The organism is Massilia alkalitolerans DSM 17462, assembly GCF_000427785.1.
GTDB classification, from domain to species: Bacteria; Pseudomonadota; Gammaproteobacteria; order Burkholderiales; family Burkholderiaceae_D; genus Telluria; species Telluria alkalitolerans.
This window is the reverse complement of sequence record NZ_ATYR01000032.1, coordinates 1-56,790: the sequence shown is the minus strand read 5'-3', so window position 1 is coordinate 56,790 and position 56,790 is coordinate 1. Positions and strand designations below refer to the sequence as shown.

At 67.5% G+C, this 56,790-nt stretch carries 45 protein-coding genes and 2 tRNA genes (1 of these 47 only partly in view); 23 read left to right on the top strand and 24 right to left on the bottom strand.

The features are described from left to right. Positions 1-743: the 5' portion of a thymidylate synthase gene (locus tag YWC_RS0123365; RefSeq protein ID WP_027867555.1), read on the bottom strand. The gene continues 52 nt to the left of window position 1, outside the view; the window shows 743 of its 795 coding nt (coding positions 1-743); it begins with the start codon at positions 741-743; the stop codon falls past the left edge of the window. Positions 744-833: 90 nt separating this feature from the next. Here YWC_RS0123365 and YWC_RS0123360 point away from each other — a divergent pair, with 90 nt between their 5' ends. After that, positions 834-1,163 (top strand): hypothetical protein, encoded by a 330-nt coding sequence (locus YWC_RS0123360; RefSeq protein ID WP_027867554.1) that lies wholly within the window; start codon positions 834-836, stop codon positions 1,161-1,163. Here the strand turns inward: YWC_RS0123360 and YWC_RS30545 are convergent. The 9 genes from YWC_RS30545 to wrbA all read right to left on the bottom strand — a co-directional run bounded on the left by YWC_RS30545 (position 1,130) and on the right by wrbA (position 12,876). Continuing rightward, positions 1,130-2,245, bottom strand: a complete 1,116-nt coding sequence (locus tag YWC_RS30545) for a threonine aldolase family protein (RefSeq protein ID WP_036215642.1) — start codon at positions 2,243-2,245, stop codon at positions 1,130-1,132. The genes YWC_RS0123360 and YWC_RS30545 overlap by 34 nt on opposite strands. 59 nt (positions 2,246-2,304) lie before the next feature. Beyond that, positions 2,305-4,332, bottom strand: coding sequence for a methyl-accepting chemotaxis protein (locus YWC_RS0123350; protein ID WP_027867553.1), 2,028 nt, complete (start codon positions 4,330-4,332; stop codon positions 2,305-2,307). A gap of 167 nt (positions 4,333-4,499) precedes the next feature. Continuing rightward, positions 4,500-6,329: an ABC transporter transmembrane domain-containing protein gene (locus tag YWC_RS0123345; protein ID WP_027867552.1), complete on the bottom strand. Its 1,830-nt coding sequence runs from the start codon at positions 6,327-6,329 to the stop codon at positions 4,500-4,502. Between the two features lie 37 nt (positions 6,330-6,366). After that, on the bottom strand, positions 6,367-7,437 hold the full coding sequence (locus YWC_RS0123340; RefSeq protein ID WP_027867551.1) for a lipocalin-like domain-containing protein: 1,071 nt from the start codon (positions 7,435-7,437) through the stop codon (positions 6,367-6,369). Further along, a complete protein-coding gene (locus YWC_RS0123335; RefSeq protein WP_027867550.1) occupies positions 7,437-9,998 on the bottom strand; it encodes an FtsX-like permease family protein in 2,562 nt (853 codons plus the stop codon). The genes YWC_RS0123340 and YWC_RS0123335 overlap by 1 nt, the downstream gene beginning before the upstream one ends. Beyond that, a complete protein-coding gene (locus YWC_RS0123330; protein WP_027867549.1) occupies positions 9,986-10,414 on the bottom strand; it encodes a DUF4124 domain-containing protein in 429 nt (142 codons plus the stop codon). Before YWC_RS0123330 ends, YWC_RS0123335 begins: the two co-directional genes overlap by 13 nt. Before the next feature lie 14 nt (positions 10,415-10,428). Next, positions 10,429-11,865 carry an FAD-binding oxidoreductase gene (locus YWC_RS0123325; RefSeq protein ID WP_051306692.1) on the bottom strand — a complete coding sequence of 479 codons (1,437 nt, stop codon included), beginning with the start codon at positions 11,863-11,865 and terminating at the stop codon, positions 10,429-10,431. Then, the gene (locus YWC_RS0123320; protein ID WP_027867547.1) at positions 11,858-12,259 is read right to left on the bottom strand and encodes a DUF2069 domain-containing protein; all 402 of its coding nucleotides are present in this window, start codon (positions 12,257-12,259) and stop codon (positions 11,858-11,860) included. The genes YWC_RS0123325 and YWC_RS0123320 overlap by 8 nt, the downstream gene beginning before the upstream one ends. Beyond that, positions 12,256-12,876 carry an NAD(P)H:quinone oxidoreductase gene (gene wrbA, locus YWC_RS0123315; RefSeq protein ID WP_027867546.1) on the bottom strand — a complete coding sequence of 207 codons (621 nt, stop codon included), beginning with the start codon at positions 12,874-12,876 and terminating at the stop codon, positions 12,256-12,258. Before wrbA ends, YWC_RS0123320 begins: the two co-directional genes overlap by 4 nt. Before the next feature lie 64 nt (positions 12,877-12,940). Here wrbA and YWC_RS0123310 point away from each other — a divergent pair, with 64 nt between their 5' ends. Beyond that, positions 12,941-14,290 (top strand): YihY family inner membrane protein, encoded by a 1,350-nt coding sequence (locus YWC_RS0123310; protein WP_084416553.1) that lies wholly within the window; start codon positions 12,941-12,943, stop codon positions 14,288-14,290. Positions 14,291-14,328: 38 nt separating this feature from the next. Here YWC_RS0123310 and YWC_RS0123305 read toward each other — a convergent pair whose 3' ends face one another. From YWC_RS0123305 to YWC_RS0123295, 3 genes are read right to left on the bottom strand one after another with little or no spacing between them, the layout of a single operon-like run. Then, positions 14,329-14,634, bottom strand: a complete 306-nt coding sequence (locus YWC_RS0123305; RefSeq protein ID WP_027867544.1) for an Mpo1-like protein — start codon at positions 14,632-14,634, stop codon at positions 14,329-14,331. Continuing rightward, a complete protein-coding gene (locus tag YWC_RS0123300) occupies positions 14,631-15,464 on the bottom strand; it encodes an alpha/beta fold hydrolase (RefSeq protein WP_027867543.1) in 834 nt (277 codons plus the stop codon). The genes YWC_RS0123305 and YWC_RS0123300 overlap by 4 nt, the downstream gene beginning before the upstream one ends. Further along, on the bottom strand, positions 15,464-16,774 hold the full coding sequence (locus tag YWC_RS0123295) for an O-acetylhomoserine aminocarboxypropyltransferase (RefSeq protein ID WP_027867542.1): 1,311 nt from the start codon (positions 16,772-16,774) through the stop codon (positions 15,464-15,466). The genes YWC_RS0123300 and YWC_RS0123295 overlap by 1 nt, the downstream gene beginning before the upstream one ends. A 180-nt stretch (positions 16,775-16,954) precedes the next feature. Here YWC_RS0123295 and YWC_RS0123290 point away from each other — a divergent pair, with 180 nt between their 5' ends. Continuing rightward, positions 16,955-17,407: a CBS domain-containing protein gene (locus YWC_RS0123290; protein WP_027867541.1), complete on the top strand. Its 453-nt coding sequence runs from the start codon at positions 16,955-16,957 to the stop codon at positions 17,405-17,407. A gap of 42 nt (positions 17,408-17,449) precedes the next feature. Here YWC_RS0123290 and YWC_RS0123285 read toward each other — a convergent pair whose 3' ends face one another. After that, on the bottom strand, positions 17,450-19,717 hold the full coding sequence (locus YWC_RS0123285) for a GGDEF/EAL domain-containing response regulator (protein ID WP_027867540.1): 2,268 nt from the start codon (positions 19,715-19,717) through the stop codon (positions 17,450-17,452). A 224-nt stretch (positions 19,718-19,941) separates the two neighbouring features. On the opposite strand from YWC_RS0123285, the gene aroC reads away from it, so the two are divergent. After that, positions 19,942-21,036, top strand: coding sequence for a chorismate synthase (gene aroC, locus YWC_RS0123280; protein ID WP_027867539.1), 1,095 nt, complete (start codon positions 19,942-19,944; stop codon positions 21,034-21,036). Between the two features lie 40 nt (positions 21,037-21,076). Here the strand turns inward: aroC and YWC_RS0123275 are convergent, their stop codons facing one another. Then, a complete protein-coding gene (locus YWC_RS0123275) occupies positions 21,077-22,570 on the bottom strand; it encodes an HDOD domain-containing protein (RefSeq protein ID WP_027867538.1) in 1,494 nt (497 codons plus the stop codon). Beyond that, positions 22,567-24,300 (bottom strand): putative bifunctional diguanylate cyclase/phosphodiesterase, encoded by a 1,734-nt coding sequence (locus YWC_RS0123270; protein WP_027867537.1) that lies wholly within the window; start codon positions 24,298-24,300, stop codon positions 22,567-22,569. Before YWC_RS0123270 ends, YWC_RS0123275 begins: the two co-directional genes overlap by 4 nt. 341 nt (positions 24,301-24,641) lie before the next feature. Here YWC_RS0123270 and YWC_RS0123265 point away from each other — a divergent pair, with 341 nt between their 5' ends. The 4 genes from YWC_RS0123265 to YWC_RS0123250 all read left to right on the top strand — a co-directional run bounded on the left by YWC_RS0123265 (position 24,642) and on the right by YWC_RS0123250 (position 28,059). Then, positions 24,642-26,354, top strand: a complete 1,713-nt coding sequence (locus YWC_RS0123265) for an isovaleryl-CoA dehydrogenase (RefSeq protein ID WP_027867536.1) — start codon at positions 24,642-24,644, stop codon at positions 26,352-26,354. Between the two features lie 126 nt (positions 26,355-26,480). Continuing rightward, positions 26,481-27,131 carry a uracil phosphoribosyltransferase gene (gene upp / locus YWC_RS0123260; RefSeq protein ID WP_027867535.1) on the top strand — a complete coding sequence of 217 codons (651 nt, stop codon included), beginning with the start codon at positions 26,481-26,483 and terminating at the stop codon, positions 27,129-27,131. A gap of 25 nt (positions 27,132-27,156) precedes the next feature. Beyond that, on the top strand, positions 27,157-27,504 hold the full coding sequence (locus YWC_RS0123255; RefSeq protein ID WP_027867534.1) for an Hpt domain-containing protein: 348 nt from the start codon (positions 27,157-27,159) through the stop codon (positions 27,502-27,504). A 351-nt stretch (positions 27,505-27,855) separates the two neighbouring features. Continuing rightward, the gene (locus YWC_RS0123250; RefSeq protein WP_027867533.1) at positions 27,856-28,059 is read left to right on the top strand and encodes a cold-shock protein; all 204 of its coding nucleotides are present in this window, start codon (positions 27,856-27,858) and stop codon (positions 28,057-28,059) included. A gap of 93 nt (positions 28,060-28,152) precedes the next feature. On the opposite strand, the gene YWC_RS0123245 is transcribed toward YWC_RS0123250, so the two are convergent. Continuing rightward, positions 28,153-29,055: a LysR family transcriptional regulator gene (locus YWC_RS0123245; RefSeq protein WP_027867532.1), complete on the bottom strand. Its 903-nt coding sequence runs from the start codon at positions 29,053-29,055 to the stop codon at positions 28,153-28,155. 155 nt (positions 29,056-29,210) lie between these two features. Here YWC_RS0123245 and aceB point away from each other — a divergent pair, with 155 nt between their 5' ends. Then, positions 29,211-30,800 (top strand): malate synthase A, encoded by a 1,590-nt coding sequence (aceB, locus tag YWC_RS0123240; RefSeq protein ID WP_027867531.1) that lies wholly within the window; start codon positions 29,211-29,213, stop codon positions 30,798-30,800. Positions 30,801-30,839: 39 nt separating this feature from the next. Here aceB and gloB read toward each other — a convergent pair whose 3' ends face one another. Next, positions 30,840-31,640 carry a hydroxyacylglutathione hydrolase gene (gloB, locus tag YWC_RS0123235; protein ID WP_027867530.1) on the bottom strand — a complete coding sequence of 267 codons (801 nt, stop codon included), beginning with the start codon at positions 31,638-31,640 and terminating at the stop codon, positions 30,840-30,842. 27 nt (positions 31,641-31,667) lie between these two features. On the opposite strand from gloB, the gene YWC_RS0123230 reads away from it, so the two are divergent. The 4 genes from YWC_RS0123230 (at position 31,668) to YWC_RS0123215 (ending at position 33,798) form a co-directional block, all read left to right on the top strand. Beyond that, entirely contained in the window at positions 31,668-32,441 is a 774-nt protein-coding gene (locus tag YWC_RS0123230; protein WP_027867529.1) for a class I SAM-dependent methyltransferase, read from the top strand. Continuing rightward, a complete protein-coding gene (gene rnhA, locus YWC_RS0123225) occupies positions 32,438-32,893 on the top strand; it encodes a ribonuclease HI (protein WP_027867528.1) in 456 nt (151 codons plus the stop codon). The genes YWC_RS0123230 and rnhA overlap by 4 nt, the downstream gene beginning before the upstream one ends. 84 nt (positions 32,894-32,977) lie before the next feature. Continuing rightward, positions 32,978-33,697, top strand: a complete 720-nt coding sequence (gene dnaQ, locus YWC_RS0123220) for a DNA polymerase III subunit epsilon (RefSeq protein ID WP_027867527.1) — start codon at positions 32,978-32,980, stop codon at positions 33,695-33,697. Positions 33,698-33,723: 26 nt separating this feature from the next. Then, positions 33,724-33,798 (top strand) — tRNA-Val (locus tag YWC_RS0123215). Positions 33,799-33,854: 56 nt separating this feature from the next. Here the strand turns inward: YWC_RS0123215 and YWC_RS30540 are convergent. Next, a complete protein-coding gene (locus tag YWC_RS30540) occupies positions 33,855-34,424 on the bottom strand; it encodes a class I SAM-dependent methyltransferase (RefSeq protein WP_229413177.1) in 570 nt (189 codons plus the stop codon). A 273-nt stretch (positions 34,425-34,697) separates the two neighbouring features. On the opposite strand from YWC_RS30540, the gene YWC_RS30535 reads away from it, so the two are divergent. The 3 genes from YWC_RS30535 to YWC_RS0123195 all read left to right on the top strand — a co-directional run bounded on the left by YWC_RS30535 (position 34,698) and on the right by YWC_RS0123195 (position 38,505). After that, on the top strand, positions 34,698-36,296 hold the full coding sequence (locus YWC_RS30535; protein ID WP_051306690.1) for a DUF5605 domain-containing protein: 1,599 nt from the start codon (positions 34,698-34,700) through the stop codon (positions 36,294-36,296). A 23-nt stretch (positions 36,297-36,319) separates the two neighbouring features. Beyond that, the gene (locus YWC_RS30530; RefSeq protein WP_051306689.1) at positions 36,320-38,389 is read left to right on the top strand and encodes a GDSL-type esterase/lipase family protein; all 2,070 of its coding nucleotides are present in this window, start codon (positions 36,320-36,322) and stop codon (positions 38,387-38,389) included. A gap of 41 nt (positions 38,390-38,430) precedes the next feature. Beyond that, positions 38,431-38,505: transfer RNA gene (locus YWC_RS0123195), tRNA-Val, on the top strand. A gap of 93 nt (positions 38,506-38,598) precedes the next feature. On the opposite strand, the gene YWC_RS30525 is transcribed toward YWC_RS0123195, so the two are convergent. The 3 genes from YWC_RS30525 to YWC_RS33405 form a co-directional block, all read right to left on the bottom strand. Continuing rightward, positions 38,599-39,630 carry an AI-2E family transporter gene (locus tag YWC_RS30525; protein WP_051306688.1) on the bottom strand — a complete coding sequence of 344 codons (1,032 nt, stop codon included), beginning with the start codon at positions 39,628-39,630 and terminating at the stop codon, positions 38,599-38,601. 36 nt (positions 39,631-39,666) lie between these two features. Further along, positions 39,667-40,536 (bottom strand): protease HtpX, encoded by an 870-nt coding sequence (htpX, locus tag YWC_RS0123185; protein ID WP_027867526.1) that lies wholly within the window; start codon positions 40,534-40,536, stop codon positions 39,667-39,669. A gap of 171 nt (positions 40,537-40,707) precedes the next feature. Then, the gene (locus tag YWC_RS33405; RefSeq protein ID WP_051306695.1) at positions 40,708-40,944 is read right to left on the bottom strand and encodes a helix-turn-helix domain-containing protein; all 237 of its coding nucleotides are present in this window, start codon (positions 40,942-40,944) and stop codon (positions 40,708-40,710) included. Between the two features lie 252 nt (positions 40,945-41,196). Between YWC_RS33405 and YWC_RS0123175 the strand changes: the two genes are divergently transcribed. Continuing rightward, positions 41,197-42,189 carry a GGDEF domain-containing protein gene (locus YWC_RS0123175; protein ID WP_229413176.1) on the top strand — a complete coding sequence of 331 codons (993 nt, stop codon included), beginning with the start codon at positions 41,197-41,199 and terminating at the stop codon, positions 42,187-42,189. On the opposite strand, the gene tyrS is transcribed toward YWC_RS0123175, so the two are convergent. Beyond that, the gene (gene tyrS / locus YWC_RS0123170; protein WP_027867524.1) at positions 42,186-43,433 is read right to left on the bottom strand and encodes a tyrosine--tRNA ligase; all 1,248 of its coding nucleotides are present in this window, start codon (positions 43,431-43,433) and stop codon (positions 42,186-42,188) included. The two genes, YWC_RS0123175 and tyrS, sit on opposite strands and share 4 nt — an antisense overlap. A gap of 373 nt (positions 43,434-43,806) precedes the next feature. On the opposite strand from tyrS, the gene YWC_RS31785 reads away from it, so the two are divergent. Beyond that, the gene (locus tag YWC_RS31785) at positions 43,807-45,816 is read left to right on the top strand and encodes an MHYT domain-containing protein (RefSeq protein ID WP_084416552.1); all 2,010 of its coding nucleotides are present in this window, start codon (positions 43,807-43,809) and stop codon (positions 45,814-45,816) included. Here the strand turns inward: YWC_RS31785 and YWC_RS0123160 are convergent. Next, positions 45,813-47,849 carry a tetratricopeptide repeat-containing diguanylate cyclase gene (locus tag YWC_RS0123160; protein WP_229413175.1) on the bottom strand — a complete coding sequence of 679 codons (2,037 nt, stop codon included), beginning with the start codon at positions 47,847-47,849 and terminating at the stop codon, positions 45,813-45,815. The genes YWC_RS31785 and YWC_RS0123160 overlap by 4 nt on opposite strands. A gap of 386 nt (positions 47,850-48,235) precedes the next feature. On the opposite strand from YWC_RS0123160, the gene bcaP reads away from it, so the two are divergent. The 5 genes from bcaP to cphA all read left to right on the top strand — a co-directional run bounded on the left by bcaP (position 48,236) and on the right by cphA (position 56,574). Then, a complete protein-coding gene (bcaP, locus tag YWC_RS0123155; RefSeq protein ID WP_036206064.1) occupies positions 48,236-49,630 on the top strand; it encodes a branched-chain amino acid transporter BcaP in 1,395 nt (464 codons plus the stop codon). 122 nt (positions 49,631-49,752) lie between these two features. After that, complete coding sequence (locus YWC_RS0123150) at positions 49,753-50,370, top strand: isochorismatase family protein (protein WP_027867521.1); 618 nt, start codon at positions 49,753-49,755, stop codon at positions 50,368-50,370. Positions 50,371-50,489: 119 nt separating this feature from the next. Further along, positions 50,490-52,259 carry a thiamine pyrophosphate-requiring protein gene (locus YWC_RS0123145; protein ID WP_027867520.1) on the top strand — a complete coding sequence of 590 codons (1,770 nt, stop codon included), beginning with the start codon at positions 50,490-50,492 and terminating at the stop codon, positions 52,257-52,259. Positions 52,260-52,392: 133 nt separating this feature from the next. Beyond that, complete coding sequence (locus YWC_RS0123140; RefSeq protein ID WP_229413174.1) at positions 52,393-53,859, top strand: iron-containing redox enzyme family protein; 1,467 nt, start codon at positions 52,393-52,395, stop codon at positions 53,857-53,859. Between the two features lie 72 nt (positions 53,860-53,931). Beyond that, positions 53,932-56,574: a cyanophycin synthetase gene (gene cphA, locus YWC_RS0123135; protein WP_027867518.1), complete on the top strand. Its 2,643-nt coding sequence runs from the start codon at positions 53,932-53,934 to the stop codon at positions 56,572-56,574. Positions 56,575-56,790: the final 216 nt, after the last annotated feature.

The following is a 56,790-nucleotide window of genomic DNA, read 5'->3' as shown; positions in this document are numbered from 1 at the left end:
TCGAAGTCCTCGAAGCGGTAGTCGAACAGGGAATCCGGCTTGCGCTTGACGACCAGGCGCGGCAGTTCTTTCGGCGTGCGCGACAGCTGCAGGTCGACCTGCTCCATGTGGTTGCTGTACAGGTGGCAGTCCCCGCCGGTCCAGATGAACTCGCCCACTTCCAGGCCGGCCTGCTGGGCCATCATGTGGGTCAGGATCGCGTAGGACGCGATATTGAAGGGCACGCCCAGGAAGATGTCGGCGCTGCGCTGGTACAGCTGGCAGGACAGCTTGCCGTCCGCTACATAGAACTGGAAGAAGGCATGGCAGGGCGGCAGCTTCATGTTCGGCAGGTCGGCCACGTTCCAGCTTGATACGATCATGCGGCGCGAGTCCGGCGAATTGCGGATCTGGTCCAGCACCTGCGAGATCTGGTCGATGTGGCCGCCATCGGGCGTCGGCCAGCTGCGCCACTGGTAGCCGTAGATCGGGCCCAGGTTGCCGTCCGCATCGGCCCATTCGTCCCAGATACGGACGCCGTTCTCCTTCAGGTAGGCGATGTTGGTCGAGCCCTGCAGGAACCAGATCAGTTCATGGATGATCGATTTGAGGTGGACCTTCTTGGTGGTAAGCAGGGGGAAGCCCTGCTGCAGGTCGAAACGCATCTGGTAGCCGAAGACGGACAGGGTGCCGGTGCCGGTGCGGTCGGTCTTGACCGCGCCATGCTCTTTCACATGGCGCATGAAGTCGAGGTATTGGCGCATTGGGTATGACGATAGGTGACAGTCCGTCATTGTAACCGAGAGCGCCCGGCTTGACCTCGTCCCTGGCGCGCCCTGCGGTATAGTGCGCTCATGCCGACTTCCCCGAACCATCCCAGCACGCCGGACGGCCGCTACTTCGTGGTCGCGGGCCGGCTCTGGCGATCGAGCAACCCGGCGCTGGCGCCGCAGCAGCGCCAGCAACTGGTCGACGAACTGATGCGGGCGCGCAGGCAGGTCGGCATGGCCAAGCGGGCCGGCGACACCGGCGCCGAGCGCCGTGCCCGCGCCGAGGTCGATGCGGCCAAGCGTGCACTCGGTGAGCGCGGGCCGGTCTGGTGGACCGACGGCACCCCCGACTACAACCGGCGCATGGTGGCGAACACGCCCTATGCGGACTGGTACGCGTCCTTGTCGTCCTGAGCGCCGAGCGCCCGCGCGAACAGCGCAAGCGCCTCGCGTACCTGCTCGTCCGGCGCATTCAGCAGGTTGTCGCCCACGTAAAGCTCGAAGGAACTGGTGCCCGGCAGGGCGGTGACGGCGATGCGGTTGAACATCCAGATGCCATGCCGCTCGGCGAGCTCGCGGCGGATCGCCAGCGCACGCTCGGCCGTCACCGGCAGGTGCAGGTGCAGCATGTTGGTGTGCGGCGCCGCCGGGTTGACGCGAATGATCGGGTGCGCCGCCAGTTCGCGGTACAGGAAGTGCGTGCGCTCCAGGCAGGCCGGCATCGCGGCCAGGCGTTCCTCGAAGCCCATCGCGGCCGCCACCACATAGGGCGAGCGGTGGATGACATTGCCGCCCTGGCGCCGGAACCATTCGGCGGCCCGGTCCACGAATTCGCGGCTGCCGGCCAGCATGGCGCCGCCCAGGCCGTCGATCCCCTTGTACAGCGAGACGTAGACGGAATCGAAGCCGGCCGCGACCTCCATCAAGGGCTTGGCGTAGCCGGCGGCCGCTTCCCACAGGCGCGCGCCGTCCATGTGCAGGTGGGCGCCGCGCGCCCGGCAATGCGCCTTGATCGCCTCCAGTTCGTCCCAGGAAGAGAGCTGGCCGCCGATTTCGCGCAGGGGCAGTTCCATGCCGACCGCGCCCAGGCGGTCGGGGATCGCGGCCAGGTCGGCGACGCGCCAGGGACGGTAGCGCTCCCCGGCGGCAAGGGCGTTGAAGTGGCCCAGCAGCTGGTAGTTCGAGCGCTCGTGCACGAAGATGTGCGAGGTCGGGTGCAGGGCGGCGAGATCGCGCCCGCGGTCCTGGCAGGCCAGGCGCAGCGCCGTTACCTGGGCCATGGTGCCGCTGACGCAAAACACCGCCGCCTCCTTGCCCAGCAGGCGCGCGATCCTGTCTTCGAATTCCTGCAGCAGCGGACCGCTGCCGTAAACGTCGTGCTGGACGTCGTTCGCCTCGCACCATGCCGCCATGGCCACGAACAGTTCGGCGGGCGTGCGGGCGCGGTGGCCGGGGAAGACGAGGTGGCAGCGGCGTTGCAATTCGGTGTCGTTCAAGGCAGGCTCCTGGCGAAGCCTGCCACTCTACACCGAACCGGGCGCTTCGGAAAAGGGCCTCAGCGGGCGCCGAGAGCGAGGCGGCGCGGCGTGGATGCGATCGCGTTCGTGTCGCCGTGGTCGGCAAGGCGGAACAGGCGCACGGCGCGCGCCAGCTCGTCGGCCTGGTCCTGCATGGCCTGGGCGGCGGCGCTGGCCTCTTCGACCAGGGCCGCGTTCTGCTGGGTCGCCTCGTCCATGGCGCCGACTGCGCTGTTGATGTGCTCGATGCCGCCGGTCTGCTCCTGGCTGGCGGCGGTGATCTCGGCCATGATGTCGGTCACGCGCGCCACGCTTGCCAGCACGTCCTGCATCGTGGCGCCGGCGTCGGCCACCAGCTTGCCGCCCGCTTCGACTTCACCGTTCGATGCGTCGATGAGCAGCTTGATCTCCTTGGCCGCCGCCGCGCAGCGCTGGGCCAGGCTGCGCACCTCGTTCGCGACCACGGCGAAGCCGCGGCCCTGTTCGCCCGCACGGGCGGCTTCCACGGCCGCGTTCAGGGCCAGGATATTGGTCTGGAAGGCGATGCCGTCGATCACGCCGGTGATGTCGGAAATCTTGCGCGACGACTGGCTGATGGCGTCCATGCGCTCGATCACCTGGGCCACGGTGGCGCCGCCGCGCTGCGCCACGTTCGATGCGCTGACGGCGAGCTGGTTGGCCTGGCGCGCGTTGTCGGCGTTCTGGCGCACGGTGGCGGTGAGCTGGTCCATCGAGGTGGCGGTGCCGGCCAGGCTGGCCGCCTGCTCCTCGGTGCGCTGGCACAGGTCCAGGTTGCCGGCCGAGATCTGCTGCGAGGCGCTGGCGATCTGCTCGGCGCCGAGGCGCACCTTGCCCACCACGCTGGAGAGGCTGGCGCCCACGCTGTTGATGGCCTCGGTCAGCAGGCCGATCTCGTCGCGGCCGCGGCTCTCCATGCGCGCCGTGAGGTCGCCCTCGGCGATGCGCCTGGCGACGTCGCGCACCTGCGCCAGCGGACGCGCCACGCTGGCGCGCACCACGGCGTACAGGAGCGCGGCCAGCACCGCCAGGGCCAGCAGGCCGGCCAGGATGAAGCGCTGGCGCAGTTCGGTGGCGGCCGCGGTGATCTCGTCCCGGTAAGTGCCGCCGGCGATGATCCAGTTCCAGTCCTTGATGTGGGTGTAGGCGACGAACTTTTCGCGCGCCGCGCTCTCTCCCGGGTTCTGCCAGTCGTAGACGATGCTGCCGTTCTTCTTCTCCAGCATCTCGCGGATGAAGGCGCGTCCGTCGGCGGCGCGGCTGTCGAGCAGATTGGCGCCTTCGCTGCCCGGGTGCACCAGCAGCTCGCCGTAGTGCTTGCCCGGGGCGGCGTTCAGCACGTAGAAGTAGCCGGTCTCGCCCACCTTGAGCGCGCGGATGCGGTCCTTCAGCAGCTTCATGTCTTCCGTGATGTCGACGCCCACGTAGAGCACCGCGACCACCTTGCCGGCGGCATCGCGCGCCGGCTCGTACTGGGTGATGTACTGCTTGCCGAACAGGGTGACCAGGCCGATGTAGCTGCGGCCGTCGCGCAGCACGGCATAGGCCGGGCTGTTGCGGTCCAGGGTGGTGCCGATGGCGCGCTCGCCGTTTTCCTTCTTGACCGAGGTCGTTACGCGCACGAAGTCCTCGCCGTCCGCGGCGAAGATGGTGGCGTTGCCGCCGGTCTGCGCGGTGAAGCTGTCCGGCGCGCCGAAGTCGAGGTTCAGCACCTTGCCGTCGAGCTTGAGCGTGGGCGTGGCCTTGCCGCCGATGTCCACCGTGGTCGCCGGGTCGAGCTCGAAGCTGCCGGGCAGGCCATGGCGGAAGATCTGGCCGAAGCTCCTGGCCGAGCTGCTGACGCTCTTGTTGAACATCTCGACCGTGTTGGCCACGCTGCGCAGTTCGCTCGTGACGCTCTGGGTGGCACGCTCCTCGAGCATGCGCGAGGTGGCGTAGGTGATCGTCGCGACCAGCGCGGCAATGATCGCGGCCGTCAGCACGAAGGTGATGGCGCTGATGCGGGTGCCAACATTCCAGTTGGCGGGATGATATCGGGAGGAGGGCATGAGGCACACTGGATCGGGAACCAGAGGCATCATACCGTTGTGACTTTCCGTAGCGCAACAAAACCGGTTCAAAAACCGTGGTGTGCGCGGCGCCGCCACAACACAGATGCCGCATTGGCAAGCAATCCCGATGCGCTTCCGTCATCACCGCGCGCCCGGCCGGAAACTCAGGAAGCCTGCTGTTCGAGCGGCGCGTGGGCCTGGAACTGCAGCGCCGCCAGGTTGGCGTACACGCCGCCGTGCGCGACCAGCGAGGCGTGGGTGCCGGCTTCGACCACGCGGCCTTCGTCGAGCACGATGATGCGGTCGGCGCGCTGCACCGTGGCCAGGCGGTGGGCGATGATGATGGTGGTGCGGCCGACCATGGCCGCCTCGAGCGCGCGCTGCACCAGGCGTTCCGACTCGGCGTCGAGGGCGCTGGTGGCTTCGTCGAGCAGCAGCAGCGGCGGATTCTTGAGCAGGGCGCGCGCGATCGCGATGCGCTGGCGCTGGCCGCCCGACAGGCGCACGCCGCGCTCGCCCAGGTAGGAGCCGTAGCCCTGCGGCAGGCGCTCGATGAACTCGTGGGCCGCGGCCATCTTCGCCGCCGCCACCACTTCCTCGTCGCTCGCATCCGGCCTGCCGTAGCGGATGTTCTCCAGCGCGCTGCTCGAGAAGATCACGGTGTCCTGCGGGACGATGCCGATCGCGTCGCGCAGCGTGTGCAGCGCCAGGTCGCGGATGTCGATGCCGTCCAGGCGGATGCTGCCGGCCTGCGGGTCGTAGAAACGCAGCAGCAGCTGGAACAGGGTGGTCTTGCCGGCGCCCGAGGGGCCGACCACGGCCACGGTCTCGCCGGCGGCGATGTCGAGCTTCAGGTGCGACAGCGCCGCGGTATCCAGGCGCGAGGGATAGCTGAAGCTGACGTCGTCGAGCGTCACGCGGGCGCCGTTGGCAAGCCGCGGGGGCAGCGGCTGCGGATGGGCCGGGTCCTGGATGTCGGAGCGGGCCGCAAGCAGTTCCAGCAGGCGCTCGGTGGCGCCGGCGGCGCGCTGGGCTTCGCCCATCACTTCGGACAATGCGCCGACCGAGCCAGCCACGATCGAGGCGTACAGGATGAACTGCCCGAGGTCGCCGCCGGTCATCGTGCCGCCAAGCACCGCATGGGCGCCGAGCCAGAGCACGAACACGATGGCGCCGAACACCAGCACGATGGCCAGCATGGTCAGCGTGGCGCGGGCGCGAATGCGCCGGATCGCGGTCTGGAAGGCGCCTTCGACGGAGCTGCCGAAGCGGCCGGCCTCGATGTCCTCGTGGGTGAAGGACTGCACGGTGGGCATGGCGTTCAGGATCTCGCCCGCCAGCGCCGAGGCGTCGGCGATGCGGTCCTGCGAGTCGCGCGAGAGCTGGCGCACGCGGCGCCCGAACAGCACGATCGGCAGCACCACCAGCACCAGGAGGCCCAGGATGATCGCGGTGAGCTTGGGGCTGGTCACGAACAGCATCACCAGGCCGCCGATGAACAGCAGGGTATTGCGCAAGGCGAGTGAGATGCTGGTGCCGACCACGGTCTGGATCAGGGTGGTGTCGGTGGTCAGGCGCGACAGCACTTCGCCGGTGCGCGTGGATTCGAAAAATTCGGGGCTCTGGTGCACCACGTGGCGGTAGACGGCGGCGCGCACGTCGGCCACCACGCGCTCGCCCAGCCACGACACCATGTAGAAGCGCGCGGCGGTGGCCACTGCCAGCACGGCGGCCACGCCGAACAGGGCCAGGAACACGGCATTGACGTGCTCGATGTTCTGGCGGCCGGCGTCGGCGCCGAAGCCGTGGTCGATCATCTGCTTGAAGGCGGCGGGAATCGCCAGCGTGGCGCCGGCCGCGAACAGCAGCGCGATGCCGGCCAGGACGAACTGGCGGCGGTAGGGCGCGAGGAAGGGCAGCAGGCCCTTGAGCGCAGCCAGGCTGCCTTTGCGGGAGGTGTCGGAATCGGTATTGCCGGTGGAGCGGGAAGTCATTGTCTCGGGCGGATTGTTCTTCAATGTTCTGTTCTGTTCAAAGCTTCATCGGGCGCACGTAGCCCGTCATTTCCAGGTAGCCGCGCCCCAAGGGCTTGCCGTCACGGCTGACCGTCACCGCGCCTTCCCAGTACACCGCCCCGGTCGAGCGGCGCGAATCGAGTTCCTGGTCCTGCTGCAGGGGAGTGAGCTGCCAGCGCAGCGCGCCGGTGGCGACATCCTGGGCCACCGGGTACTCGGCGCCGGTGCGCGGCGACCGCCAGCGCGCGGTGGGCGTGAAATCGACTTGGTCGGGCGCGTAGCGGGTCACGCGGCCCGCGGCATCGCGCACGGTGGCGTGCGCCCATAGTTTACCACCTTGCTTGCTGCGAATCTGGAAAGCCATCAGGGCGCCGCCATCGTCAAGGTTCACGCCGATCCAGTCCCAGCCGGTGGCTTCGGGCTGCAGCGCTTCGCTCGACCATTCGTGATCCAGCCAGGCGCTGCCGGTGACGGCCACGGGCAGGCTGCCGGCGCGGCCCACGTTGCCGCTCACCTTCAGCTGCGGTTCGCTGTAGTAATGGCTGGCGTGCTGGGGGCTGGCGCCCTTGCGCGAATAACCGCCTTCGCCCTGCACCAGCACCGGCTGGGTCGGCTGCAGGCGCAGTTCCAGCGTCAGTTCGCTCGAGCGGATGGTGACGCGGTAATGCCCTGAGCTTTCGCGCACCATGCGCCAGTCGTCGAGTTTGAGGTCGGTGTTGCCGGTGCGGGCCCAGGCCAGGCCGAAGCCTTCGCGGGCGCTCTTCTGGTCGTGCACCAGGCGGCCCAGCGCCGGGTCGGACAGGGCGGCGTGGCCGATCACCAGCTGGCGCGGGGCAAACGCGCTCGGGTTCCTCGGGTCGTGTTCGGTGCGGCTACGGAAGAAGGTGACCTGGAAGCCGAGCGGCTTGCGGTCGGGCGTTTCGACCCAGCCGGTGACGTACCACCATTCGGTGCGAAATTCCGGGTGGGCGCCGAAGTCGCGCGGGAAGGACAGCGTGGTGCCGGGAACCACGGGTGCGAACTGCGGCGGCTCGGCCCGGCCCCACTGCGCAAGGAACAACAGCACAACAAATACCACTAACCGCATTACCAATCCTCCCTGACCGCGCGTACCGGACCACCCGACAGCGCATAACGTCCCGATACCAGTGCCGTCAGGATCGAGGCCCCGACCAGCACCGCGGCCACGCTCCCCAGCAAGGTCCACGGCAGGTGCAGTCCCATTGTCCAGTGAAACGACTGCGGGTTGACAACATAAACCAGGATCAGGCTGATGACCAGCCCCAGCGCGAAGCCGCAGGCCACCCCGAGCAGGGTGAGCAGGCCGCCTTCGAAGGCAAGGATGCCCAGCACCTGGCCGCGGGTGACGCCAACGTGGCGCAGCATGCCGAACTCCCTGGAGCGCGCCAGGGTCTGGGCCGAGAAGCTGGCCGCCACCCCGGACAGTCCGATGGCGATGGCGATCGCTTCCAGCAGATAGGTGACCGCAAAGCTGCGGTCGAAGATCCGCAAGCTGGCGGCGCGGATCTCGCCGGCCGACATGGTCTGCAGCGCCGCCCCGAAAGGCAGGGCGCGCACCGCGCCTTCGAGCTGCTCGGCGCTGCTGCCGCGCGCCGCGAACAGGGCGGCATCCGTGACTTCGCCTTCGCCCGTCAGGGCCCGGTAGTCGGCCAGGCGGATCACCACCGAACCGGCCTGGTTGGCGTAGTCGCGCCACACCCCGGCCACGAAGAATGTCGCCTGGGCGCCCCCCAGCGGCAGCGTCAATGTCTGGCCGACGCGCACGCCATACAGGTCGAGCATGGCTTCGGATACCCAGGCCGGCCGCGCACCGCCCGGTACCGGCGCGCTGGTGCCCACCAGGTACAGCAGCTGCCCGGGATCGCGCGCATCGATGTCGCGCGCGATCACGACCACGTTGGGCCGTTCGGGGGACAAGGACACGGGACGGGTGCGCAGGAAGTGGGCCTGGGCGACGCCGGGCGTGGCGCGCAGCGCCGCCTGTTGCTCGGGTGTGAGGAAACCGGTATTGCCGCTGCTTGCCGCCCGGACGTACAGGTCGGCCGGCAGGATGTGCCCCATCCAGTCGTCCACCGAGACCCGGAAGCTGACCACCATGATGCCCATCGCGACCATCAGGCTGAAGCTGGCGAGCACACCGCCCAGCGCGATCGCCGCCTGGCCCGGCGCATTCGCGAGGCGCGACAGGGACAGCAGCAGGATCGGCGGCGCGCGGCGCGCGCGCAGCAGCAGGCCCTCCATGCGGCGGAAGGTTTCCGCGGCCAGGCGCGGCATCAGGCCGATGCCGCCGATGAGCAGCAGGGCGATCGAGAAGTAGCCGAACAGCGGCAGCTCGAACACCGGCGGCGCGAAGGCCAGCACGGCGGCCAGGGACAGGCACAGCAGCGATGGCCAGACCCGCGCCAGGCGCGACAGCGCGGCTTCGTCGGCGCCCGACTTGATCGCCACCGCCGGCCGGGAATTGGCCGCCTCCAGCGCCGGCGCCAGGCAGCCGAGCAGGGCCACGCCCAGGCCGAGCAGGAAGAACACGGTGGCCGCCACCGGCGTGAACTGGACCTGCGGGCGGATGCCAGGGAAGTAACCGGCGCCGAGGTCGCCGCCGAAATAGGCAAGGGCCAGGGCCGCCAGCGCGTAACCGCCCAGGATGCCCAGCGCCGCGCCGAGCACGCCCAGGACGGCGCCCTCGAGCAGCACCTGGCCCAGCAGTTGATTGCGCTCCAGGCCGAGCACGCGCAGCAGCGCGAACTGGCTGCGCCGGCGCATCACCGACAGCGCCTGGGTCGAGAACACCAGGAAGGCGCCGGTGAACAGGGCCACCAGCGCCAGCACGGTCAGGTTGACGCGGTAGGCGCGGCTCAGGTTGGCGTTGCGCTCTTCCTGGTCGCTGTCGTTCGGCTGGCGCACCAGGAAGCGCCCCGGAAAGCTGCGCTCCAGCTCCCCGGCCAGGCTGCGCTGGAAGGCGGCGCGGGCGACCCCGTCGCGCAGCTTGAGGTCGACCCGCGACAGGCGCCCCAGCTGATTGAAGCGCCACTGCAAGGCGCCGATGTCCATCACGGCGATACGCTGGCCCGCGCGTGCCCGCTGTACCGGCCCGGCCACGCGCAGCCTGACGTCGCCGGTCCCGGCGCGCAGCACGAGGGTGTCGCCTGGCCGTTTTTGCAGCCAGGCCTGGGCGGCGGGCGACAGGAACAGGGCGTCGTCGGCCAGCACGTCGGTCATGCGGCCATTTTGCGGCACGCCGGTGAGGTCGGGCGAAATGAAGCCGGCGCGGAAGGCGTCGATGCCGACGATGCGCAGCGAGCCCTGCATGCCGGGAAAGCCGGCCGACAGCTCGAGCACCGGCGCCGCCACCGCCACCTGCGGATGGGCGGCCAGCCTGGCGTAGACGGATTCGTCGAACATGGGTTCGCGGCCGACCACCTGGACGTCGGCCTGGCCGGCCAGGGTCTTGACGGCGGCGGAAAACTCGTTGAAGGCGGCTGCGTTGATGAGGTGGATGGCGAAGCCCATGGCGACGCCGACCGCGATCGCGGCGATGGCGAGCAGCGCCCGCACGGGATGGGCGCGCCATTCGCCGAACAGGAGCCAGCGAGACAGGATTCCGGTGGGCAGGCTCAGGACGGGCATTCCACCGCCAGTGCCTCGGCCTGCCGCCGCGCCTTGGTGCCGGCGCGTTCGGCGTCGTCGCGGCCGGCGCGCCGCGCGTCTTCGATGGCCCACTTGTGCTGCAGGCGCAGCTTGTCGCAGCGACGCCGGACGGCCGCCGCGGCCCGCTGGGCCCGGACACCCTCGCGTGCGGCCTGCTCCTCGCGCGTCGCGCGTGCCTCTTCGATTTCCTGCAGCAGGGCGCGCTCGCGCGCGAGCCGGGCCAGGGCGTCCGGCGCCGGGTTTGGCGTGGCCTGCACCTTCAGGGCCACCGCGCCGTTCCCGCAGGGCTGGTCGTGGTAACTGATCCTGCCGCCTTCCTTGCATTTGTAGATCGTGCCCGCGCTTGCTGCGCTGGAGGCCAGGCAGAGGATCGCCATCGATACTTGCTTGCGCATGTGAATGTCCCCGGTCATAGAATTTTGCCAGGGTTCATAATGCCGAGCGGGTCCAGTGCGGCTTTGACGGCACGCATCATGTCCAGTTCGACCGGTTCCTTGTAGCGCGCCAGTTGCTCGCGCTTGAGGGCGCCGATCCCGTGCTCGGCCGAGATCGAGCCATGGAAGCGGGCGACGCTGTCGTGGACGATGCGGTTCACCAGCTCCTGGTGCGCCAGGAAACTGTCGTGGCCGATGCCGGCCGGCGGCGCGATGTTGTAGTGCAGGTTGCCATCACCCAAGTGTCCGAAGCAGACGACCTGGCAGCCGGGGAAGGCGGCCTGCAAGGCGCCATCGGTCTGCGCGATAAACTCCGGAATGCGCGACACCGGCAGCGAGATGTCGTGCTTGATGTTCTTGCCGGCGGCCGCTTGCGCCATCGAAATGTGCTCGCGCAGCTTCCACAGGCCGATCGACTGGCTGACCGAACTGGCCAGCACGGCGTCCAGCGCGATGCCGGCCTCCAACGCCGCGCCGACCGCGGACTCGACCAGGCCGGCGGCGTGGTCTTCGGATTCGTTGCTCGACAGTTCGACCAGCGCATACTGCGGATAGTGGTCGGCGAAGGGCCGCGGCAGCTCGGGGAAATGGGTATGGACCAGGCGCAGGCACAGGTCGGACATGAGTTCGTAGCCGGTGAGCGCGGCGCCGCAGCGTTCCTGCATCAGGGACAGCAGCGCGAGCGCGCTCTGTGGCGAGTCGAGCGCAACCAGTGCCGTCAGGGCCGCCTTCGGTTGCGGGTACAGCTTGAGCACGGCCGCGGTGATGACGCCGAGCGTGCCTTCGGCGCCGATGAACAGATCGCGCAGCGCATAGCCGGTATTGTCCTTGCGCAGGCCGCGCAAGCCGTCCCACACCTGGCCCTGGGCGGTGACCACTTCCAGGCCCAGGCACAGCTCGCGGGTATTCCCGTAGCGCAGCACCGCGGTGCCGCCGGCATTGGTGGCCAGGTTGCCGCCGATGGTGCAGCTGCCTTCGCTGGCCAGCGACAGGGGAAACAGCATGCCGGCCTCGAGCGCGGCCTGCTGGACGTCGTACAGGATGCAGCCGGCTTCGACCGTCATGGTGCGGTTGGCCGCGTCGATGGCACGGATCCGGTTCAGGCGCCGCAGCGACAGCACGACGGCGCTGCCGCTGGCATCCGGTACGCTGCCGAGCACCAGGCCGGTGCGGCCGCCCTGGGGCACGACGGGCACGCGCGCCGCGGCGCAGGCGGCGACCACCTGCGCCACCTCGCGGGTGTCAAACGGCAAGACCACGGCCAGCGCGCGCCCGGTGAAGCGGCCGCGCCAGTCTTCCAGGTAGGGCGTCATCGCGGCGGGATCGAGGACCAGGTGCGCCTCGCCGACGATGGCGCCGAGGCCGGCGACGAAGGTGGCCAGCGCGGCGCCGGCCGGCTGTGCTTCAGTCATGCGGGACTTTGACCTTGTCGAGCAGTTCCTTGGCCAGGCGCTTGGCTTCCCTTTTGTATGGATGCAGGAACAGCAGCGCGCAGGCATAGTAGACGACCACCAGTACGATCTCGCCGACCGCCATGCCGCGCGAGGCTTCGGAAGTGTCGGCCCAGGCGCGCACCACGCCTTCGGCGAAATAGATGAGGATCACCATCGACGACCATTGCAGGGTGTAGAGGTCGCGCTTGATCACGCCGCGCAAGGGCAGCAGCAGGGGCAGCGCCTTGAGCGCAAGCAGCGAGCCGCCCGGGTGCAGCGGTGCGACGAACACTTCCCAGGCGACGAGCCAGCCGATCAGCCAGATCAGGCTCGCGATTGCGCCGGCATGAAAGACTTTTGCGGTATCCATCATTGCATTCCATCGAGTTTGATCGCGGCAAGGGCCAGACGTTTGCCGAGCGCGATGGCGAGCACGCGCTCGTCCTCGGTCAGGGCGCGCTTGCCGTCGGCGCCGGCCCAGTGCGAGGCGCCGTAGGGGCTGCCGCCGCTGGCGGTATTCATGAGTTCAGGATGCGAGTAGGGCAGTCCCATCACGAGCATGCCGTGGTGTAACAACGGGAGCATCATCGACAGCAGGGTCGATTCCTGGCCGCCGTGCAGGCTGCCGGTGGACGTGAAGACGACCGCCGGCTTGCCGGACAGCGTGCCGTTGACCCAGTCGGCGGCGGTGCCGTCGAGGAAATACTTGACCGCGGACGCCATGTTGCCGAAGCGGGTCGGCGAGCCGAGCGCGAGGCCGGCGCATTCGCGCAGGTCGTCCAGCTCGACGTAGGGCGCGCCTTCGCCCGGGATATCGGGCGCGGTGGCCTCGGCCACGGTGGACACGGCCGGCACGGTGCGCAGGCGCGCCTCGGCCCCGGGCACGCTCTCGATGCCCTGGGCGACCAGTTCGGCCAGCTTGCGGGTGGCGCCATGGCGCGAGTAGTACAACACGAGAATGGTCAGGTTAGGGGTCAGGGTCGGCTTCATCGTTGGTATTATAGGGCGCTTTGCTCAATTGACATGCCCTATGCGGGCCGAATCGAACCACCGAATGCTTTCCAAGACCGTCCACTCCCTGTCGCGCAGCACGGGCGACCTGCTGGCCATCGGCAGCGACCGCGCGCGCGGCCTGACGCTGGGCGAAACCGGCGACCTGTTGCGCTTCGCCCGGCGCCGCCTGCGCGAAGAGAAATTGCCGCAAGTGGCGGGGAGCCTGACCTTCACCACCACCCTGGCGCTGGTGCCCCTGCTCACCATCGTGCTGGCGATCCTGACCACCTTCCCGGTCTTCGATCAGTTGCGCGCGGCGCTCGATACCTGGTTCGTGCAGACCCTGATGCCCAGGGCCATCGCGAATACCATCAGCGCCAACCTGACCCAGTTCGCCAACCAGGCCAAGGGCCTGTCCCTGCTGGGCGCCGTGCTGCTGCTGGTGACCACGACCGCGATGATGGGGATGATCGAGCGCGCCTTCAACCAGATCTGGGGCGTGCGCCGGCCGCGGCCATGGTCGCAGCGGGTGCCGGTCTACTGGGCCATCATCACGCTCGGCCCGATCCTGATCGGCTTGTCGCTCACCGCCACCTCCCAGCTGTTCACTGCCACCGGCGGACTGGTGAAGTCCTTGCCTTTCCTCGGCACGCTGTTCTACACCGTGGTGTCGGTGGCCCTGAGCGCCGGGGCCTACATGCTGCTTTACATGGCGGTGCCGAACCGCCGCGTGCACTGGCGCGACGCCCTGTGGGGCGGGCTGGCCGCGGCAATCGCCTTCGAGCTCGCCAAGCGCGGCTTCGCCCTGTTCATCCGCCAGTTCCCGACATACGCCATCATCTATGGCGCCCTGGCGGCGCTGCCGCTGTTCCTGGTCTGGATGTACCTGTCCTGGCTGATCACCCTGGTCGGCGCCGTGCTGGCCGCCGCGCTGCCGGTGGTCAAGTACGAGCGCTGGAAGCACCAGCCGACGCCGGGCAGCGCTTTTGTGGACGCGATGGCCGTGCTCAAGGTGCTATGCGGCAGCGCGCGGCTGACCGGCACCACCCTGGTCGCGAATGCGGCGATCCGGGCGCACACGCGCATCGGCTACGACGAGATGTCGATGCTGCTCGAGAAGATGGTGGCGGCGGGCTGGGTCGGGCGGGTGCAGGACGAGCTTCCGGCCGGTGTGCGCTGGGGACGCGGCGCCCGCGAAAACGTCGAGAACTGGGTGCTGCTGGCCGATCCGGGCAAGATCCGGCTGGCCGACGTCTACCGCCTGTTCGTGTTCGACGTCGGCACTGCCGATGGAGCGCCGCCTGCCACGCCGCTGGCGCTCGACACCGCGGCCCTGGCGCGCCAGGTCGAGGCAGCCGTGGAGGATGGACTGGAACAGAGCCTGGCCGAGCACTTCGGGGCCGCTGCCTGAGGCCTGCCTGCGCGGCACCGGTCATGCCGCCGATGACACTACCAGCTGAGCTTGCCTGTCAGCATCTGCCAGTACATCACCCAATCGGCGCGGAAGGAAAACCAGGGCTGGGAGAACGAAGCCGGCCGGTTCTTCTCGTAGAAGAAGTGGCCGATCCAGGCCCCGCCATAGCCGCTGACCACCGCGAACAGCAGCCACCAGGCGTTCAGGCTGTCGATGTACTGGGCGATCGCGGCGATCGCCGACGAGGTGCCGATGAAGTGGGCGCGGCGGCAGCGCCGGTCGGCATGCTGGGTCAGGTAGTAGGGATAGAACTCCGCGAAGCTGGCGAAACGGGCCGTCATGTGGTCTCCTGGATCCGTTGGAACGGGATCGACGCGGCGAAGCCTGCCAATGCATCGAGCACCGCGTCGGGCGCCTCGGCCATCATCTGGTGGCCGGCGTCCACGTTGACGATTTTGCCATGCTTGATCGCGCCGGTCAGCAGTTTCGTCGAACGGGGCGGCGTCATCACATCCTTTTTGCCGAATACGAACAGGGTAGGGCAGCGCACTGCGACGGCGGCGGCCTCGCCGTTCGCGTAGCTGTTGCATGCGGCGAAGTCGGTGTAGAACAGATGTTCCGGATTGCGCGCCGACATCCGCTGCATCAGGCGGCGCGCGCCGCCCATCACCGAGAAGCCCGGACCCGGGCAGGAAGGCTTGTGCGCGATCGACGAGTGCGACCAGATGTTGACCATGTCGATGGCCGAGCCTTCATCAAGGCGGGCGGTCTCGAGCAGGGCGTCGGCCACCTTCATCGGGTAAGTGGTGCCGAGCAGGGCCAGGCCGGCCACCGTGCCTGGTGCGCGCAGGCTGGCTTCCAGCGCGATCAGCGAGCCCATGCTGTGCCCGGCCAGCAGCGCACGCTCGACCCCGGCTGCTGCCAGGACGGCCAGGATCCAGTCCGCCATCGCTTCCACGCTGCTCAAGGCCGGGCCGCCGCTGCGGCCGTGGCCCGGCAGGTCGACCGCCAGCACCGCGTAACCGTGGTGCGCCAGGTAGCGGCTCTGCAGCGCCCAGACCGAATGGTCGTTCTGGGCGCCGTGGATCAGCAAGATGGCCGGCAGGGCAGGGTCGAAGGCTTTGCCGCCGGTGTAGGCATAGGCGCCGGCGCCGTTGATCTCGAGTCGCATCAGGATCCCTTCTGGGCCAGTTTCAGGGCCCGCTTCAGGTCGTCGATCAGGTCGTCCGGGTCTTCCAGGCCGACCGACAGGCGCATGCTTCCTTCCGTGATGCCGGCCGCCGCCAGCTGGTCGGCGGGCACGCGCAAGTGGGTGGTCGAGGCCGGGTGGATGACCAGGGATTTCGCGTCGCCCACGTTGGCCAGGTGCGAGAACAGCTGCAGGCCGTCGGCAAAGCGGCGCCCGGCCGCACGGTCGCCCTTCAAGGTGAAGGTGAATACGGCGCCGCAGCCTTTCGGCAGCAGGCGTGCGGCAAGCGCGTGATCGGGGTGCGATTCCAGTTCCGGGTAGGACACCGATTCGACCGCCGGATGCGCCAGCAGGAATTCCACGACACGGCGCGTGTTGGCCACGTGGCGGTCCATGCGCAGGCCCAGGGTCTCGATGCCTTGCAGGATGGCGAAGGCGTTGTGCGGGCTCATGGCCGCGCCGAAGTCGCGCAGGCCTTCGCGCCGCGCGCGCAGGGCGAAGGGCGCGACCGTCGATTCCTCCGCGAACACCATGCCGTGGAAGCCCTCGTAGGGCTCGCACAGCTCCGGGAAGCGCCCGCTGCGCGCGTGGGCGGCGTCCCAGTCGAAGGTTCCGCCGTCGACCAGCAGGCCGCCGATGGCGGTGCCGTGGCCGCACAGGAACTTGGTGGCGGAATGGAACAGCAGGTCGGCGCCCAGCTCGAACGGACGCTGCAGATAGGGCGTGGTGAAGGTCGCGTCCACCATCAGGGGCAGGTCGTGCTCGTGCGCGATGCCGGCCACTGCCGGGATGTCGAGCACGTCCAGGCCCGGGTTGCCGAGGGTCTCGCCGAACAGCAGCTTGGTGTTCGGGCGGATCGCGGCGCGCCAGGCGTCGAGGTTGCGCGGATCCACGAAGGTGGTGTCGATGCCGAAGCGGCGCAGCGTGTAGTGCAGCAGGTTGTGCGAGCCGCCGTACAGGGCGCTCGAGGCCACGACGTGCGCGCCGGCGCCCGCGATGGTCGCCAGGCCGAGGTGCATCGCGGCCTGGCCGCTGGCGGTGGCGATGCCGGCCACGCCGCCTTCGAGAGCGGCGATGCGCTCTTCCAGCACCGCATTGGTCGGGTTCGAGATGCGCGAGTAGACGTGGCCGGCGCGCTCCATGTTGAACAGGGACGCCGCATGCTCCGAATCGCGGAACGCGAACGAGGAAGTGAAATGGATCGGCGTGGCGCGCGCGCCGGTGGCCGGGTCCGGCGCACTGCCGGCATGCAGGGCCAGCGTATCGAAGCCGGGATACTGGGGACCGCTCATCGTTCTAACTCTTCCAGGTAAGGAGATGGCGGGCATCCTAGCATTGATTTACGCTTGCGCAACATTGCTCTTCCCTAAATTGGTGCAGCGCTGGATTTTTTGGCGGGCATCGGCTACAGTCAAGTTATGAGTTATACAAATATTGCTGCAATTACAAACCAACCGGACGGGGTGGCTACCATGAAAGTCTCCGAGATCCTGCAGGTCAAAGGCGAAATCCTCTACACCGTCACTCCGGACATGCCGCTGGTGCAGGCGGCTGCGACGATGGCGGAAAAGGACATCGGGTCGCTGGTCGTCATGGAATATGGCGACCTGGTCGGTATGCTGACCTTCCGCGAAGTAATCAAGGAACTGCATGCGCAGGGCGGGGCGCTCGGCAACGGCACCGTGCGCAAGGTGATGGACGACAGCCCGATCACCGTCACGCCGGATACCGAAGTCAATGAAGTGCGCCGCATCATGCTGGAAAAGCACGCGCGCTACCTGCCGGTGATGAACGCCCGCACCCTGCTGGGCGTGATCTCGTTCTACGACGTGGCCAAGGCGGTGCTGGAAGCGCAGAGCTTCGAGAACCGCATGCTCAAGGCCTATATCCGCGACTGGCCGGCCGAGCAGGCAACCGAGGATTGATTTCCGGGTTTGGCCGGCATTGCCGGCCAAATCATTCGGATATCAAGCCGCCGCGGTCAAGGCCTGCTTCGCCAGCCACTCCTGCAGCGCTTCCGGCGACAGCGGCCGCGAGTACAGGAAACCCTGTGCCAGCGGGCAGCCCAGCGTGCGCAGGATGTGCGCCTGGCGCTCGTCCTCGACCCCTTCCGCGATGACCGACAGGCCCAGGTTGCGGCCCAGCTGGATCACCATTTCCGCAATGCTGCTGCCGCGCGCCGAGCCCGTGATCTCGGTAACAAAGGTCCGGTCGATCTTCAGGCGGTCGACCTGCAGGCGCTGCAGGTGCGACAGCGAGGAAAAGCCGGTGCCGAAATCGTCGATCGCGATCGATACGCCGGTGCGCTTGACCTGCGCCAGCTTTTCGACGAGCAGCGCCGGCTCTTCCATCGCCATCGATTCAGTGATCTCCAGTTCCACGAACTCGGGCGGCGCCCCCGTCACATCCAGCGCGCGGCGCAGCATGTCCACGAATTGCGGGTGGCGGAACTGCACCTGCGAGACGTTCACCGACATCGTGAAGTCCAGGTGCCCGCTGGCGCGCAGGCGCACCAGCTCGAGCAGGGCCTGGCGCAGCACCCATTCGCCGATGTCGACGATCAGGCCCGAGTACTCGGCGATCGGGATGAAGCGGTCCGGCCCCACCAGGCGCCCGTCCTCGGTGCGCCAGCGCAGCAGCGCCTCGGCGCCGAAGGGGCGGTTGCTGCCCAGGTCGACCTGCGGCTGGTAAGCCAGGAACAGTTCGCCGCGCTGGAAGCCGCTGCGCAGCGCGTGCATCATGCGCACGCGTTCGCGGATCTCCACGCCCATGCTGCGCGAAAAGTAGAAGTGTCCGGCGCGCTGCTGCGACTTGGCGCGCTTGAGCGCGATGTCGGCATCCTTCAGCGCATCGGCGCCGCTGCCGTCGTGCTCGGAGAGCCGCACCAGGCCGAGCGTGGCGGAGACCTGCACGTCCTGGCCGTCGATGTGGAAGGGTACGCGAAACAGCGCCTGGATCGCACCCGGCTGCACCGCGCCGGCGTCGCCCAGCACGCAGAAGATGTCGCCGCCGATCCGGGCGATCTCCAGGCGCGGGTCGAGCCGGGACTTCAGGCGCTTGCCGACCGCCACCAGCAGCAGGTCGCCGAAATGGTGGCCCAGCGCGTCGTTGGTCTCGGCGAAGTGGTCGAGGTCGACAAGGGCGAGCGTCGCGGTGCCCCGCTCGGGCCCGGCCAGCAGCGCGTCGATCAGTTCGACCAGGCGGGTGCGGTTCGGCAGGCCGGTGAGCTGGTCGCGGAACGCGGCCTGGTTCAGGTGCGTGACCAGTTCGACGTTATCCAGGCCGACGGCCACCACGCTCGCGAACACCTCGAGCAGGCGGCGCTCCAGGTCGCCGACCTGGCGTTCGAAGGGAATGCAGGCGGCGAAATCGCGGCCGGCCTTGCCGGGGAAATGCAGGGACAGCCAGCCGTGCTCCTCAAGGCCGCTGCGCGCGCCCAGGGTGCGGCCGGCCACCTCGGCAAGTACTGGGTAGCGCTGCGGGCTCAGTTCGCGGCCCTCGAGCCGCGCATGATCGCCGGCCGCGGCCACTACGTGCAGGATGTCGGGACGGCCCTGGCCGCTCTCGCGCACGCACAGCACGCCGTCGGGCGCCTGGCCGAGCAGTCCGGCGGCCTGGCGCAGCACGCTCTGGGCCACGTCAAGCACGCCGTGCAGGGACATCAGGGACGCGCCGGCCGAGACGATCCGTTCCAGGCCCGCGCGGCTGGCGTCGAGCGCGCGCAGCTGCTGGTAGGAGCGCACCGCGGCGGCCACCGCCGTGTACAGCTTGGTGCGGGTGAGTTCGGATTTGGTGCGGTAATCGTTGATGTCGTAGCCGCGGATGGCCTCGATCTCGGGCGCATAGCCCGGCTGGCCGGTGCGCAGGATGATGCGCACTTCGATCATGCCGAGCTCCTCGCGGATCTGGCGCACCAGCTGCAGGCCGGCGTCGGGACGCTCCATCACCACGTCGAGCAGGACGACGGCGATGTCGGGCTGCCGTTCGAGGATGGCGCGCGCCTCGCGCGCCGAATACGCGTGCAGGAACTCGAGCGGGCGGCCCTGCATCTCGACGTTCTTCAAGGCGAAGGTGGTGGTCGAATGCACGTCGGCGTCGTCGTCCACGACCAGGATGCGCCATGCGGCGCCCGCGGACGCTGGCAGGGCCGGGCCGGCCTCGTCGGCGAAAACCAGGTCGTCGCGGTCGCCGCACGTTTGCGTCAAGGTGCCCATGGGCGGCATAGGGGCAGACATGCTACATCTCCAGTTGGCTGGTCTTTTTGATCTGCCCAGTATATATGCAATTGCCAATATGGAAGCCTTGGGAGGGGCGTAGTCAATCAATATGTATCCATATGGCAACTAACTTCGCACTAATGGAAGAGGACGGCGACACAAATCGGGTCCGAGGGGGCTTCTGACTTGCCGCCGCCATGCTGGTAGAATGACAAACCCACCATTTTGAAAACAGACCCACCATGTCCGGCAACTCCTTCGGCAAGCTGTTCTCCGTAACCACTTTTGGCGAGTCGCACGGCCCGGCCATCGGCTGCGTCATCGACGGCTGCCCGCCCGGCATGGCGCTTTCCGAAGCCGACATCCAGCCCGAGCTCGACCGCCGCAAGCCCGGCACCTCGCGCCACGTGACCCAGCGCCAGGAAGCCGACCGGGTGCAGATCCTGTCGGGCGTGTACCAGGGCGTGACGACCGGCACCCCGATCGCCCTCCTGATTCCCAACGAAGACCAGCGCAGCAAGGACTACGGCAATATCACCGAGACTTTCCGTCCTGGCCATGCCGATTACACCTACTGGCACAAGTACGGCGTGCGCGACCCGCGCGGCGGCGGCCGCTCCTCGGCGCGCCTCACGGCCCCGATCGTCGGCGCCGGCGCGGTGGCCAGGAAATGGCTGCGCGAGCGGCACGGCACCGAATTCTTCGGCTGCATGACCCAGCTCGGCGACATTGCGGTGCCGTTCCAGTCCTTTGACCACGTGCATGCGAACCCCTTCTTCGCCGCGACCGCGGACGCCGAGCTCCTGGCGCGCATGGAAGCGGCGATGGACGAGCTGCGCCGCGCCGGCGACTCGATCGGCGCGCGCATCGACGTGGTGGCGCGCGGTGTGCCGGTCGGCTGGGGCCAGCCGATCTACGACAAGCTCGACGCCGACATCGCCTACGCGATGATGGGAATTAACGCGGTCAAGGGCGTGGAGATCGGCGCCGGCTTCGCCTCGGTGGCGCAAAAAGGCTCGGAGCATGGCGACGAACTCACGCCCGAGGGTTTTGTGGGCAACAATGCGGGCGGGGTGCTGGGCGGCATCTCGACCGGCCAGGACATCACGGTCTCGATCGCGATCAAGCCGACCTCGTCGATCCGTACGCCGCGCCGCTCGATCGACAAGGACGGCAATCCGGTCATGGTCGAGACCTTCGGCCGCCACGACCCTTGCGTGGGGATCCGCGCGACGCCGATCGCCGAGGCCATGCTGGCGCTGGTGCTGATCGACCATGCGCTGATGCACCGGGCGCAGTGCGGGGATGTGAAAGTAGGAACGCCGAAACTCGGCTAAAAGCTGGTGACGGGCGCCGCCGGCGCCCGCGGCGCGGCGCTTACACCCGCGTCGCCACCGCCTCGACCTGGTGGCGCCGCTCCACCGTGCGCACCACCAGCCCGCGCAGGTCGTTCAGCAGCGAGAACTCGGTCTGGCTCAGCACCACTTGCGGGAAGCTGTCGTCCCATTCTCCGTAGATGAAGCCGGCCGGCTGCCCATGGGCGCACAGCGGGATCACGACGAAGCAGCGCGCCTCGCTCAGCGTGCCTTTCCACCAGCCCGGCAGCTTGGCGGCGAACTTGGGGTCCTGGGCATTCTCGATGAAGATCACGCGGTCGCTTCCCAGCGCCGCATGGAACACGTTCGGCTCGTAGGCGTCGTCGAACACCAGGTTCGACAACAGCGCCTTGCTGCCTTCGCCCAGGCCGAGGCGGGCGCAATAGCGGCCCTCGCGGCGGTTGCGCAAGAAGGCGAACGAGCGGGTGAAGGACAGGCCCTTGTGGATGGTCTCCAGGGCCATCGACATCATCTGGCCCGGCGTGGCGCCCACGCCGGCGTCGCGCATGTCGGCCACGCCGCTCATCAATACCTTGTTGCCAGCCATGCGCTTGCGGGTCGCGGCCACCAGCTTGGCGCGCTTCTCGGCCGGCTTGGCCAGCGGGGCGATGCTCAGGTCCGAGGCGGCGGTCGTGCGCGCCTTGTCGATCGCGCCCAGCAGCCCGGTCGCTTCCACGCCCAGCATCGGGGCGAAGCTCTCGGCCAGGGCCGCCACGCGGCTCGCCGCCGCATCGTCGTCGTGCCACAGTGCCTCGGCGGCCTGGGTCGACATGGTGCCGAGCGCCGCCAGCCAGTCGTCATGCCCGAACTCCGCGCCGCGCTCGCCCGGTTCGACGCGGCGCATGCCGGCGACCAGGTTGCGCGGCAGGCCCCAGTGCTCGGCGGTGGCGCGGCCGATCTCTTCCAGCGACAGGCCGAGCACGGATTCGGCCGCCAGCTCCTCGCGCCCGGCGCCGCCCGCCTCGCGCAGCTGGGTCCAGCGTTCCGGCATGTAGAAGGTGACCATCATGCGGCCCAGCGAATGCAGGATCGAGCACACCACCGCTTCCTCGGGGTCGCGCGATACCGCGCTGGCCGCCACCTGCTGGGCCACCATGCCGGCCAGCACCGCCTTTTCCATCTCGATGTGGGCGGTCTCGGTGTCCGGCGTCGACTTGGCCAGTTCCTCGATCAGTTTCAGGCCCAGCGCCAGGTGGCCGATGGCCTCGGTGCCGAGCACCAGCACGGCTTTCGACACCGTGTTGATGCGCTGGCCGAACGCCGAGTACATGCCGCTGTTGGCCAGGCGCAGCACCTTCTGGGTCAGGACCGGGTCCGACAGCACCGTCTGGGTCATCGAGAACTCGCGCTCGTCCTCGCCGCGCATGGAGGCGAGGATGGCGTTGATCGCCTTGGTGAAGCCCGGCATGTCGCCCTGCCTGCGGATGCGTTCCCACAGCAGGGACAGGGTGGCTTCGGCACGGGGCGAGCGCGGGGTGTCGGAAAAAAGGGTCATGGTTGGATCGCCCGGAAGTCGTGCGGCAGTAATTCGGTGTAAAGATTTTCTTTCAACGCGGTCAGGGCCACGTGGGCCGGCATCGGCTTGCCGGTCAGGTAGCCCTGCACGTACTGGCAGCCCAGACCGTCCAGCCAGGCCAGCTGCGCTTCGGTCTCGACCCCTTCGGCCACCACCGACAGGTCGAGATGCTTGGCCAGGTCGAGCACCGCGTTGCAGATCGCGGCGTCCTTCTCGGCGCCCGGCAGGTCCTTCACGAAGGCGCGGTCGACCTTCAGCACCGAGATCGGGAAGCGCTTCAGGTAGGCCAGGCTCGAATAGCCGGTGCCGAAGTCGTCGATGGCGATGCGGGCTCCGCGCTCGGCCATCTTGACCAGCACCGATTCCGCGTGGACCGGGTCGACCATCAGCGTGCCTTCGGTGATCTCGAGCACCAGCTTGCTGCCCGGCGTGCCGGACAGGGCCAGCGCATCGTCCAGCACGGTGAGGAACTTGTCGCTCCTGAACTGGCGCGGGCTGATGTTCACCGAGATGTAGAGCTCGCGGCCGGCCGCCTCCTCGAACTGGCGGATCTGCATGCAGGCCGCCTTCAGCGCCCAGGCACCGAGCAGGTTGATCAGGCCGTTGGTCTCGGCGATCGGGATGAAGCGGCCAGGCGGCACCATGCCCAGGCTCGGGTGCTTCCAGCGCATCAGGGTCTCGAAACCTTCGATGGTGCGGCTACGGGTGTCGACGATCGGCTGGTAGTAGAGCTGGAACTCGCCCTCGCGCACCGCGTTGAACATCGCGGCCTCGAGCGAGATGTCGTGCTCGGGCGGGCCCTGGTCGCGCGGGCTGTAGGTGACGGCGCGCGCCTTGCCGGTCTCCTTGGCGCGCGACATGGCGGTGTCGGCCAGGGTTACGAGCTGGACTTCGTCCTCGGCGTGCTCCGGATACACCGACACGCCGATCGATCCGGCAAGGTAGATGGTGTGGCCGTCGATCTCGAAGGGCGACTGCAGCGCGGCCATCAGGCGTCCCGTGACCAGCTTGATCTGCGCCTCGTTGCTCGACCCCGGCAGCACCGCGACGAATTCGTCGCCGCCGACCCGCGCCAGGGTGTCGCTGTCGCGCAGCGTGCGGCGCAGGCGTCCGGCGGCCATGCGCAGCACCGCGTCGCCGACCGCGTGCCCGAGGCCGTCGTTGACCTTCTTGAAGCCGTCCAGGCCGATGGTGGCGACCGCGAAGCCCTGGCCGGAGCGGCGCGCATTGGCGATCACCATGCGGATACGGTCGGACAGCAGCACCCGGTTCGGCAGCTCGGTGAGCGAATCGTGGGTCGCCATGTGGCGCAGGCGTTCCTCGGTGGCGTGCTGGGCCGACATGTCGCGGCCGACGACGAGCAGCGGGGCATCGTCGCCGGAGGTGATCAATGCGATGCGCAGTTCGAACCAGATGTCGCGTTCGTTGCAGCGAAAGCGCGCCTCGACCAGCGCCGGATCGCCGCTGGCGGCGGCATGAGCGAGGGCATTCTTCAGCGCCTGCTGGTCGACGTCATGGACCAGCGACACCAGGGGCCGGCCGCCCGTTTCCACGCCGGTCAGGGTCAGCGCCCGGCGACTGGCGGCGCGCACCTGGCCGCCGAGGGTCACGCGCAGCACGATGTCGCCGGCCGCTTCGAGCAGGCTGTCAAGCAGCGACGCAGGCTGCTTGCGCGGCTCGAATTTTGCGGCGGTGGAACTGGTGTGCATTCTTGAATGTCTGCCTTGTTGTTGCTCGCACGCGCTGACAGGCCACGTGTAAATCATGCAAGTCTACCAAACCCAGTATGACTGTAGCATCGAAAGATTCTGAAAGGCATTAAAAATCACAAGTGCCGGTCTGGTTTTGTTCGTGCTTGCGCTGCCGCAGCGGCTTGCCTTCACAAGACCTTTGCGTTAGCGTTATTGCTGTTGAAGCAAGTTATACGTACTGCTATTGTCGCCGATTATTGCTCTGCAGCAAATTACTCGATGGTTATTGTTTGTGAGTTGATGCTGAGCTGCAACACTTGGTCGTGGACCTTTCCATATAACGGAAGAAAGAGCGAAAAATGAAGCCCTTCGACAGTCCCTTCGATACCCATGAGGTGCTGAACCAGGCCGCGCCCTTCGCGGATGTCAACCTGTTTCGCTGTGACGCGGCCCTGCGGGAGGCGGTCGAACGCGAGGGAGCGGGCTGGGCCGGCGCGGCGCTGGACGCCCTGGGCGCCGAGCTTGGTCGTGCCGAGATCCTCGACCTGGCGCGCCTGGCCAATGTCCATGGTCCGCGCCTGGTGAGCCATGACCGCATGGGCAACCGGATCGACGAGATCGAGTTCCATCCGGCCTGGCATCGCTTGATGTCGCTGCTGATCGGGGCTGGCGCCCATTCCGCGCCCTGGCTCGACCCGCGCCCAGGCGCCCAGGTGGCGCGCGCCGCCCAGTACCTGCTGTTCGGCCAGGTGGAGAACGGCGCCCAGTGCCCGGTCACGATGACCTTCGCCTCGGTGCCGGCGCTGCGCCGCGTGCCTGCCCTGGCGGCCACCTGGCTGCCGAAGATCCTGTCGAACGACTACGACCCGCGCTCGCTGCCGGTCGCGCACAAGCGCGGCGCGCTGGTGGGCATGGGCATGACCGAGAAACAGGGCGGCAGCGACGTGCGCGCCAACACCACACGTGCCGCGCCGATCCTGCCGGGCGAGGCAACGGAGCGCTTCGGGGCCGAAGGCGAGGGCGCCTGGCGCATCGTCGGCCACAAATGGTTCTTCTCGGTGCCGCAGTCCGACGCCCACCTGATCCTGGCGCAGACCGATGAGGCCGGCAGCGCGGCCGGAATGCCGGACCACCTCAGCTGCTTCTTCGTGCCGCGCTTCCTGCCGGACGGCAGCCGCAACCCGATCCGCGTGCAGCGCCTGAAGGACAAGCTGGGCAACCGCTCGAACGCTTCCTCGGAGGTGGAATTCCAGGGCGCGGTCGGGTGGATGGTCGGCGCGCCGGGGCGCGGCATCCCCACCATCCTCGAGATGGGCGGCTATACGCGGCTCGATTGCGTGCTCGGCAGCGCCGGCATCATGCGCGCGGCGCTGTGCCATGCGCTGCACCACGCGCGCGGGCGCAGCGTCTTCGGGCGCGTCCTCAGCGAGCAGCCCCTGATGCAGAACGTGCTGGCCGACCTCGCGCTCGAATCCGAAGCCGCCACCGCCTTTGCGCTGCGCCTGGCGCGCTGTTTCGACCAGGCCGACGATCCGGCGCAAGCCCTGCTTGGGCGCATCCTGACCCCGGCCGGCAAGTACTGGATCTGCAAGCGCGGCCCGGCCTTCGGGGCCGAGGCGATGGAGGTCATGGGCGGCAACGGCTACGTCGAGGACGGTCCCCTGGCGCGCATTTACCGTGAACTGCCGGTCAACTCGATCTGGGAAGGCTCGGGCAACGTGATGTGCCTCGACGTGCTGCGCGCGCTCGGCAAGTCGCTGCCGGAGGCGCGCGCGGCGCTGGCCGCCGAGCTGGAACCGGCACGGGGGCTGGACGCGCGTTTCGATGCACATGCCGCCCGGCTGCTCGACGAGCTGCCGACGCTGGCCGGGATCGAATCCGGCGCCCGGCGCCTGGCCGAGCGCCTGGTGCTGGCGGTGCAGGGTGCGCTGCTGCTGCGTCATGCGCCGGGCTACGTGGCGGATGCCTTCGTGGCCTCGCGCATCGCTTGCGAACCGGGCGGCGCCTTCGGGCGGCTGCCGGCATCCAGCGACTGCGCCGCGATCCTGGCGCGGGCGCTGGCGACGGAGTAAACGGGATGAGAAAAACGTACCGCTGTGCGAGTTCTTGTCGAAATGTGCAGAAATAAGGGACAAACAGGCGCGTGGCTGGGATAATGCCGGTCCAAGAGCCTCACACCAACACGTTCGACACCGACCATGAAACAAGATCCGCGCTTCCCCAATCTCTTCATCCTGAACCACCCGCTCATCCAGCACAAGCTGTCGCACATGCGCGAGCACGATACGTCCACGCGCACCTTCCGCGAACTGCTGCGCGAGCTCACGCTCTTGATGGGCTACGAGATCACGCGCGACCTGCCGCTGACCACCCGCACCGTGCAGACCCCGCTGGTGACGATCGAGGCGCCGGTCATCGCCGGCAAGAAGCTGGCGATCGTGCCGATCCTGCGCGCCGGCATCGGCATGAGCGACGGCCTGCTGGAGCTGGTGCCCTCGGCGCGCGTCGGCCACATCGGCGTGTTCCGCGACCCGGACACCCACGAGCCGGTCGAGTACCTGGTGCGCCTGCCGGACACCAACGAGCGTACCTTCATCCTGTGCGACCCGATGATCGCCACCGGCAATTCGGCAGTCCATGCCGTCGACGTGCTGAAGAAGCGCGGCGTGCCGAGCGAGCAGATCCTGTTCCTGGCCCTGGTGGCTGCACCGGAAGGCATCGAGGTGTTCCAGAAGTCGCACCCGGACGTGAAGGTCTACGTCGCCTCGCTCGATTCGCACCTGAACGAGGACGCCTACATCGTGCCGGGCCTGGGTGACGCCGGCGACCGCATTTTCGGCACCAAGTAAGCACCGCACCGGGAGGAGAACGGGCATGCACGCGGCGGACCAGCAGTTCTTCTCGCGCCTGGCGACGGCGAATGCCGGCTTTGCCAGCCGCCTGCCCGCGACCCTCGATCGCATCGGGCTGCTGGGCGCCGGGCTCGACCCCGCGCAACCGGCAAGCACCGCCGCCGAACTGCAGGCCATGCTGCATACCATGGCCGGCTCCGCCGTCACCTTGGGCTACCGCGGCCTCGGCCAGCATGCGCGCCTGCTGGAGCAGCGCCTGCGCGTGCTGACCGCCTTCGAAGCCGTCGCCGCCAGCGACTGGGCCGCCTGGGTGGGCGAGTTGCTGCAGTTCGTGGACGCGGCGCGGCGTGACCCGCGCGGCCTGGCCTGACACTGGCCGCGACGGCTGTATGCACAGCGTGGCATGTTCGTGATGCCATATCGCAATAAATCATCGCTGAATCGTTTGACGCCGCACAAACATTTAGCCACTCGATGCCCTATATTTTCCCTAGTGCCGATTCAAACTGCGTCCATAAAAGTTGAATTCAAGAACTTTGTGGGAAATGATGCGCAAATTCGCCTTTTTATTTTGCGAAGTGCGTGTCACACCGTTTTTATTCGGTATAATACGGGATCGTTGGGTTGTAGGTAGTAGTGCAGTTAGTCTGTCATTCCTTTCTTGCTTCTTCAAACGATCTTAAACGGGCGCAAGCCCACTTAACTGAAATAGGAAATTGTAATGGCAACTGGCATCGTTAAATGGTTCAATGATTCGAAGGGTTTTGGCTTCATCACCCCTGACGAAGGCGGCGAAGATCTGTTCGCTCACTTCTCGGCGATCCAAAGCAACGGCTTCAAATCGCTGCAAGAGAACCAGCGCGTTTCGTTCGACGTGACCACTGGCCCGAAGGGCAAGCAGGCCGCGAACATCCAGCCGCTGTAATCGCTCTCCAGCGATAGCAAAAATCCCCGGATCGCCGGGGATTTTTTTTGCCTGTTCAGCTCAGGCGCTTTTCCCGCAGTGCATGATTGGTGATCAGATCCGCCAATACTCCGGCTGAGAATAGCTGCGACGCAAGAAGTCGACGAAAGCACGTATGCGTAAAGGTAAGTGCTGCCGCTGTGCAAATACAGCATAGATGTCATTACCGGGGGCGGCGAATTCGTCCAGCACGGTGCACAATTCGCCGGCGGCGATCTGCGCGCCCACTTCCCACATCGAACGCCAGGCCAGTCCCTTGCCCGCCAGGGCCCAGGCGTGCAGCACCGCGCCGTCGTTGCACTCCATATTGCCGCCCACCTTGAGGGTGACCGGCTTGCCCTTGTCGAGGAAGGTCCAGCCGCGCTGGCTGCCTTCGCTGCTGATCGCCAGGCAGTTGTGTTTCGCCAAGTCGGCCAGCACCCGCGGGCGCCCATGGCGCTTCAGGTAGGCCGGCGAGCCGACCACCACGCGGTGGTTGTCGGCCAGCTTGGTGCCGACCAGGTTCGAGTCGGTCAGGCTGGCAATGCGGATCGCCACGTCGACGCCTTCGCCGACCACGTCCACCAGGCGGTCGGTGAGGTTGAGGTTGACGGTCAGCTCGCGGTGCTCGGCCAGGAAGGAGGGCAGCAGGGTCGCCACGTGCTGGCGCCCGAACCCGGCCGGCGCCGACACCAGCAAGTGGCCGGTGGCGCGGGCGCTGCGTTCGGCGGCGGCGGATTCGGCCTCCTCGAGTTCGACGAGGATGCGCTGGCAGTCCTCGAGGAAGGCCGCGCCCTCGTCGGTCAGCGCCAGGCGGCGCGTGGTGCGCTGCAGGAGCTTGACGCCGAGGCGCGCTTCGAGCGCATCGAGGCGCCGGCCGATCATGGCCGGCGCGATACCTTCGGCGCGCGCCGCCGCCGACAGGCTGCCGCGTGCGGCCACTTCCACGAAGGTGGAGATCTGCCTGAACTTGTCCATCATCCTCCCGATTTGATACAAAAACGCACAAATGTAGTGAGAAAATGTATCGTTTAGCTATCTGTAAGTGAATATACTTGATGCTATGACAAACGCCAAGACGCCCTGCATGGGGTGCAGGCGCGCACCCGTTTCCCACTTACAGGAGTTGAGCAATGACGATCGCCACCCCAGACGGCATGCAGATCACCGCCGAGATCAAGCCTGGTTACGAACAGATCCTGACGATTGAAGCCCTCGAGCTGGTCGCGAAGCTGTCGCGCGCCTTCGAGCCGCGCCGCCAGCAGTTGCTGGCCGCGCGCGCCGAACGCGCGCGCCGCCTCGACGCGGGCGAACGTCCGGACTTCCTGCCTGAAACCGCGCACATCCGCGAAGGCGACTGGAAGATCGCGCCGATCCCGCAGGCCCTCGCATGTCGCCGCGTGGAGATCACCGGCCCGGTCGAGCGCAAGATGGTCATCAACGCGCTCAATTCCGGCGCGGACAGCTACATGACCGACTTCGAGGATTCGAACACGCCGAACTGGGACAACCAGATCACCGGCCAGCTGAACATGCGCGACGCCGTGCGCCGCACCATTTCGCTCGAGCAGAACGGCAAGACCTACCGGCTGAACGACAAGGTGGCCACCCTGGTGGTGCGCCCGCGCGGCTGGCACCTGGACGAGAAGCATGTGCTGGTCGACGGCAAGCGGGTCTCGGGCGGCATCTTCGACTTTGCCCTGTTCATGATCCATAACGCGAAGGAACAGCTGGCGCGTGGCGCCGGCCCGTACTTCTACCTGCCGAAGATGGAATCGCACCATGAAGCACGGCTGTGGAACGACATCTTCATCATGACCCAGGAAGCGCTCGGCCTGCCGCGCGGCACCATTCGGGCCACGGTGCTGATCGAGACCATCCTGGCCGCCTTCGAGATGGACGAGATCCTGTACGAGCTGCGCGAGCACAGCGCCGGCTTGAATGCGGGCCGCTGGGACTATATCTTCTCGTGCATCAAGAAGTTCAAGCTGGACAAGGATTTCTGCCTGGCCGACCGCGCCAAGGTGACCATGACGGCGCCTTTCATGCGCGCCTATGCGCTGCTGCTCCTGAAGACCTGCCACAAGCGCGGGGCGCCGGCGATCGGCGGCATGTCGGCACTGATCCCGATCAAGAACGACCCGGCCAAGAACGAGGTCGCCATGGGCGGCGTGCGGGGCGACAAGGCGCGCGACGCCACCGACGGCTACGACGGCGGCTGGGTGGCCCACCCGGGCCTGGTGGACCTGGCGATGACCGAGTTCGTGAAGGTGCTGGGCGACAAGCCCAACCAGATCGAGAAGCAGCGTCCCGACGTCAAGGTGACGGCGGCTGAACTGCTCGACTTCAAGCCGGAAACGCCGATCACGGAAGAAGGCCTGCGCTACAACATCAACGTCGGCATCCACTACCTCGGCGCCTGGCTGGCCGGCAACGGCTGCGTGCCGATCCATAACCTGATGGAAGACGCCGCGACGGCCGAGATCAGCCGCTCGCAGGTGTGGCAGTGGATCCGTACCCCCAAGGGTGTGCTCGAGGATGGCCGCAAGGTGACGGCCGAGATGGTGCGCGCGATGATTCCGGAAGAGCTGGCCAAGGTGAAGTCGGTGGCGCCGAACGGCGACAATCCGAGCTATGCGCGCGCGGCCGAGATCTTCGAGCAGATGTCGACCTCGGATACGTTTGCCGAGTTCCTGACCCTGCCGCTGTACGAAGAAATCTGATGTCCTACGATGGCCGGCGTGGCCGGCCATCGTGGTCGTTCAAAACACGTTCTTCCACTCGCGCAGCGCCGCGAAGGCCTCCACCGGCGCCGCGCCTTCCTTCAGCCTGCCGGCCTCCATCAGGCTCTTCACGATCCCCGGTTCCGTGTAGCGCAGGAAGGGGTTGGTGCCGCGTTCCAGCCCGATGGTCGACGGCACCGTCGGCAAGCGCGTCCCGCGCCGCTCGCTCGCGTCCTTCATGCGCAGGGCAAGTCCCTGGTTGTCCGGTTCGACCGCCTGCGCGAAGCGCAGGTTCGACACCGTGTACTCGTGCGCGCAATAGACCAGCGTATCGTCCGGCAGCGCGGCCAGTTTGGCGAGCGAGTCCGCCATCTGCGCCGGCGTCCCTTCGAACAACCGGCCGCAGCCGCCGGCAAACAGGGTATCCCCGCAGAACAGCCAGTGTGCCCCCGGCGTGCGCCGCACGTAGGCGATGTGACCCAGCGTATGGCCCGGCACTTCGAGCACCTCGAGTTCCAGGTCGAGCCCCGGCACCTTCATGCGCTCGCCTTCGCCAAGCGCCTGGGTGATGCCTTCGATGCCGTCATTGCGTGGCCCGAACACTGGAACACTGCCCTGTGCCAACAGGGCAGGTACACCGCCGATATGGTCAGCATGGTGATGGGTGAGTAAAATGGCGGAAAGGGTAAGATGGTGTTCGGCCAGTGTTTCCTGGATGGGGCCGGCATCGCCCGGGTCGACCACTGCTGCATGGACGCCGTCATGGATCACCCACAGGTAATTGTCGTTAAAGGCGGGAACGGTGAGGACTGCAAGGTCCTGGCGTGCTTGACTCGTCATGGTAAATGTGGAGGCTGAAAGGGTGGCATGGACAGCGCGGCATCGGAAAAATCCATTATAGCGCTCGACCACTGGCTGCAATCGCCGGCGGGCGCCTACGTGCGCGCCTTTGAGCAAGCCTGCCTCGACGAGCTGACGGTCGACATCTTCGGCTTCAACGCGCTGCAGATCGGCGTGCCCCAGCTCGACGCGCTGGCGGCCAGCCGCATGCCCAACAAGTGGCAGGCCGCGATCCGCACCTCGACTGCCGACGAACTCGCCTTTGCGGCCGGCGGCCAGCAGATCGCGGTGGCGCTCGACTTCGAAGAGCTGCCCTTCGCTTCGCACAGCATCGACCTGGTGGTGCTGCCGCACGTGCTCGAGTTTGCCAGCGAGCCGCACCAGGTGCTGCGTGAAGTCGAGCGCGTCCTGATTCCGGAAGGGCAACTGATCATCTGCGGCTTCAATCCGGCCAGCCTGTGGGGCATGCGCCAGGGCGTGGGCAAGGTCACGCGCAGCGGCTACTTGCCGGCTTCCGGCGAGTTCATCTCTATGCCGCGCCTGAAGGACTGGTTAAAATTGCTGAATCTCGGCGCCACGCGTAGTCACTTCGGCTGCTACGCGCCGCCGTGCCGGACAGCCCACTGGCTGAGCCGGTTCTCGATGATGGAGTCGGCCGGCCGGCGCTGGTGGCCCTACCTGGGCGCCGTGTACGTGGTCCACGCCATCAAGCGGGTCAAGGGCATGCACATCATCGGACCTGCATGGAACAAGAAAACGAGCAAGCGGCCGGCAGCAGTGCCGGCGGCGAATAGAGAATGAGCGAAGCAAACAACGATACCAAGGTCGAGATTTATACCGACGGCGCCTGCAAGGGCAATCCAGGCACCGGCGGCTGGGGCGCGCTGCTGGTCTCGGGCGGCCACGAAAAGGAAATCTTCGGCGGCGAGCCGAACACGACCAACAACCGCATGGAGCTGCGCGCCGTGATCGAGGCGCTGGGCGTGCTGAATCGCCCGTGCCAGGTCGTGCTGCACACCGACAGCCAGTACGTGCAGAAGGGGATCTCGGAATGGATCCACGGCTGGAAGGTGCGCGGCTGGAAGACCTCGACCAAGGAACCGGTGAAGAACGACGACCTGTGGAAGGCGCTCGACCTGGCGCAGCAGCAGCATGCGGTCGAATGGCGCTGGGTGCGCGGCCACAACGGCCATCCGGGCAACGAGCGCGCGGACGTGCTGGCCAACCGCGGCGCGGCCTCGGTGCGTCGCTGATTCGCGTCAGGCGCGCCACCGCGGCCTTCGGACGGGGCCGCGTTTTGCTATACTGCAATCCGCTTCAACTCTTACCCCACGCCCATGCGCCAGATTGTCCTCGATACCGAAACCACCGGCCTGAATCCCCGCACGGGTGACCGCATCATCGAGGTCGGCTGCGTCGAGATCGTCAACCGCAAGCTGACCGGCAATAATTTTCACCGTTATATCAATCCGGAGCGCGACTCGGACGAGGCCGCGCTGGCGGTGCACGGCCTGACCACCGAATTCCTGAGCGACAAGCCGAAGTTCGCCGAGATCGTCGAGGATCTGCGCGAATACGTACAGGGCGCCGAAGTCATCATCCACAACGCGCCCTTCGATCTGGGCTTCCTGAACCACGAGTTCCAGCGCCTCGGCCTGCCGCCGTTCACCTCGCACTGCAGCGGCGTGATCGATACCCTGGTGCAGGCCAAGGAACTCCATCCGGGCAAGCGCAACTCGCTGGACGCGCTGTGCGACCGCTACGAAATCTCGAACGCGCACCGCAAGCTGCACGGCGCATTGCTGGACTCGGAGCTGCTGGCCGACGTCTACCTCGCAATGACGCGCGGCCAGAACTCGCTGACCATGGATGTGGCGGTCGAAGCGAGCTCCGGCGGCGAACTGGGCGATGCCGGGCCGCTCGGCGAGATCGTCGTGGTGGCAGCCAGTGCCGACGAACTCGCCGCGCACGAAGAAGTCCTGGCCGGCCTGGACAAGAATGTGAAGGGCAGCTGCCTCTGGCGGAATTATTCGCCCGCAGGGGTGACGGCCGAGTGATCCTGTGGCATAATACGCCTCGCTTCGGGAGGTTAGCTCAGGGGTAGAGCACTGCATTCACACTGCAGGGGTCGCAAGTTCGAAACTTGCACTTCCCACCAAGAATTCAGATCATAAAAGACGTTGATTGCGACAGCAGTCAGCGTCTTTTTTGTTTTCAGCGCTGTTGCAGCGCGTACGCCCTGAGGTCCGGCGTAATGGTCCACGCGTACAGGGAATGCTTGCGGATCCGCACGATCTGCTCGGGCGGCCACTGCCCGCCCATGTGGAAGTCGTGCGACACCACACGGCTGCCCGGGCGCAGCTGGCGCCATAGCTGCGGCATCAACTTCAGGTTCACCTCGAACAGCAAATACAGCATGACCACCGTGGCCGGACTGAAATCGGTCGCGAACAGGTCTGCCTGCTCGAAGCGTACCCGCTGCTGCACGCCGGCGCGGCGCGCATTCTCGCGCGCTTCGCGAATGCGCTCAGGATCCAGATCGATGCCGACGCCGCGTGCGCCGTGGCGCCGCGCCGCCTCGATCACGATGCGGCCGTCGCCACAGCCCAGGTCGTAGACGGTGTCGCCGCGGCCAACCCGGCCCAGTGCCAACATGCGCCGCATCACATCCGGTGGCGTGGAGACATAGGGCACGACCGGCAGCCGCGCAGCCGCGGCGTGCGGGGGCAGCAGCAGCGCCGGCGCCAGTGAAGCACCGGCCAGGGCGGCCGTACCGTGGGCCACGCGGCGGCGCATCGGTGAAGCCGGCGCGCTCGCGGCCTCATGGGGTGGGGAGGGAAGCTGGTCGGGCACGAGGGAGCTCCTGAGTGTTCGATCAATATCTCCAAGCTTAGCCGATTCCTGCCCCCGGCAGCCTCGGGGCAGCTTGCGCCATATCGCTGCCCGTTCCTGGATGTACGATGACTAGAGCTGCTTGTGCAAGCTCGTGCTTGAGTTTCAGAGGGAGCTCTGCTATGTTCCTGTGCTCAGTCATCGTACAACCTTGCCGGGGGCCTCATGAAAACCATGCTTGTCCTGCTACTCCTGCTCTGCGGTTCCGCCAGTTCGCTTGCCCAGGAGCGCGTCGACAAGTACGGCGTCTACGAGATCGTCCTGAAGGGGCAGGATGCCGGCAATCCCTTCATCGACCTCGAGCTCAGCGCCACCTTCACCAAGGGCCTTGAAAGCTTCAGCCCGGAAGGCTTCTACGACGGCAAGGGCACCTACCGGATCCGCTTCATGCCGCCCAGCACCGGCGAATGGCGCTGGGTCACGCGCAGCAACCATCCCGACCTGGACGGAAAGAAGGGCAGTGTTCTCTCGGTCGAGAGCGCCAACAAGGGGCTGGTACGGGTAGCCAACGTCCACCATTTCGCCCATGCCGACGGCACGCGGTTCTACCCCTTCGGCACCACCATCTATGAATGGGCCTTCCAGCCGGAAGCGAAGAAACTGCAAACGCTGGCCACCCTGCAGAAGCACGCTTTCAACAAGGCGCGCATGCTGGCGGTGCCGCCCTACAAGCCGAACTACCTCAGCGGCCCGGGCAAGCTGACCGAGTTCCCGTTCGTGGGCAGCTCGCGCGCCGATTTCGACTTCTCGCGCTTCAATCCGGTGTATTTCCAGAACCTGGAGCGGGACGTGAAACGCCTCTCGGATCTCGGCATCCAGGTCGACCTGATCCTGTTCCGGCCCTACGACAAGGGCCAGTGGGGTTTCGACACCACCAGCGACGCCGTCAACCAGCGCTTCATCCGCTACATGGTGGCGCGGTTTGCCGCCTTCCAGAATATCTGGTGGAGCCTGGCCAACGAGAACAGCTACATCAAGCACCTGAGCGACGAGGATTTCGACCGCTACTTCCAGATCGTCCAGAAGTACGACCCCTACGGCCACCTGCGCTCGATCCACAATGCCGACCGCATCTACGACTATAACAAGCCCTGGGTCACGCACGTGAGCCTGCAGTACTACAACGCGGTCAAGGTCTTCGGTGTCTCGCCGCTGCTGCGCGACATCTATCGCAAGCCGATCGTGCACGACGAGATCAACTACGAAGGCAATTCGGCCAGCCGCTGGGGCCAGCTGAGCGGCGAGGAGCTGACGCGCCGCTTCTGGATCGCGCTGCTGGGGGGCGCCTACGCCACGCACGGCGAGATCCTCGACAACGGCTGGATCGGCGGCGGCGGCTTCCTGGCCGGCACCAGCCCGCAGCGGATCGCCTTCCTGCGCAAGATCGTGGAAAGCGGTCCGCCGGAAGGGCTCAAGCCGATCGACCAGCTGTTCGTGATGAACGCGGCCGGCAAGGCGGGTGAATACTATTTATATTATTTTGACGACGAGCGTCCGCGCGAATGGCCCTTCGTCCTGCCGGTCGGCGAACTCAAAAAGGGGATGCGCTTCAAGGTGGACCTGATCGACACCTGGAACATGACGGTCGAACCGGTGCCCGGCACGTTCGAAATCGGCGAGCTGACCCGCTACCGCGTCGCCGACAAGGACAAGCGCGTGCTTGCGCTGCCGGGCAAGCCCTACATGGCCTTGCGCATCCAGCGCGTCGGCGCCATGCCCACCGGCCCCGGCGCGCCGCCGCCCGGCGCCGCCGCCGACGATTGACACCTACCAGCAAAGAAAAGCACATGAACTTCAGTATCGATCGCAGGCCCAGGCTGCGCCATGCATTGGCAGGCCTGGCGCTGTGCCTCCCCGTGCTGGCCGCGGCGCAAGCGCCCGCGCACCCGCTGCATTTCCATTTCGGCAGCCAGCCGGCGCCCGGGGCCATCCAGGTCAAGTGGAATGCGGACAGCGGCGCGCCCTTGTACGACGCCGCCCTGGGCTACGGTTTCGTCGACAGTACCGGGGCGCTGCCAGCCCGCACCGTGCACACGAGCGGGATCCGCAGCGATGGCAAGGGATTTGCAATCAGCGAGCCGGCCTTCGAGATGGAGAAGGGCTTCGAGAAGGACCATTACAACAACTATGGCATGGCGTTTCGCATCAAGGCGGCCCCGGGCGCCTACGCGATCAAGGTAAGCACTACTTCGCCGGTCGAGGACACCATCGTCTCGGTGACCGGCATGCAGGCCAGTCGCCTGGCGCCCGGCGTGTTCTGGGATGCCGCCAGCCTGCTGCCGAACAGGACGGTAGTCAGCGCACAGGGCAGGCAATGGTCCTACCGCTACGTCAACGGGCGCGGCTTCATCGACATCGAGATCGAGCCGAAGCGCACCGGCACGCCGGTCGGTGTCGAGGACATCTTGCTCACGCCGATCCCGCCCCAGGCAAGGGAGGCCGGCAGGCTGCCCACCATTTATACGCTGGGCGATTCGACCGTCAAATCCTACACCTTCGACGAGGCGCCCATGAGCGGCTGGGGCCAGGTCGTCGACAAGCTGTTCGACCCGCGCAAGTTCAGGCTGCTGAATTATTCGATGGGCGGGCGCTCCTTCCGCAACGCCTATGCGGAAGGCCGGCTCAATGACCTCTTGATGGACGGCCGTGTCGGCGACATCGTGATGATCCAGTTCGGCCACAACGACGAAAGCCTCGACGAGGCGCGGCGCTTTGGCCGCGGATCGACCGAGGCGATGTACGAGACCTTCATTACCGAGTTCTACCTGCCGGCGATCCGCGCGCGCGGCATGGTGCCGGTCTTCGTCACGTCCATGTCGCGCGTGAACGGCAACGCGCGTCCCGGCGACGCGTTCGTCGATTCCTTCAGCAAGCGCCGCTTTCCCGCGTTGATGAAGAAGCTGGGCGCGGCGCATGGGGTCACGGTGGTGGACCTGAACGCGCGCAGTGTCGACTACTACAACCAGGTGGGCGCCACGGGCATCATCCCGATGGTGATGGCGATCGAGGCCGGCGAGACGCCCGGCAAGACCAACGACGGCAGCTACGCCAACGGCCATCCGGCGAACAAGATCGACGGCACCCATTTCCGCGAGTCGCTGTCGAAGCAGTATGCGCGCATGGTCGTCGGTGAGCTGGCGCGGCTGGCAGGGCAGGGCGACCGGGTCGCTGCCGGTATCGTCGCCGGGCTGCGCAGCGAAGTGCGGGCCGCGATCGCCGCCGGCGACTGGTCGTCGATCCATCCTGAAACCGCGCGCGACATCGTGGCCGGCGAGGGCGCGTATTACCGCGACCAGGTCGAGAAGCTGCTGCAACTGCGCGTCCTGAGCAAGGATGCGCAAGGCAATTTCAATCCGCAGCAGACCATGCAGACCCGTGAATTCGCCGCGGCGCTCGCCAAGGCGATGCGCCTGCCTGCGGGCAGACTGGCGCAGTACGCCGACGGCCCGCTCTCGCGCGAACTGATGGGCGTGATCCTGCTCGATGCCTACCGCGCCCGCTTCGGCGCCAGGCCGGCCTACATGACCGACTACAACGGCAAGACCGTGCTGCCCGGCACGCCCGGCTACGACCCCAACCTCGACAGCGGCGCGCAAGGCGCCATGTACTACCCGCTGGTCGGCTGGGACCGTTTGCTCGATAGCGGCGACGTGTCGGCCCAGTATGCCGCCAGCGTGAAAGAGGCCTATGAACTCGGCCTGATCCGTTCGGAGGCGGGCATCCAGCGCGGCCGCATGCTCAATGGCCGCCTGCTGGAACCGAAGGCAGCAGTCAGCCGCGCCAAGGCCGCCAAGGCGCTGTACTTCATGTGGGTGCTGGCGCAGCCGCCGAAAGCGGAGAACGATAATCCGGTTTGATATTGATGAATCTCAATAGTTAGTGCATAATACGCGCACTCGGGAGGTTAGCTCAGGGGTAGAGCACTGCATTCACACTGCAGGGGTCGCAAGTTCGAAACTTGCACTTCCCACCAGAATAAGAAAAGGCCCGCAACGTGCAAACGTTGCGGGCCTTTTTACATTCCGGGGTCCGGTGAAACGGGCGCATTACGCGCCCGTTTCACCTGCTAGGCCCGGGGCGTCACTTGTCCTTCGCGCAGCCAGCTGAACAGCACCGCCATCATGAAGGGCCCCACGAACAGCCCGATCACACCGAGCGTCGACACGCCTCCCAGCAGGCCGAACAGCACCGCCAGGAAAGGCAGGTTGACGCGGTGGCCGATCAGTTTCGGACGAATGAACTTGTCGACCATGAACAGCTCCACCGCGCCCCAGGTGAACAGGCCCAGCGCGGCGCCCGCGTTGCCCTGGCCGAGCAGCAGCAGCGAGACCATGGTGAAGGAGAGCGGCGCGCCGCCCGGGATCAGGGCCAGGTAGCCGGTGATCACGCCCAGCATCGCCGGGGCCGGGGCGCCGGCCACGTAGTAGGCGACGCCCAGCACGACCCCCTCCAGCAGCGCGATCGAGCACAGGCCGAGCGCGGTGCCGCGCACGGACAGCGGCAGGATGCGGCGCAGGTTGCCGTAGTGGTCGGGCAGCAGGCGGCTGCCTGCGCCGTCGACGTAGCGCACCACGGCGGGGCCGTGCAGGTAGAGGATGAACAGGGTGAGCAGGGTCAGGAACAGGTACAGGGCATTGGCGAGGATCACCGAGCCCCAGAAGCGCGCCGCGCCCGTCAGGTGCGGCATCACGCCGCCCAGGGTGGTCTGGATCAGCGCGTTCAGGCCGCCCGGCACCGCGAGGTGCTCGTTCCACCATTCCAGGATGCGCTCGGCCACCACCGGGATGCCGGCCAGCCAGGCTGGCGCCGGCACCCCGACTTCGTTGAGCTCGGCCAGCAGGCGCTGCAGGCCGACCAGCTCGTTGCCGAGCGCCTTGAACAGCAGCAGCGAGGGGCCGACGAAGCACAGCACCAGCAATCCGAGCAGGACGCTGGCGCTGGCCATGCGCGGCAGTCCGCGCGCCTGCAGGCGTTCGTGCAGCGGCCAGGTAATGACCGCCAGCAGGCCGGCCCAGGCCAGCGATCCGAGGAAGTGCTGCAGCAGCAGCGCCAGTGCGATTGTGAACAGCACCGGCAGCACGAGTGACGAGTAGCGCATCCTGGCCTGGACCCCTTTTTATGTAGTGTTAAGTGTTCAGGCGCGCTGGAGCGCAGCGATGCGCTCCTCGCACGACGGGTGGCTGCTGAACAGCGACATCACGCCGCCGCCGGCGATGCCCGACGCCGCCATGTTCTTCGGCAGCGCGCCGGCGCTGATGCCGCCCAGCCGTGCCAGCGCATCGATCATCGGACGCGGCGTGCCCATGATCTGCGCGGCGCCGCGGTCGGCACGGAATTCGCGCTGGCGCGAGAACCAGGCCACGATGATGCTGGCCAGGATACCAAACAGGATATCGCAGACGATGGCGGTGATGGTGTACGCGATGCCCGGGCCGCTGCTTTCCTCGTCCTTGCGCAGGAAGCTGTCCACCGCGTAGGCGACCACGCGCGCCAGGAAGATCACGAAGGTGTTCACCACGCCCTGGATCAGGGTGAGCGTCACCATGTCGCCGTTGGCGATGTGCGCGACCTCGTGCGCCAGCACGGCCTCGACCTCGTCCTGCGTCATGGACGCCAGCAGGCCGGTCGACACCGCCACCAGCGACGCGTTCTTCGAGGCGCCGGTGGCGAAGGCATTCGGTTCGCCTTCGTACACGGCGACTTCCGGCATGGCGATGCCGGCGCGCTGGGCCTGGGCCGCCACGGTGGCCATCAGCCAGGCTTCGGTCGCGTTCGAGGGCTGCCCGATCACGCGCGCGCCGGTCGACCACTTGGCCATGGGTTTACTGATCAGGAGCGAGATGAAGGCGCCGCCGAAGCCCATCAGGCCGGCGAAGACGAGCAGGGCGCCGAGGTTCAGGCCGTTGGCGGTGAGGAAGCGGTTGACACCCAGCAGGCTGGCGGAAATGCCCAGCACCAGCATGATGGCGAGGTTGGTGGCGATGAGAAGTACGGTGCGTTTCATGGTTCCGGTATGCGTTGATCGATAGCGGCAGGACGGCTTGGGGCCGGTCCTGCTCAGCCATAAGGATAACGCACCCGGCTGGTCTGGGAAAAGCGAAGAAATTCGAAGTTTTACTTCATGAATACAGAAGTGCCACCTCTGGGGCGCATGTCCGGCGCCCCGCGGGAAGGCTCAACCGTGCAGGTCTTCGTCCTTGAGGGTGCCGTTGACGTACAGGCGCAGCAGGATCGCGACCGGCGGCGGGATCACGACACCGGTCTCGAAGCGGCTGCCGCTGGACTGGGTGACGCCGAAACGGCTCCAGAATTTCTCCTGGCTTTCGCGCTTGCGGATGCGCAGCCGGCGCAGCTCGTGCGGCGCGGCCGGCCAGGGCGCGTTCTGGGGCGCCGGTTCCACAGCCAGCTCCATTCCAACGGTGTCCACACCGAATTCTTCACCCATCTTGCCAGCCATTAGTAATCCCTTTCGTTCGCCCATGTCGATCTCACCTGCGACCGGATGGGCCGCACCAAAGACTTGATCGTAGCCGGAAAGAGATAGGCCAAGGCTCACGAAAAATCACGACCATGCACTTTTTGTAAATTGAACTTTTGGCACAGGGGCCAGCGGCGGCGCAAACTCGGGTATGATCCGGAAGTTGCTTTTTGTCATCATATTGGAATGTCCACCCGCCCGGCGATGAATACCAGGACCGATCCCGCCAGCGCTGCTGCGAGCAGTTTCGCCACGCGCGCCATCAACCTCGTCAACTCCGGCCTGATCGTGCTCGACGCCGGCCAGGAAATCGTACTGTGGAACGGCTGGATGGTGCCGCGCTCCGGCTACGCCGCCGCGCGGGTACGCGAGCGTTCCTTGTTCGAGGTATTCCCGGAACTGCGCGGCTCGCGGGTCGAGTCGGCGGTGCTGGCAGCCCTCACCGAGGAGACCGCGACCACCATCCCGGCCTCGAGCGGCCGCGCCCCGTTCCCGCTGCGCGAGGCGGGCAGCTTCGATGGCGCCCGCATCGAGCAGGCGGTGAGCGTGACGCCCTTCAGCGAAGGCGGCGAGCGTTTCTGCCTGGTCGAGATCCGCGACGTCAGCGGCGCCGCCGACCGCGAGCGGCGCCTGCTCGACCACGCGGAATCGCTGCGCGCCCGTTCCTACGTGGACGGCCTGACCGGCATCGCCAACCGCCGCCATTTCGACGTCGCCCTCGACCGCGAGCTGCGCCGCGCCCAGCGCAACGGCGGCGCGCTGTCGCTGCTCCTGATGGACATCGATTCGTTCAAGGCCTACAACGACCACTTCGGCCACCAGGAGGGCGACGCCTGCCTGAGCACAGTGGCGCAGGCGCTGGCCGCCATGTGCAAGCGTCCGGCCGATGTCGCCGCGCGCTACGGCGGCGAGGAGTTCGCGGCGATCCTGCCCGACACCACGGTCGAACAGGCGCGCGCCCATGCGAACGCGATCCGCGAACACGTAGTTTCGCTCAATTTGCCGCATGCGCCGGCGGCGCTCCGTCCCCATGTCACCCTGAGCATCGGGGTGGCGGGCATCGAGCGCGGCCGCGCGATCGAGCCGGCCCAGCTGATCGAGGCGGCCGACAAGGCCTTGTACGCCGCCAAGCGCGGCGGACGCGACCGGGTGGTGGTCGACGGCGAGCTCGCCGCTTAAGGCCGCGCCGCCGCGGATTCCTGCGCGGCGAGCTCGATGCGCACGTGGCGGCGCTTGCCGGCCGAGAGCAGCCAGGCCCCGGCGCCTTGCGGCAGGAGCGTGTCCGCATCCGCGACCGCCGTACCATCCAGGCGCAGGCCGCCGCCCGCGGCCAGGCGCCGCGCCGCGCCGCGCGACGCCACCAGGCCCGAGTCGACCGCCAGTTCGGCCAGGCTGATGCCGGCCAGGCGCCGCCCTTCGCCGATCCGGTGGACCGGCAGGCTGTCGGACCCGTTCTCACCGCCGAACACGCTGGCCGCGCCACGCGCGGCCGCCTGCGCCGCCGGTGCACCGTGGGCCAGGCAGGTCGCCTCGTTGGCCAGGACGATCTTGGCCTCGTTCAGTTCGGCGCCGCGCAGCGCCGCCAGACGCCGCACCTCGTCCATCGGCAGCTCTGTGAACAGCGCCAGGAAACGGCCCACGTCGCGGTCGTCGACGTTGCGCCAGAACTGCCAGAAATCCCAGGGCGCGAGGCGCTGTGCATTCAGCCAGACCGCGCCGTCGGCGGACTTGCCCATCTTCCTGCCGTCGCTGGTGGTGAGCAGGGGCATGGTCAGGCCGTACAGGTCCGGCATGCCCTGGCGCCGCGCCAGGTCGACGCCGTTGATGATGTTGGCCCATTGGTCGGCGCCGCCGACCTGCAGGCGGCAGCCGTGGCGGTGCGCCAGTTCGGTGAAATCGTGGGCCTGCAGCAAGGTGTAGCCGAATTCCAGGAAGGACAGCGAGTGTTCCAGGCGCGAGCGGATCGCATCGTAGGTGAGCATGCGCCTGACGCTGAAGTGGCGCCCGACCCGGGCCAGGAAATCGAGGTAGCCGAGCCCGTCGAGCCAGTCGGCGTTGTCGACCACCTGGGCGTCCGGGCCGAGGTAGCGCGTGAAGGCGCTCTTGATGCCGGCGATGTTGGCGGCGATCGCGGCGTCGCCCAGCACCGGGCGGCTGGTGTCGCGAAAGCTCGGGTCTCCGATGCGGGTGGTGGCGCCGCCGACGAGCAGCAAGGGCCGGTGGCCGGCGCGCTGCAGCCAGCGCATCAGCATCAGGCCCCCCAGGTGGCCGACATGCAGGCTGTCGGCGGTGGCGTCGAAGCCGAGGTAGGCCGTCAGCGGTCCGGCGCCCAGGGCCACGCCGAGGCCGGTGGCGTCGGTGCACTGGTGGACGAAGCCGCGTTCTTGCAGCAGCTGGAGCAGGTCGGATGAAACTTTGGACATCGAAGTCTTCCTTGGAAAAGTGGAACGCCCAAGGATCGACCACGATCAGCCGCGGTCCGCCGAGGGCGGACCGGGTTGCACGCAAGCCCCTACCGCCGCGAAGTGCGGTAGGCGTAATAGCTGGCGTGGGAATGGATGGAATGCATGGCTTGATGGTAAGGGCATGGAGCGCATCGGTCAAGCTGGCCGGCGCCGCCGTCCTGTGGCGCGGGCGCATCGGGCGCGCACCAAGTCCGGGCGCGTCCAGTAAAATTGCCGGGTAGAAAAACAAGGCGGGGCCGCTCCTGCCCGACCTGTCAGATTCGATGGCGCCAGGGCCGGCTGGCGTCGTGTACACTCGGGTCGCCAGGCTGGCACCGTGCTTGGTGCGGACATGAAGGGATTTGACTTGGCTCCTATGCTGATCGGCCATTACCAACCAACGCTGGTGCTGCTCTCGATCCTGGTGGCGATCTTCGCCTCGTACACGGCCCTGAGCCTGTCGATGCGGGTCAAGCAGTCGCACGGCCATGCGCCGCATGCCTGGATGGCGGGCGGCGCCTTCGCCATGGGCAGCGGCATCTGGGCCATGCACTTCATCGGCATGCTGGCCTTCCGCCTGCCGATGCCGCTCGCCTACGACCCCCTGATCACCTTCGTCTCCTGGCTGCTGCCGGTGGCCGTGTCCGGACTGGCCTTGTGGCAGCTGCGCCACCGCGAGCTCTCCGTACGCCACCTGGCCTGGGGCGCGATCCTGATGGGCCTCGGCATCAATGCGATGCACTACACCGGCATGGCGGGCATGCGCATGGACCCGGCCATCCGCTACGATCCCTGGCTGTTCGCCGCCTCGGTGGCGATCGCCATCGGCGCCTCCGCCGGCGCGCTGTGGATCGGTTTCCGCCTCAACGAGAACGTCAGGCATCCGCGCCTGCTGCAGCTGGGCGCCGCTGTCGTCATGGGCGGCGCCATCGCGGGCATGCACTACACCGGCATGGCCGCGGCCCACTTCGATGCCGCCAGCGTTTGCCGCGCCGCCGACAACGGCGTCAACCAGGACCACCTGGCCATCCTGGTCGCGGTGGCCAGCTTCGCGGTGCTCAGCATCGCGCTGCTGGCGGCGGTGTTCGATACCCGCCTGGAGTCGCGCAACCGCACCCTGGCGGCCTCGCAGGAAGCGGCCGCCGAGCGCCAGGAGCTCTACCTGCGCGAGCAGAAGGCACGGGTCGAGGCCGAGCACCTGAGCCAGCTGAAGGACGAGTTCCTGGCCACCCTGTCGCACGAACTGCGCACGCCGCTCAATGCCATGCTGGGCTGGTCGCAGCTGCTGCTGCAGGGCTACCGCGACGAGGCCATGCTGCGCCGCGGCCTGGAAACCATCGAGCGCAATGCGCGCGCCCAATCGCAGCTGATCGAGGACATGCTCGACATGAGCCGCCTGATCGCCGGCAAGATACGGGTGGAAGCAAAAGCCGTGACGCCGGCCGAATTCGTCAACGCCGCACTCGAGACCGCGCGTCCGGCGGCGCTCGGCAAGCAGATCCAGCTGGTGGCCGAGGTCGACTACGACGCCGGGCCGGTGCTGGGCGACCTCGGGCGGATGCAGCAGGTGTTGTCGAACCTGGTGTCGAACGCGATCAAGTTCACCGAGCCGGGCGGCCGGGTCGCCGTGAGCGTGAGGCGCGAAGGCGACGCGGTGGCGATCGACGTCGCCGACTCCGGCATCGGCATCGATCCCGAATTCCTGCCCTATGTGTTCGACCGCTTCCGCCAGGCCGATTCCTCGTCCGCGCGGCGCCATGGCGGCCTCGGGCTGGGCCTGGCGATCGCGCGCCAGCTGGTCGAGCTGCAGGGCGGCGCCATCACGGTGGCCAGCAGCGGAGTGGGGCGCGGCGCCACCTTCACCGTGCACCTGCCGATCCATCGGGGCATGGCCGTGGCCGAACCTGCCGCCGCGGCGCCGCCCGGCCCGGTCGACCAGCCGGCCAACCAGCCAGGCGGCAGCCTGGCCGGGCTGACGCTGCTGGTGGTGGACGACGAACCCGATTCGCTCGAACTGGTGCAGCAGGTGCTGGCCGAGAGCGGCGCCCGGATCGTGACCGCGACGGGTGCCGCGGATGCCCTGCGCATGCTCGAGCGCCACCGTCCCGACCTCCTGATCAGCGACATCGGCATGCCCCTGATGGATGGCTTCGAGCTGATCCGGCGGGTCCGGGCCGAGCGTGACAGGACCTTGGCCGGCGTGCCGGCGATCGCGCTCACCGCGTTTTCGCGCCGCGAAGACCAGCAGCGCGCTTTGGCGGCGGGCTTCGACGAATACCTGGCCAAGCCGCTGCGCCCGGCAGTGCTGTTGCAGACGGTGGTGGGGATGGCGGGGCGCAGCGCCCTGAGCCGCTTGGCCTAAGCTGCCGGGTGCCCGTGCAGGTCGGGCAGCACCAGGTGCAGCTGCAGATTGCGCTCCAGGCCCGGGCTTGCGCCCGCGGCCTCCACGCCTTCGACGATGAAGGCCCGGTTGCGGCCCGCTTCCTTGCCCTTGTAGAGCGCGCGGTCGGCGAGCGCGATTGCCTGTTCCCAGCCCAGGGCTTCGCTCGAGCCGAGCGGCAGCGAGACCGCGCCGGCGGTGGCGCTCACCGAGAGGGTGGTGCCGTCCTCCAACACCACCGGCGTGCCGGCAATGGCATTCAGGATGCGCTGCACCAGCAGCGGACGCCGGGCCTCGCTCACGCCCTGCGAATACACCAGGAATTCCTCGCCGCCCCAGCGCAGCACCATGTCGGTATCGCGCACCACCTCGTTCAGGCGGCGTCCCACCTCGACCAGCACCGCGTCGCCGGCGGCATGGCCGTGCTGGTCGTTGATGCGCTTGAAGTGGTCGATGTCGAGCAGCGTGAAGCAGTCGTCGCTGGCCGCTTGCCGGGCGCGCATGCGGTCGACAAAGGAGCGGCGGTTGTACAGGCCGGTGAGCGGGTCGTGCGCCGAGCGGTGCGCCAGTTCGGCGTTCAGTTCGGCCAGGCGCCGGCTGGTGGCCTGCGACTTCCGGTACAGCATGAACACGAAGGCGGACAGCAGCAGGGCGATGCCGGCGCCGAGCGAGGCCAGGGCCAGGCGCAGGTTGCGGTTGTCGATCTCGGCGTCCTTGACCGCGTTTTCCTGGCGCAGGCGATCGATCTGCGCGGCGCGCTGCTTGGCGTTGAACTGTTCTTGCAGCGCGGCGAAGGCCTTGTTGCGGCGCTCCAGTTCCAGCGATTCCTGGATCTTCTCGCGCTCGCGCACCGCCTGCAGCGCCTGCTTGTGCAGGCCGGCCCGTTCCAGGGCTTCGCCCTTCTCGGCCAGGATGTTCGACACCGCCAGCATGGCGCCGGCCTTGCGCAGCTCCTGCGCGGTGCGGTCGATGTGGACCCTGCCTTCGGCCATCCGGCCCTGGCCGAACAGGGCGAAACCGAGGTTGGCATAGACCATCTGGATGATGCTCTGGTCGGTCACCGCCTCGGACAGCGCCACGGCGGCGCGGGCGGCGCGCTCGGCCTCGACCCAGCGCTGGGCCCGCAGGTAAGCGTCGGAGACGTTGCCCAGCACGCTCGCCTCGATCCAGCGCAGGTCGTGCTTGCGTGCCAATGCCAGGGCGTGCCCGAAGGCGGCGTGGGCCTGCGGCAGCTGGCGCAGGGTGACGTAGGCGCGGCCGTCGAGGAAGTACATCAGGGCTTCGACCCGCGGCGGGAGTTCCTCGCCGGCGCGCGCCTCGCGGTAGGCGCGCGTGGTGTCGAGGGCCTTGACCGGGTCGCCGCTGTTCACGTACAGGCGCGCCAGGGCCAGGCGCAAGTCGGCTTCGCGCGGACTCCACAGCTTCGGGGTGCGCTGTACCAGTTCGAGGGCGCGCAGGTAGTGCGCGAGGGCGCGGTCGTGCTGGCCGGTGGTGTTGTAGATCGCGCCATACGCCGTTTCGGCATTCGCTGCGAACTCGGTGCTGTGCAGCTCGCGGTACTGGGTGTTCAGGTTTTCCAGCAGGGCCATCGCGCTGGCCGGGTCGTTGTCGTTGAGCCGCTTGTGGACCCGGCCGAGGCTGGCCAGGGCCAGCTGCAGGGCGTCGCCCTCGCGCGTGGCGAGCCGGATGATGCGTTCGTCGACCGCATAGCTGTCCGCCAGCTGGCCGGCGTCGATATGGATGCGGCGCAGCAGGCGCAGGTAGGCGACGTGGAGGGAATAGGGTGCGCCCTCGGTAAACGCGGGCGCTTCCGCCAGCAGGCGTGCGCGCGCATCGGGATTGCTGCGCTCGGCCAGCTGGCCCAGCTCGCGCAGGCGCAACTCCGCCGCGACCGGGCCTGCCGCCCAGGCATCCGCACCCGGGACGATGGCGGCGCAGGCCAGTGCCAGCAGCAGGGCGGGCAGGGACCGGCGCCGGGTGCGCATCGCCTGGTGCGATGCCTGTCGAGTTGTCATGGTGCGCAGCTGCAGCAAAAGATGGGGTGCGTGGGAGGGCCGAAGAGTGCGGGCGCCGCCGGCCGCGGCGACAGAAAGATTATGTTCTGTTGACTTGTGGAAATCAAGCAGCGCCGCGCGGCCAGGATGAATACGCAACGGTCGTGGTTTTTTTATTTGAAACAAAAGAATTAATCGGTTTTCATTACTTTACTTTGATTCCGACCAGCAATCTGGTGATAATGTCACGTCTGCGGCTTCGGGCAAGAGCGGAAGCGGCAAGAGGCGACAATCGGTTCACGGGTCGGGCATGCGGTCTACCGGCCGGATGGCGAGCACGCAGGGCATACGGTGCAGCGGCAAACACAAGACGCGGAACCAAACTATTTTTGATTGGAGAACAAGTAGTGAGTCTTTTCAGAACCAAAAATCTTGACACGATGGTCGCGGCGGCCCAGAAGCCGGGCGGCCTCAAGAAAGTGCTGGGTCCGTTCGACCTCGTGTTGATGGGCATCGGCGCCATCGTCGGCACCGGCATCTTCGTCCTGACCGGCACCGGCGCCGTCACCGCCGGTCCGGCCCTCACACTCTCCTTCATCATCGCCGCAATCGCCTGCGGCTTCGCCGCGCTTTGCTATGCCGAATTCGCCTCGAGCGTACCGGTGGCCGGCTCGATCTACACCTACAGCTACTTCACCCTGGGCGAGATCGTCGCCTGGATGATCGGCTGGGACCTGCTGCTCGAATATGGGCTCGCCACTTCGGCGGTCGCGGTCGGCTGGTCGGGCTACTTCCAGTCCCTGCTCAAGGGTATCGGCATCGTCCTGCCGGAAGCGCTGCGCGCGGCCCCGGGCGCCCAGCCGGGCGTGAACACCCTGTTCAACCTGCCCGCTTTCCTGATCATGATGTGCCTGACCTTCCTGCTGTCGCTCGGCGTGCGCGAGTCGGCGCGCCTGAACAACATCATGGTGATCATCAAGACCGGCGTCGTGATCCTGTTCATCGTCGTCGGCGTCAACTACGTCAAGCCCGACAACTGGCAGCCCTTCATGCCCTTCGGCGCGGGCAGCGTTCTGAGCGCCGCGGCGCTGGTGTTCTTCGCCTTCATCGGCTTCGACGCCGTGACCTCGGCGGCCGAGGAAGTCAAGAATCCGGCACGCGACCTGCCGATCGGCATCATCGGTTCGCTGGCCGTGTGCACCGTGCTGTACGTCGCCGTGGCGGCGATCATGACCGGCATCGTGCCGTACATGCAGTTCGAAGGCGTCGATCACCCGGTCTCGCTGGCGCTGCAGGTGGCGGGCCAGGACTGGGTCGCCGGCTTCGTCGACCTGGCCGCGATCCTGGGCATGAGCACCGTGATCCTGGTGATGGCCTACGGCCAGACCCGCATCCTGTTCGCCATGTCGCGTGACGGCCTGCTGCCGGCCAAGCTGTCGGAAGTGCATCCGAAGTACGGCACCCCGTACTTCGCCACCTGGATGGTCGGCATCATCTTCGGCCTGATCGCCGCGCTGGTGCCGCTCGGCGTGCTGGCCGAGCTGGTCAACATCGGCACTCTGGCCGCGTTCTCGCTGGTCTCGGTGGCCGTGATCATCCTGCGCAAGAAGCGTCCGGACCTGCCGCGCGCCTTCCGCTGCCCGGGCGTGCCGGTGATTCCTGCGCTGGCCATCATCTTCTGCCTGGTCCTGATGTCCTTCCTGAGCTGGCACACCTGGGTCGCTTTCGGCATCTGGATCGCGATCGGCCTGGCCGTATACTTCCTGTACGCCCGCCAGCGCTCGCTGCTGCACAAGCAGTAAGCCCGCGCTAGCACGATCATGAAGCGCCCGGCCCACGCGAGTGGCCGGGCGCTTTCCGTTCCGGCGGGCGTCCGCCCTCCGTGGTAAGCTTGCGCGCAGTCCTACTAACGGAGAATGCTTCCATGAGCGCCATCGTGCTCGGCAAGGGCGACGCCCTCCTGATCGTCGACCTGCAGAACGACTTCCTTCCCGGCGGCGCGCTGGCCGTGCCGCGCGGTGACCTCGTCATCGCCCCGATCAACGCGCTCATCGACCTGTACCACGAGCGTGGCTTGCCCATCTACGCCTCGCGCGACTGGCATCCCGAGGACCATTGCTCGTTCACGGCCCAGGGCGGACCCTGGCCGCCGCATTGCGTGGCGGCGACCGAGGGCGCCCTGTTCAGCGAGGCCCTGCAGCTGCCCGAGGAGGCGATCGTGATCTCCAAGGCCCTCACGGCGGGCGAGGATGCCTACTCCGCCTTCAACGGCACCGGCCTGGCGCGCAGCATGCTTGCCGACGGCATCACCCGGCTGGCGGTGTGCGGCCTGGCCACCGACTACTGCGTGCTCAATACGGTGCTGGACGGGATCGAGGCCGGCTTCGAGGTGCTGCTGGTGCTTGAAGCGACCCGCGCCGTCGAAGTCAAGCCCGGCGACGGCGACCGCGCCATCGCGGGCATGCTGGCCAGGGGCGCGGTGCCGGTGCGGCTCTCCGCCGGCCAGCTGGTGGCGGACGTGGCGCTCGGCGCCCGGCTCTAGGTACTGCGCGGCCCGCTTGCCCTGCTATGCGCGCCAGCGCACGGTGCGGCCACGCCAAAGGCCGTAGCCTGCCGGTTCCTGCCTGCCACCCGGCGGGCCCTACCTGCAAGGGGAATCGAATGGCAACGGTCGGCGACTTCCTGCTCGAACGCCTGCGGCAATGGGGCGTGCGGCGCATCTTTGGCTATCCAGGCGACGGCATCAACGGCATCATGGCCGCCTTCGGGCGCCAGGACGCCGTCGAGTTCATCCAGACCCGGCACGAGGAAATGGCGGCCTTCATGGCCTGCGGCCACGCCAAGTTCACCGGCGAGGTCGGCGTCTGCCTGGCCACCTCGGGGCCGGGCGCGATCCACCTGCTGAACGGCCTCTACGACGCAAAGCTCGACCACCAGCCGGTGGTGGCCATCGTCGGCCAGCAGAAGCGCGGCGCGCTCGGCGCCAGCTACCAGCAGGAAGTCGACCTCGTCAGCCTGTTCAAGGACGTCGCCGGCGAGTACGTGCAGATGGCAACGTCGAGCGAACAGGTACGCCACCTGGTCGACCGGGCGGTGCGCATCGCCCTCAGCGAACGCTGCGTTACCTGCGTCATCCTGCCGAACGACCTGCAGGAAGAAGACGCGGTACCGAACCCGCCGCGCGAGCACGGCTACACCTTCAGCGGGATCGGCGCGGGCAGCCGGGCCTTGGCGCCGCCGGAGGAGGCGCTGCGGGCGGCGGCCGCGATCCTGAATGCCGGCAGCAAGGTGGCGATCCTGGCCGGGGCGGGCGCCATTGGTGCGCACGACGAACTCGCCGAGGTGGCCGAACTGCTGGGCGCGGGCGTGGCCAAGGCGCTGCTGGGCAAGGCCGTGCTGGCGGACGATCTGCCCTTTGTCACCGGATCGGTCGGCATCCTCGGCACCCGGGCCAGCAACGCCATGCTGCAGGATTGCGACACCCTCCTGATGGTGGGCTCGAGTTTTCCCTACGCCGAATTCCTGCCGCCCGAAGGGCAGGCGCGCGGCGTCCAGATCGACATCGACGGCCGCATGCTGGGCCTGCGTTATCCGATGGAGGCCAACCTGATGGGCGACGCCAGGGCCACGCTGCAGTCCCTGATTCCCCACCTCGAACGCAAGGCGGAGCGCTCCTGGCGCCGCAAGATCGAAGCCGATATCGTGGAAAGCCGGCGCCAGCTGGCGCAGAAGGCCCTGGAGCCGGCCAAGCCGGTCAATCCGCAGCGCGTGTTCACCGAACTGTCGCCACGCCTGCCCGAAGGCGTGATCCTGGCCGGGGACTCCGGCTCGGTGGCGGCGTGGTATGCGCTGCACCTGCAGCTGCGTCCCGGCATGCTGGCCTCGCTGTCCGGCACGCTCGCGACCATGGGTTCGGCCGTGCCCTACGCGCTGGCGGCCAAGATGGCCCATCCGGACCGCCCGGTGATCGCGCTGGCCGGCGACGGCGCCATGCAGATGAACGGCATCAACGGCCTGGTGTCGGTCGCCTGGCACTGGCAGCACCGCCGCTGGCCGAACGCGGCCTTTGTCGTGCTGGTGCTGAACAACCGCGACCTGAACTTCGTCACCTGGGAGCAGCGCGGGATGCAGGGGGAGCCGAAGTTCCAGCCGTCGCAGCGGCTGCCCGATTTCTCCTACGCCGAGTATGCGCGCATGCTCGGCCTGGCCGGCGAGCGCATCGAGGATCCGGAACAGCTGGGTGCGGCCTGGGAGCGGGCCCTGGGGAGCGGCAAGCCCTTCGTGCTGGAAGCGGTGGTGGATCCGAACATCCCGCCGCTGCCGCCGCAGACGGTCGAGAAGCAGCGCGAGCAATACGAGGAGGCGATCGGGAAGGGCGACAGTGAGGCGGCGGATGTGCGGCGCGGAGCGGACGCGCAGTCCGATTCTTGACCATTTGGTCAGATTTTAGCTGACCCGTTTTTGTATTTTTGTAATCCCTATCTTACATACTCACAGCGCCGCTACCGATTCTGTGTACATGGCCCAGGCCGGATAATGTTGCAATCGTCCCAAGAGACCAACGATGCCATCCGAGACCATGAATTCGATGCTGTTAGCAGACGCCACCAACGTCGCGGTACCCCGCGTTCCCGCCATCCGGGAACGCTCGAAGTCGCTGTATTTTTCGCTGTACCAGAACCCGCAGGCGCATCTGGACGAAGCGCGTGCCTATGTCGCCGACCAGGTCGCCGCCGTGCAGGCGCTGCCGGCCGACCTGCCGTCGAACATCGCCGAGCTGCCGGCCTGGGTCGAGGAGCGTACCGATGCCGTCGGCGCCCAGTACCGCGAGTACCTGGCCGCGCGCAAGAACGGAGCGCCGCGCCGCTATTTTTCATGCCGCGCGCACGCCCTGTACTTCATCAAGGCGGTGGCCCCGACCAAGCTGGTGGACGGCGCCTGGCTCTACGGCCTGCTCAAGCACTGGGACAACCCGGCCTACCACGAGCTGATCAAGACCTACCTCGAAGAGCTGGGCGAAGGTGCGCCAAGCAAGAACCACGTCACCATCTACCGCAAGCTGCTGGCTACCCACGGCTGCGAGGCCTGGGAACACCTGGATGACGATCACTTCGTGCAGGGCGCGCTCCAGCTCGCGCTCGGCCACAATACCGAGCACTTCCTGCCGGAGGTCATCGGCTACAACCTCGGCTACGAGCAGCTGCCGCTGCACCTGCTCATCACCTCGTACGAGCTGAACGAATTCGGTATCGACCCGTATTACTTCACGCTGCACGTCACCGTCGACAATGCCGCCAGTGGCCATGCCCAGAAGGCGGTGCAGGCCCTGACGCAGCTGATGCCGCGCGTGGGCGACCGCGACGCCTTCTATCGCCGGGTGCTCGACGGCTACCGCCTGAACGATATCGGTGCCAGCACCACCTCCAGCATCGCCGAGTTCGACCTGCAGGCCGAACTGGTGAACATCCTCGCCGCCAAGAGCGGCGTCGGCAAGAACATGCACTCGGATTACTGCCGCGTCGCCGGCCGCTCGGTCAACGACTGGCTGGCCCTGCCATCGCAGATCCCGGACTTCCTGGCGGCGCTGGAAAAGGCCGGCTGGATCAAGCGCGGCGAAGAGGTCGAGCACAGCCGCTTCTGGCGCCTGGTGCACGGCGAAAAGGCCGAGATGTTCGGCGTCTTCAACGCCTATGAACAGCAGGTGCTGCGCGACTGGATCCAGTCGGCACCCGGCGGCGAGCGCGCCGAGGGACCGCGCCTGCTCACCTGGCGCGCACGCCAGCGTACGCTGGACAACCTCGGCGAGCACGCGGACCGCAGCGCGCACTTCCCGGAACGGGGCCTGATCCGCCGCCATCCGCGCCTGGAAGCGCCGGACAACGAACTGCGCCTGCTCGAGGAGAAGGTGGCTGGGGCAGCCGGCAAGCAGGAAGCGATGGAACTGCTGGGCGCCCTGATGTCGCCCGAGGTCCACCACACGGCGGCCGGCCTGATGGCCACGCGCATGTACACGCGGCTGTTCGACGCTTGAGGACGCCGCTACCGGAATTCCCGCGCGCCGGCCACATCCGGCGCGCTCAATAATTATTACAAGGATCTATTCGTGCAAATCCTGGAACAGCGCTTCCTGCGTGGACCCAACGTCCATGCCGACTCTCCCTGCCTGCTGAGCGTGATCGACCTGCAGGACCTGTATGGCATCTCCTCGAAAGACATCCCCGGTTTCAACGACGCCTTGCTGGGCGCGCTGCCTTCGCTTGCCGGACAGATCCTGCCGATCGGCCAGCGCGGCGGCTTCGCCCAGCGCCTGCGTGAAGGCACCTACCTCGGCCGCGTGATCGAGCAGGTGACGCTCGAGCTGCAGATGCTGGCCGCGGGCGAGTCGACGTCGCCGGCCAGCTACGGGCGCACGCGCCCGGTTGCCGGCCGTCCCGGCGTATTCCGCATCGTCTGCGCATACGAATCCGAGAAGCTGGTGCAGCCCGCTTTCCAGCTGGCGGTGGACCTGGTCACCGCGTTTGGTAACGGTGAAGACTTCGACCTTTCCCCACGCCTGGACGAGCTGCGCTCGATCGCCGCGCGCTACGCCATCGGCACCAGCACCACGGCGGTGCTGGCGGCGGCGCACGAGCGCGGCATACCGACCCAGCGCATCACCGAGGATGCCAACCTGTTCCTGCTGGGCTGGGGCGTCAAGCAGAAGCGCCTGCAGGCCACCACCACCGGCGACACCAGCTTCATCGCGGTGAAGATCGCCAGCGACAAGCAGCTCACCAAGACCCTGCTCAAGGAAGCCGGCGTGCCAGTGCCGGAAGGCTCGGTGGTTACCTCCGTCGAGGATGCCTGCCGGGCCGCCGCGCGCATGCGGGCGCCGGTGACGCTCAAGCCGCTCGACGGCAACCAGGGCAAGGGCGTCACGGTCGACTGCCGCGACGACGAGCAGGTGAGCCGCGCCTTCGAGTTCGCGCGCCAGTACGGCCGCCGGATCATCGTCGAGCGCTTCGTCGAAGGCCGCGACTACCGCGTGCTGGTCGCCGGCGGCCAGGTAGCGGCGGCCTCGATGCGCCGCCCGGCCCACGTGGTCGGCGACGGCGTCGCCACCGTGCGCGAGCTGGTCGATCGCGAGAACGAGAATCCGGCGCGCGGCTCCGGCCATACCAACATCCTGACCAGGATCGCGCTCGACGACCATGCAGCCGACATCCTGCGCAAGCAGGGCTTTGACTTCGACAGCGTGCTGCCGGTCGGCGTCACGGCGGAACTGCGCGGCAACGCCAACCTGTCTACCGGCGGCACCGCCGAGGACGTAACAAGCCTGCTGCCGGAATCGACGCGCCTGCTGTGCGTGCGGGCCGCCGCCAAGATCGGCCTGGACGTGGCCGGCATCGACATCGTCTGCCGCGACATCGCGCTGCCGCTCGAAGCCCAGCGCGGCGCCGTCATCGAGGTCAACGCCGCGCCCGGCATCCGCATGCACCAGTACCCGAGCGCGGGCGAGCCGCGCGATGCGGGCGACGCCATCGTGCAGGGCCTGATGGGCGGCTCCGACGGCCGCATCCCGCTGATCGCCGTGACCGGCACCAACGGCAAGACCACCACCACGCTCCTGATCGCGCACACGGTGCGCCTGGCCGGCAAGGTGACCGGCGTGACCACCACCGAAGGCGTCTTCATCGACGGCAAGCAGGTCGCCAAGGGCGACTGCACCGGCTACTGGTCGGCGCGCACCGTGCTCGGCTCGCCCGACGTGGAGGTGGCGGTGCTGGAGACGGCGCGTGGCGGCATCCTCAAGCGCGGCCTGGCCTTTGACCGCTGCGACGTCGGCGTGGTGCTGAACATCGCCGCCGACCACCTCGGCCTGGATGGCGTGGACACCGTGGAAGACCTGGCCCAGGTCAAGGCGGTCGTCGCCACCTCGGCCTCGCGCGCCGTGGTGCTGAATGCCGAAGACCCGCTGTGCGTGGCCATGGGACGCCGGGCCAAGCCGGAAGCGGAGATCGTGTACTTCTCGATGGACCCGGAGAATCCGGTGTTCCTGCAGCACCTGGAAGAGGGCGGGCGCGGCGTCTACCTGCAGGACAACGCGGTGGTGGTCGCCGACGGCAACCTGCACCAGGAACTGGTGCGTGTCGAAAGCATGCCGGTGGCCTTCGGCGGGCGCGCCCGCTTCAACATTGCCAACAGCCTGGCGGCGGCGGCGGCCCTGATGGCATCCGGCTTCAGCAACATGCAGATCGCCACCGGCCTGTCTACGTTTGTGTCGAACGGCCGCACCAATCCGCTGCGCACCAATATGTTCGATATCCGCGGCGTGACCGTGATCGTCGACTACGCGCACAACCCGGCGGCCTACAGGGCGATGGCCGAGATGGCGCGCGCCCTGCTGCCGGGACAGCTGGTGGGCATCGTCACCGCCCCGGGCGACCGCCGCGACGAGGACCTGCGCGAGGTCGGCCGCGTATGCGGCGCGCGCTTCGACGAGCTGGTGGTGTACGAGTCGCAAAGCCGCGGGCGCGCGGTGGGCGAGGCGGTCGACCTGATCCTCGACGGCGCGGAAGAAGCGGCCGGCATGAGCGACACGCTGCATCGCGTGATCGAGGTAGGGGAGGCGATCCGCCACGGCCTGAGCCTGTGCCGTCCCGGCGACGTGCTGGTGTTCGCCTGCGGCTCCTCGCTGCAGGTGTTCGTGGATGCCCTGCGGGTCAATGATCCGGAAAGCGCGGACCTGGTGGCGGCGCAGGTGTGACAGCCCGCGCCAATATAAAAAAACGGCCTGCGGGCCTAATGCCGTTCAGTTAAGACTGAACGGCATTTTTATTTTGTCGTTGTAAACGTTGCGCATCGCTGTTAACCTTCGTCGCCATGTTCGATGACACTCTTCATTTTCTAGCAAATCATCTCGAAGCTCCCGACTGGACAAGGTTGGGTGAGCATCTTCCTACTGAATGGATCGAACAGGCGC

What these genes read in the sequence shown, in the direction of transcription:
- YWC_RS0123360 (WP_027867554.1), top strand. Translation starts at nt 834, where the DNA reads ATGCCGACTTCCCCGAACCATCCCAGCACGCCGGACGGCCGCTACTTC.
- YWC_RS0123350 (WP_027867553.1), bottom strand. Translation starts at nt 4,332, where the DNA reads ATGCCCTCCTCCCGATATCATCCCGCCAACTGGAATGTTGGCACCCGC.
- YWC_RS0123345 (WP_027867552.1), bottom strand. Translation starts at nt 6,329, where the DNA reads ATGACTTCCCGCTCCACCGGCAATACCGATTCCGACACCTCCCGCAAA.
- YWC_RS0123340 (WP_027867551.1), bottom strand. Translation starts at nt 7,437, where the DNA reads ATGCGGTTAGTGGTATTTGTTGTGCTGTTGTTCCTTGCGCAGTGGGGC.
- YWC_RS0123335 (WP_027867550.1), bottom strand. Translation starts at nt 9,998, where the DNA reads ATGCCCGTCCTGAGCCTGCCCACCGGAATCCTGTCTCGCTGGCTCCTG.
- YWC_RS0123330 (WP_027867549.1), bottom strand. Translation starts at nt 10,414, where the DNA reads ATGCGCAAGCAAGTATCGATGGCGATCCTCTGCCTGGCCTCCAGCGCA.
- YWC_RS0123325 (WP_051306692.1), bottom strand. Translation starts at nt 11,865, where the DNA reads ATGACTGAAGCACAGCCGGCCGGCGCCGCGCTGGCCACCTTCGTCGCC.
- YWC_RS0123320 (WP_027867547.1), bottom strand. Translation starts at nt 12,259, where the DNA reads ATGATGGATACCGCAAAAGTCTTTCATGCCGGCGCAATCGCGAGCCTG.
- wrbA (WP_027867546.1), bottom strand. Translation starts at nt 12,876, where the DNA reads ATGAAGCCGACCCTGACCCCTAACCTGACCATTCTCGTGTTGTACTAC.
- YWC_RS0123310 (WP_084416553.1), top strand. Translation starts at nt 12,941, where the DNA reads ATGCTTTCCAAGACCGTCCACTCCCTGTCGCGCAGCACGGGCGACCTG.
- YWC_RS0123305 (WP_027867544.1), bottom strand. Translation starts at nt 14,634, where the DNA reads ATGACGGCCCGTTTCGCCAGCTTCGCGGAGTTCTATCCCTACTACCTG.
- YWC_RS0123300 (WP_027867543.1), bottom strand. Translation starts at nt 15,464, where the DNA reads ATGCGACTCGAGATCAACGGCGCCGGCGCCTATGCCTACACCGGCGGC.
- YWC_RS0123295 (WP_027867542.1), bottom strand. Translation starts at nt 16,774, where the DNA reads ATGAGCGGTCCCCAGTATCCCGGCTTCGATACGCTGGCCCTGCATGCC.
- YWC_RS0123290 (WP_027867541.1), top strand. Translation starts at nt 16,955, where the DNA reads ATGAAAGTCTCCGAGATCCTGCAGGTCAAAGGCGAAATCCTCTACACC.
- YWC_RS0123285 (WP_027867540.1), bottom strand. Translation starts at nt 19,717, where the DNA reads ATGTCTGCCCCTATGCCGCCCATGGGCACCTTGACGCAAACGTGCGGC.
- aroC (WP_027867539.1), top strand. Translation starts at nt 19,942, where the DNA reads ATGTCCGGCAACTCCTTCGGCAAGCTGTTCTCCGTAACCACTTTTGGC.
- YWC_RS0123275 (WP_027867538.1), bottom strand. Translation starts at nt 22,570, where the DNA reads ATGACCCTTTTTTCCGACACCCCGCGCTCGCCCCGTGCCGAAGCCACC.
- YWC_RS0123270 (WP_027867537.1), bottom strand. Translation starts at nt 24,300, where the DNA reads ATGCACACCAGTTCCACCGCCGCAAAATTCGAGCCGCGCAAGCAGCCT.
- YWC_RS0123265 (WP_027867536.1), top strand. Translation starts at nt 24,642, where the DNA reads ATGAAGCCCTTCGACAGTCCCTTCGATACCCATGAGGTGCTGAACCAG.
- upp (WP_027867535.1), top strand. Translation starts at nt 26,481, where the DNA reads ATGAAACAAGATCCGCGCTTCCCCAATCTCTTCATCCTGAACCACCCG.
- YWC_RS0123255 (WP_027867534.1), top strand. Translation starts at nt 27,157, where the DNA reads ATGCACGCGGCGGACCAGCAGTTCTTCTCGCGCCTGGCGACGGCGAAT.
- YWC_RS0123250 (WP_027867533.1), top strand. Translation starts at nt 27,856, where the DNA reads ATGGCAACTGGCATCGTTAAATGGTTCAATGATTCGAAGGGTTTTGGC.
- YWC_RS0123245 (WP_027867532.1), bottom strand. Translation starts at nt 29,055, where the DNA reads ATGGACAAGTTCAGGCAGATCTCCACCTTCGTGGAAGTGGCCGCACGC.
- aceB (WP_027867531.1), top strand. Translation starts at nt 29,211, where the DNA reads ATGACGATCGCCACCCCAGACGGCATGCAGATCACCGCCGAGATCAAG.
- gloB (WP_027867530.1), bottom strand. Translation starts at nt 31,640, where the DNA reads ATGACGAGTCAAGCACGCCAGGACCTTGCAGTCCTCACCGTTCCCGCC.
- YWC_RS0123230 (WP_027867529.1), top strand. Translation starts at nt 31,668, where the DNA reads ATGGACAGCGCGGCATCGGAAAAATCCATTATAGCGCTCGACCACTGG.
- rnhA (WP_027867528.1), top strand. Translation starts at nt 32,438, where the DNA reads ATGAGCGAAGCAAACAACGATACCAAGGTCGAGATTTATACCGACGGC.
- dnaQ (WP_027867527.1), top strand. Translation starts at nt 32,978, where the DNA reads ATGCGCCAGATTGTCCTCGATACCGAAACCACCGGCCTGAATCCCCGC.
- YWC_RS30535 (WP_051306690.1), top strand. Translation starts at nt 34,698, where the DNA reads ATGAAAACCATGCTTGTCCTGCTACTCCTGCTCTGCGGTTCCGCCAGT.
- YWC_RS30530 (WP_051306689.1), top strand. Translation starts at nt 36,320, where the DNA reads ATGAACTTCAGTATCGATCGCAGGCCCAGGCTGCGCCATGCATTGGCA.
- YWC_RS30525 (WP_051306688.1), bottom strand. Translation starts at nt 39,630, where the DNA reads ATGCGCTACTCGTCACTCGTGCTGCCGGTGCTGTTCACAATCGCACTG.
- htpX (WP_027867526.1), bottom strand. Translation starts at nt 40,536, where the DNA reads ATGAAACGCACCGTACTTCTCATCGCCACCAACCTCGCCATCATGCTG.
- YWC_RS33405 (WP_051306695.1), bottom strand. Translation starts at nt 40,944, where the DNA reads ATGGAGCTGGCTGTGGAACCGGCGCCCCAGAACGCGCCCTGGCCGGCC.
- YWC_RS0123175 (WP_229413176.1), top strand. Translation starts at nt 41,197, where the DNA reads ATGTCCACCCGCCCGGCGATGAATACCAGGACCGATCCCGCCAGCGCT.
- tyrS (WP_027867524.1), bottom strand. Translation starts at nt 43,433, where the DNA reads ATGTCCAAAGTTTCATCCGACCTGCTCCAGCTGCTGCAAGAACGCGGC.
- YWC_RS31785 (WP_084416552.1), top strand. Translation starts at nt 43,807, where the DNA reads ATGAAGGGATTTGACTTGGCTCCTATGCTGATCGGCCATTACCAACCA.
- YWC_RS0123160 (WP_229413175.1), bottom strand. Translation starts at nt 47,849, where the DNA reads ATGACAACTCGACAGGCATCGCACCAGGCGATGCGCACCCGGCGCCGG.
- YWC_RS0123150 (WP_027867521.1), top strand. Translation starts at nt 49,753, where the DNA reads ATGAGCGCCATCGTGCTCGGCAAGGGCGACGCCCTCCTGATCGTCGAC.
- YWC_RS0123145 (WP_027867520.1), top strand. Translation starts at nt 50,490, where the DNA reads ATGGCAACGGTCGGCGACTTCCTGCTCGAACGCCTGCGGCAATGGGGC.
- YWC_RS0123140 (WP_229413174.1), top strand. Translation starts at nt 52,393, where the DNA reads ATGCCATCCGAGACCATGAATTCGATGCTGTTAGCAGACGCCACCAAC.